Source organism: Micromonospora sp. NPDC006766 (assembly GCF_040636055.1).
GTDB lineage: Bacteria > Actinomycetota > Actinomycetes > Mycobacteriales > Micromonosporaceae > Micromonospora.
Window position 1 is genome coordinate 1 of sequence record NZ_JBEYIX010000032.1, and the last position, 55,025, is coordinate 55,025.

The 55,025-nt window shown below is 71.7% G+C and carries 59 protein-coding genes (1 of these 59 running past the window's edge); 30 read left to right on the forward strand and 29 right to left on the reverse strand.

Going from position 1 to position 55,025, the window contains the following annotated elements; all coding sequences use genetic code 11:
* Window positions 1-41: 41 nt before the first annotated feature.
* Together ABZ671_RS22550 and ABZ671_RS22555 are read right to left on the reverse strand one after the other, a co-directional pair.
* On the reverse strand, window positions 42-821 hold the full coding sequence (locus ABZ671_RS22550) for a class F sortase (RefSeq protein ID WP_357861403.1): 780 nt from the start codon (window positions 819-821) through the stop codon (window positions 42-44).
* Window positions 808-1,749, reverse strand: coding sequence for a hypothetical protein (locus tag ABZ671_RS22555; RefSeq protein WP_357861406.1), 942 nt, complete (start codon window positions 1,747-1,749; stop codon window positions 808-810). The genes ABZ671_RS22550 and ABZ671_RS22555 overlap by 14 nt, the downstream gene beginning before the upstream one ends.
* Window positions 1,750-2,287: 538 nt before the next feature.
* Between ABZ671_RS22555 and ABZ671_RS22560 the strand changes: the two genes are divergently transcribed.
* Window positions 2,288-4,090: a glycoside hydrolase family 6 protein gene (locus ABZ671_RS22560; protein WP_357861408.1), complete on the forward strand. Its 1,803-nt coding sequence runs from the start codon at window positions 2,288-2,290 to the stop codon at window positions 4,088-4,090.
* Between the two features lie 118 nt (window positions 4,091-4,208).
* Here the strand turns inward: ABZ671_RS22560 and ABZ671_RS22565 are convergent, their stop codons facing one another.
* Together ABZ671_RS22565 and ABZ671_RS22570 are read right to left on the reverse strand one after the other, a co-directional pair.
* Complete coding sequence (locus ABZ671_RS22565; RefSeq protein WP_357861410.1) at window positions 4,209-4,616, reverse strand: hypothetical protein; 408 nt, start codon at window positions 4,614-4,616, stop codon at window positions 4,209-4,211.
* 76 nt (window positions 4,617-4,692) lie between these two features.
* Window positions 4,693-5,097 (reverse strand): hypothetical protein, encoded by a 405-nt coding sequence (locus ABZ671_RS22570; protein WP_357861412.1) that lies wholly within the window; start codon window positions 5,095-5,097, stop codon window positions 4,693-4,695.
* Between the two features lie 248 nt (window positions 5,098-5,345).
* On the opposite strand from ABZ671_RS22570, the gene ABZ671_RS22575 reads away from it, so the two are divergent.
* From ABZ671_RS22575 to ABZ671_RS22605, 7 genes are all read left to right on the forward strand, one after another.
* Window positions 5,346-7,655 (forward strand): nitrate- and nitrite sensing domain-containing protein, encoded by a 2,310-nt coding sequence (locus ABZ671_RS22575; protein ID WP_357861414.1) that lies wholly within the window; start codon window positions 5,346-5,348, stop codon window positions 7,653-7,655.
* On the forward strand, window positions 7,655-8,077 hold the full coding sequence (locus ABZ671_RS22580; RefSeq protein WP_357861416.1) for a roadblock/LC7 domain-containing protein: 423 nt from the start codon (window positions 7,655-7,657) through the stop codon (window positions 8,075-8,077). The genes ABZ671_RS22575 and ABZ671_RS22580 overlap by 1 nt, the downstream gene beginning before the upstream one ends.
* Complete coding sequence (locus ABZ671_RS22585) at window positions 8,067-8,456, forward strand: DUF742 domain-containing protein (RefSeq protein WP_357861418.1); 390 nt, start codon at window positions 8,067-8,069, stop codon at window positions 8,454-8,456. Before ABZ671_RS22580 ends, ABZ671_RS22585 begins: the two co-directional genes overlap by 11 nt.
* A complete protein-coding gene (locus ABZ671_RS22590) occupies window positions 8,437-9,039 on the forward strand; it encodes an ATP/GTP-binding protein (RefSeq protein WP_357861420.1) in 603 nt (200 codons plus the stop codon). Before ABZ671_RS22585 ends, ABZ671_RS22590 begins: the two co-directional genes overlap by 20 nt.
* A 34-nt stretch (window positions 9,040-9,073) precedes the next feature.
* Window positions 9,074-10,117 carry a lactonase family protein gene (locus ABZ671_RS22595; RefSeq protein ID WP_357861422.1) on the forward strand — a complete coding sequence of 348 codons (1,044 nt, stop codon included), beginning with the start codon at window positions 9,074-9,076 and terminating at the stop codon, window positions 10,115-10,117.
* Between the two features lie 176 nt (window positions 10,118-10,293).
* Entirely contained in the window at window positions 10,294-12,042 is a 1,749-nt protein-coding gene (locus ABZ671_RS22600) for a substrate-binding domain-containing protein (RefSeq protein WP_357861424.1), read from the forward strand.
* Window positions 12,043-12,268: 226 nt separating this feature from the next.
* Window positions 12,269-13,735, forward strand: coding sequence for a sugar transferase (locus ABZ671_RS22605; protein WP_357861537.1), 1,467 nt, complete (start codon window positions 12,269-12,271; stop codon window positions 13,733-13,735).
* A 6-nt stretch (window positions 13,736-13,741) separates the two neighbouring features.
* Here the strand turns inward: ABZ671_RS22605 and ABZ671_RS22610 are convergent, their stop codons facing one another.
* The 3 genes from ABZ671_RS22610 to ABZ671_RS22620 are packed head-to-tail and all read right to left on the reverse strand — an operon-like array spanning window position 13,742 to window position 14,504.
* The gene (locus ABZ671_RS22610) at window positions 13,742-14,002 is read right to left on the reverse strand and encodes a hypothetical protein (protein ID WP_357861426.1); all 261 of its coding nucleotides are present in this window, start codon (window positions 14,000-14,002) and stop codon (window positions 13,742-13,744) included.
* Window positions 14,002-14,253 carry a DivIVA domain-containing protein gene (locus ABZ671_RS22615; RefSeq protein WP_357861428.1) on the reverse strand — a complete coding sequence of 84 codons (252 nt, stop codon included), beginning with the start codon at window positions 14,251-14,253 and terminating at the stop codon, window positions 14,002-14,004. Before ABZ671_RS22615 ends, ABZ671_RS22610 begins: the two co-directional genes overlap by 1 nt.
* Entirely contained in the window at window positions 14,250-14,504 is a 255-nt protein-coding gene (locus ABZ671_RS22620; protein WP_357861431.1) for a hypothetical protein, read from the reverse strand. Before ABZ671_RS22620 ends, ABZ671_RS22615 begins: the two co-directional genes overlap by 4 nt.
* Window positions 14,505-14,708: 204 nt before the next feature.
* On the opposite strand from ABZ671_RS22620, the gene ABZ671_RS22625 reads away from it, so the two are divergent.
* On the forward strand, window positions 14,709-15,590 hold the full coding sequence (locus tag ABZ671_RS22625) for a helix-turn-helix transcriptional regulator (RefSeq protein WP_357861432.1): 882 nt from the start codon (window positions 14,709-14,711) through the stop codon (window positions 15,588-15,590).
* A gap of 4 nt (window positions 15,591-15,594) precedes the next feature.
* Complete coding sequence (locus ABZ671_RS22630; RefSeq protein ID WP_357861539.1) at window positions 15,595-15,777, forward strand: DUF397 domain-containing protein; 183 nt, start codon at window positions 15,595-15,597, stop codon at window positions 15,775-15,777.
* Between the two features lie 58 nt (window positions 15,778-15,835).
* Here ABZ671_RS22630 and ABZ671_RS22635 read toward each other — a convergent pair whose 3' ends face one another.
* From ABZ671_RS22635 to ABZ671_RS22645, 3 genes are all read right to left on the reverse strand, one after another.
* A complete protein-coding gene (locus ABZ671_RS22635) occupies window positions 15,836-18,589 on the reverse strand; it encodes a DNA methyltransferase (protein WP_357861435.1) in 2,754 nt (917 codons plus the stop codon).
* A gap of 2 nt (window positions 18,590-18,591) precedes the next feature.
* The gene (locus ABZ671_RS22640) at window positions 18,592-18,840 is read right to left on the reverse strand and encodes a hypothetical protein (protein ID WP_357861437.1); all 249 of its coding nucleotides are present in this window, start codon (window positions 18,838-18,840) and stop codon (window positions 18,592-18,594) included.
* A gap of 96 nt (window positions 18,841-18,936) precedes the next feature.
* Window positions 18,937-20,199: an ROK family protein gene (locus ABZ671_RS22645; RefSeq protein ID WP_357861439.1), complete on the reverse strand. Its 1,263-nt coding sequence runs from the start codon at window positions 20,197-20,199 to the stop codon at window positions 18,937-18,939.
* Window positions 20,200-20,241: 42 nt separating this feature from the next.
* On the opposite strand from ABZ671_RS22645, the gene xylA reads away from it, so the two are divergent.
* From xylA to ABZ671_RS22665, 4 genes are read left to right on the forward strand one after another with little or no spacing between them, the layout of a single operon-like run.
* Entirely contained in the window at window positions 20,242-21,429 is a 1,188-nt protein-coding gene (xylA, locus tag ABZ671_RS22650) for a xylose isomerase (protein WP_357861441.1), read from the forward strand.
* An 11-nt stretch (window positions 21,430-21,440) separates the two neighbouring features.
* Window positions 21,441-22,913 (forward strand): xylulokinase, encoded by a 1,473-nt coding sequence (xylB, locus tag ABZ671_RS22655; protein ID WP_357861443.1) that lies wholly within the window; start codon window positions 21,441-21,443, stop codon window positions 22,911-22,913.
* A gap of 41 nt (window positions 22,914-22,954) precedes the next feature.
* Window positions 22,955-24,043: a DUF5925 domain-containing protein gene (locus ABZ671_RS22660; protein WP_357861445.1), complete on the forward strand. Its 1,089-nt coding sequence runs from the start codon at window positions 22,955-22,957 to the stop codon at window positions 24,041-24,043.
* Window positions 24,044-24,095: 52 nt separating this feature from the next.
* On the forward strand, window positions 24,096-25,508 hold the full coding sequence (locus ABZ671_RS22665) for an MFS transporter (protein WP_357861447.1): 1,413 nt from the start codon (window positions 24,096-24,098) through the stop codon (window positions 25,506-25,508).
* 153 nt (window positions 25,509-25,661) lie between these two features.
* Here ABZ671_RS22665 and ABZ671_RS22670 read toward each other — a convergent pair whose 3' ends face one another.
* The 11 genes from ABZ671_RS22670 to ABZ671_RS22720 form a co-directional block, all read right to left on the reverse strand.
* Window positions 25,662-27,299, reverse strand: a complete 1,638-nt coding sequence (locus ABZ671_RS22670; protein WP_357861541.1) for a glycoside hydrolase family 13 protein — start codon at window positions 27,297-27,299, stop codon at window positions 25,662-25,664.
* Window positions 27,300-27,335: 36 nt separating this feature from the next.
* Window positions 27,336-28,406, reverse strand: coding sequence for a LacI family DNA-binding transcriptional regulator (locus ABZ671_RS22675; RefSeq protein ID WP_357861449.1), 1,071 nt, complete (start codon window positions 28,404-28,406; stop codon window positions 27,336-27,338).
* A gap of 64 nt (window positions 28,407-28,470) precedes the next feature.
* A complete protein-coding gene (locus tag ABZ671_RS22680) occupies window positions 28,471-29,433 on the reverse strand; it encodes a carbohydrate ABC transporter permease (RefSeq protein WP_357861451.1) in 963 nt (320 codons plus the stop codon).
* A 1-nt stretch (window position 29,434) separates the two neighbouring features.
* Window positions 29,435-30,484 (reverse strand): sugar ABC transporter permease, encoded by a 1,050-nt coding sequence (locus tag ABZ671_RS22685; protein WP_357861453.1) that lies wholly within the window; start codon window positions 30,482-30,484, stop codon window positions 29,435-29,437.
* 69 nt (window positions 30,485-30,553) lie between these two features.
* Entirely contained in the window at window positions 30,554-31,900 is a 1,347-nt protein-coding gene (locus tag ABZ671_RS22690; RefSeq protein ID WP_357861455.1) for an ABC transporter substrate-binding protein, read from the reverse strand.
* Window positions 31,901-32,130: 230 nt separating this feature from the next.
* Window positions 32,131-32,622, reverse strand: coding sequence for a TspO/MBR family protein (locus ABZ671_RS22695; protein WP_357861457.1), 492 nt, complete (start codon window positions 32,620-32,622; stop codon window positions 32,131-32,133).
* A gap of 66 nt (window positions 32,623-32,688) precedes the next feature.
* On the reverse strand, window positions 32,689-32,832 hold the full coding sequence (locus tag ABZ671_RS22700) for a GPGG-motif small membrane protein (RefSeq protein ID WP_357861459.1): 144 nt from the start codon (window positions 32,830-32,832) through the stop codon (window positions 32,689-32,691).
* On the reverse strand, window positions 32,823-33,599 hold the full coding sequence (locus ABZ671_RS22705) for a metallophosphoesterase (RefSeq protein WP_357861461.1): 777 nt from the start codon (window positions 33,597-33,599) through the stop codon (window positions 32,823-32,825). The genes ABZ671_RS22700 and ABZ671_RS22705 overlap by 10 nt, the downstream gene beginning before the upstream one ends.
* Window positions 33,600-33,609: 10 nt before the next feature.
* Complete coding sequence (locus ABZ671_RS22710) at window positions 33,610-33,879, reverse strand: BON domain-containing protein (protein WP_357861463.1); 270 nt, start codon at window positions 33,877-33,879, stop codon at window positions 33,610-33,612.
* A complete protein-coding gene (locus tag ABZ671_RS22715) occupies window positions 33,876-34,526 on the reverse strand; it encodes a nucleotidyltransferase (protein ID WP_357861465.1) in 651 nt (216 codons plus the stop codon). Before ABZ671_RS22715 ends, ABZ671_RS22710 begins: the two co-directional genes overlap by 4 nt.
* Window positions 34,527-34,577: 51 nt before the next feature.
* Entirely contained in the window at window positions 34,578-35,315 is a 738-nt protein-coding gene (locus tag ABZ671_RS22720; protein ID WP_357861467.1) for an SDR family NAD(P)-dependent oxidoreductase, read from the reverse strand.
* A gap of 299 nt (window positions 35,316-35,614) precedes the next feature.
* On the opposite strand from ABZ671_RS22720, the gene ABZ671_RS22725 reads away from it, so the two are divergent.
* From ABZ671_RS22725 to ABZ671_RS22735, 3 genes are all read left to right on the forward strand, one after another.
* On the forward strand, window positions 35,615-36,529 hold the full coding sequence (locus ABZ671_RS22725; protein WP_357861469.1) for a MurR/RpiR family transcriptional regulator: 915 nt from the start codon (window positions 35,615-35,617) through the stop codon (window positions 36,527-36,529).
* On the forward strand, window positions 36,526-37,470 hold the full coding sequence (locus ABZ671_RS22730; RefSeq protein WP_357861471.1) for an N-acetylmuramic acid 6-phosphate etherase: 945 nt from the start codon (window positions 36,526-36,528) through the stop codon (window positions 37,468-37,470). The genes ABZ671_RS22725 and ABZ671_RS22730 overlap by 4 nt, the downstream gene beginning before the upstream one ends.
* Window positions 37,471-37,964: 494 nt before the next feature.
* Window positions 37,965-38,954, forward strand: coding sequence for a sigma-70 family RNA polymerase sigma factor (locus ABZ671_RS22735; RefSeq protein WP_357861473.1), 990 nt, complete (start codon window positions 37,965-37,967; stop codon window positions 38,952-38,954).
* Between the two features lie 83 nt (window positions 38,955-39,037).
* Here ABZ671_RS22735 and ABZ671_RS22740 read toward each other — a convergent pair whose 3' ends face one another.
* On the reverse strand, window positions 39,038-40,006 hold the full coding sequence (locus ABZ671_RS22740; protein WP_357861475.1) for an NlpC/P60 family protein: 969 nt from the start codon (window positions 40,004-40,006) through the stop codon (window positions 39,038-39,040).
* A gap of 501 nt (window positions 40,007-40,507) precedes the next feature.
* Here ABZ671_RS22740 and ABZ671_RS22745 point away from each other — a divergent pair.
* The gene (locus ABZ671_RS22745) at window positions 40,508-41,029 is read left to right on the forward strand and encodes a DUF6232 family protein (protein WP_357861477.1); all 522 of its coding nucleotides are present in this window, start codon (window positions 40,508-40,510) and stop codon (window positions 41,027-41,029) included.
* Between the two features lie 23 nt (window positions 41,030-41,052).
* On the opposite strand, the gene ABZ671_RS22750 is transcribed toward ABZ671_RS22745, so the two are convergent.
* Together ABZ671_RS22750 and ABZ671_RS22755 are read right to left on the reverse strand one after the other, a co-directional pair.
* A complete protein-coding gene (locus ABZ671_RS22750; RefSeq protein WP_357861479.1) occupies window positions 41,053-41,382 on the reverse strand; it encodes a DUF3817 domain-containing protein in 330 nt (109 codons plus the stop codon).
* Between the two features lie 25 nt (window positions 41,383-41,407).
* Complete coding sequence (locus tag ABZ671_RS22755) at window positions 41,408-41,827, reverse strand: hypothetical protein (protein WP_357861481.1); 420 nt, start codon at window positions 41,825-41,827, stop codon at window positions 41,408-41,410.
* Between the two features lie 121 nt (window positions 41,828-41,948).
* Between ABZ671_RS22755 and ABZ671_RS22760 the strand changes: the two genes are divergently transcribed.
* From ABZ671_RS22760 to ABZ671_RS22770, 3 genes are read left to right on the forward strand one after another with little or no spacing between them, the layout of a single operon-like run.
* Window positions 41,949-42,266, forward strand: coding sequence for a DUF6158 family protein (locus ABZ671_RS22760; protein ID WP_357861483.1), 318 nt, complete (start codon window positions 41,949-41,951; stop codon window positions 42,264-42,266).
* A gap of 2 nt (window positions 42,267-42,268) precedes the next feature.
* The gene (locus tag ABZ671_RS22765) at window positions 42,269-42,595 is read left to right on the forward strand and encodes a hypothetical protein (protein ID WP_357861543.1); all 327 of its coding nucleotides are present in this window, start codon (window positions 42,269-42,271) and stop codon (window positions 42,593-42,595) included.
* A gap of 32 nt (window positions 42,596-42,627) precedes the next feature.
* A complete protein-coding gene (locus tag ABZ671_RS22770) occupies window positions 42,628-43,167 on the forward strand; it encodes a DUF1360 domain-containing protein (RefSeq protein WP_357861485.1) in 540 nt (179 codons plus the stop codon).
* 6 nt (window positions 43,168-43,173) lie between these two features.
* Here ABZ671_RS22770 and ABZ671_RS22775 read toward each other — a convergent pair whose 3' ends face one another.
* From ABZ671_RS22775 to ABZ671_RS22785, 3 genes are all read right to left on the reverse strand, one after another.
* Window positions 43,174-43,386, reverse strand: a complete 213-nt coding sequence (locus ABZ671_RS22775) for a hypothetical protein (protein WP_357861487.1) — start codon at window positions 43,384-43,386, stop codon at window positions 43,174-43,176.
* Between the two features lie 66 nt (window positions 43,387-43,452).
* On the reverse strand, window positions 43,453-43,677 hold the full coding sequence (locus tag ABZ671_RS22780; RefSeq protein WP_357861489.1) for a hypothetical protein: 225 nt from the start codon (window positions 43,675-43,677) through the stop codon (window positions 43,453-43,455).
* Between the two features lie 118 nt (window positions 43,678-43,795).
* Window positions 43,796-44,881, reverse strand: a complete 1,086-nt coding sequence (locus tag ABZ671_RS22785; protein ID WP_357861491.1) for a 3-deoxy-7-phosphoheptulonate synthase — start codon at window positions 44,879-44,881, stop codon at window positions 43,796-43,798.
* A gap of 259 nt (window positions 44,882-45,140) precedes the next feature.
* Here ABZ671_RS22785 and ABZ671_RS22790 point away from each other — a divergent pair, with 259 nt between their 5' ends.
* From ABZ671_RS22790 to ABZ671_RS22830, 9 genes are all read left to right on the forward strand, one after another.
* On the forward strand, window positions 45,141-45,353 hold the full coding sequence (locus tag ABZ671_RS22790) for a hypothetical protein (protein WP_357861493.1): 213 nt from the start codon (window positions 45,141-45,143) through the stop codon (window positions 45,351-45,353).
* Between the two features lie 80 nt (window positions 45,354-45,433).
* Window positions 45,434-46,726: a pitrilysin family protein gene (locus ABZ671_RS22795; RefSeq protein ID WP_357861495.1), complete on the forward strand. Its 1,293-nt coding sequence runs from the start codon at window positions 45,434-45,436 to the stop codon at window positions 46,724-46,726.
* Complete coding sequence (locus ABZ671_RS22800) at window positions 46,723-48,069, forward strand: pitrilysin family protein (RefSeq protein ID WP_357861497.1); 1,347 nt, start codon at window positions 46,723-46,725, stop codon at window positions 48,067-48,069. Before ABZ671_RS22795 ends, ABZ671_RS22800 begins: the two co-directional genes overlap by 4 nt.
* Window positions 48,070-48,227: 158 nt before the next feature.
* Entirely contained in the window at window positions 48,228-49,250 is a 1,023-nt protein-coding gene (locus tag ABZ671_RS22805; RefSeq protein WP_357861499.1) for an aspartate-semialdehyde dehydrogenase, read from the forward strand.
* A gap of 208 nt (window positions 49,251-49,458) precedes the next feature.
* On the forward strand, window positions 49,459-49,899 hold the full coding sequence (locus tag ABZ671_RS22810) for a PPOX class F420-dependent oxidoreductase (RefSeq protein WP_357861501.1): 441 nt from the start codon (window positions 49,459-49,461) through the stop codon (window positions 49,897-49,899).
* 65 nt (window positions 49,900-49,964) lie between these two features.
* Window positions 49,965-50,381: a CBS domain-containing protein gene (locus ABZ671_RS22815; protein ID WP_357861503.1), complete on the forward strand. Its 417-nt coding sequence runs from the start codon at window positions 49,965-49,967 to the stop codon at window positions 50,379-50,381.
* Between the two features lie 182 nt (window positions 50,382-50,563).
* Window positions 50,564-50,935 (forward strand): SCP2 sterol-binding domain-containing protein, encoded by a 372-nt coding sequence (locus tag ABZ671_RS22820; RefSeq protein WP_357861505.1) that lies wholly within the window; start codon window positions 50,564-50,566, stop codon window positions 50,933-50,935.
* Window positions 50,935-52,995, forward strand: a complete 2,061-nt coding sequence (locus ABZ671_RS22825; RefSeq protein WP_357861507.1) for a glycogen debranching N-terminal domain-containing protein — start codon at window positions 50,935-50,937, stop codon at window positions 52,993-52,995. Before ABZ671_RS22820 ends, ABZ671_RS22825 begins: the two co-directional genes overlap by 1 nt.
* A gap of 114 nt (window positions 52,996-53,109) precedes the next feature.
* A complete protein-coding gene (locus ABZ671_RS22830; RefSeq protein WP_357861509.1) occupies window positions 53,110-53,859 on the forward strand; it encodes a lysophospholipid acyltransferase family protein in 750 nt (249 codons plus the stop codon).
* Between the two features lie 56 nt (window positions 53,860-53,915).
* Here the strand turns inward: ABZ671_RS22830 and ABZ671_RS22835 are convergent, their stop codons facing one another.
* Together ABZ671_RS22835 and ABZ671_RS22840 are read right to left on the reverse strand one after the other, a co-directional pair.
* Window positions 53,916-54,656, reverse strand: coding sequence for a hypothetical protein (locus ABZ671_RS22835; protein ID WP_357861545.1), 741 nt, complete (start codon window positions 54,654-54,656; stop codon window positions 53,916-53,918).
* Window positions 54,657-54,730: 74 nt separating this feature from the next.
* A protein-coding gene (locus tag ABZ671_RS22840; RefSeq protein WP_357861511.1) for a response regulator transcription factor crosses the window boundary here: on the reverse strand, window positions 54,731-55,025 show its end. The gene runs 422 nt beyond the window's last position; 295 of the gene's 717 nt are visible here — the last part of the coding sequence; the start codon falls outside the window, past its right edge; its stop codon occupies window positions 54,731-54,733.

Genomic DNA, 55,025 nt, shown 5'->3' on the forward strand with positions numbered 1-55,025 from the left:
GTCGGGTGACCGACCACCGGGCCGCGCCCGTTCGCACCGCCTCACGGGGTCATGGTGGCGAATGCGATGACGTTGTCGACGTAGCTGCCGGCACTCTGGTCGAAGGCCCCGCCGCAGGTGACCACCCGAAGGCTGGGGGTGTCGCTGGGGCCGTAGACCAGTTCGGTGGGGAAGTCCGTCTTCGGATACGACTTCACCTCGTTGACGGTGAAGGTGGCGGTCGAGCCGTCCTCCCGGGCGACGCTGATGGTGTCGCCCGGTTTGAGCGCACCGAGGTTGAAGAAGACCGCCGGACCGAGCTTGGACGAGTCGACGTGGCCGACGATGACCGCGTTGCCAGCTTCCCCCGGGCTGGCCCCGAGGGAGTACCAGCCCGCCTTCATGGCCTGCGCCAGCGGGGGCACCTCGATGCTGCCGTCCGGGTTCAGGCCCAGGCTCATGATCTCGGCGTGTACGCCGATCGTGGGGATCGTGACGCTGGTCGGGGTCGACCGGGACAGCGCGGCGGGGGCCAGGTCCGGGTTCGGCGCCGGGTCGTCGGCGGAGGGTTGGTCGGCGGTCAGCGGGCCGGCGGTCGCCGGATTGGCGCCGTTAGCGGGGCCCGGGATGGCGGGTGAGGTGGTGGGGGTCGTGGTCGGGCCGGCCGTGGCGGCCTGGGCGAGCGGCTGGGGCGGGCGGGGCGGCGGCACGGTCCGGAAGGACGCGCCGATCATGACGGCGCCCACCACGGCGAGGAGAACGACGACGGCCGCGCCGGCGGCGCGCCACGGCTTCCCGTGACGGCCGCCGGCCCGTGTCGCCGTCCGGTCAGACGAGCTCATTGGCCCGCCGCCGACGCAGCAGGACCATTCCGCCCAGGGCGGCGGCGCCGATCACGCCCACCCCGCTGGCGGCCATGCTGCCGTTCATGCTGGTGGTGCTCATGCCGCCGTCGCCGCCGTCAACGTGGCCGCGCGGGAAGCAGTGGTCGCGGTCACGGTCGCGGTCCTTGCCGTCGCGGCCACGCTGGTCCTCGTCCCGGAAGCCGTCGTGGCGGCCGTCCCGGCACTCGTCCCGGCGGCCGTCCCGGTGGTCGTCCCGGCACTCGTCCCGGCGGCCGTTCCGGCGGTCGTCCCGGCGGTCGTCGCGGAAGTCGTCCCGGCACTCGTCCCGGCGGCCGTCCCGGCGGTCGCCCCGGAAGCCGCGGTCCTCGCTGTCCCAGCGGTCCTCGCACCGCTTCTCGCAGCCCCGCCGCTCCTCGTGCTTGAACTCGTGGTCCCGGCACCGCTCACGCTCGCGGTCCTTGCCGTCGCGGTCGCGGTTGTCCCGGTCGTTGCGCTTCTCCTCGCGGCCGCGCTCCTTGCCGTCGCGGTCGCGGTTGTCCCGGTCGTTGCGCTCCTCCTCGCGGCCGCGCTCCTTGCCGTCGCGGTCCCGGTTGTCCCGGTCGTTGCGCTCCTCCTCCTTCTTGCCGTCGTGCTCCTTGCCGTCCTTGCCGTCCTTGCCGTCGTGGTCCTTGCCGTCCATGTCCGACCCATCGTCGGTCATGCCGCCGCCCTGTCCCCAGTCGCCCGGCTGCCAGTAGTCATCGGACTGGCCCCAGTCCTCGTGGTCCCGGCAGTTGTCCAGAAGGCCTGCCTGCGGCGCAGCGGTGACGCTGTCCACGTACGCACTGTGTGCGGCCGCGTTCGCCGCCCCGGGCGAGAACAGCAGCAGGGACGCGCCGCCGAGAGCGGCGCCCGCAACGACCTTTCCGAGCATCTTCTTTCCCATGACCTGCGTCACTCCATCCCTGTTTGTCCTGAGCCCGACGACGGTCGAGCTACGGCCAACGTTAGACCGTTTCGCGACTTATCCGAGCAAAGATTCGTGTTCAGCAGTTTGTTGACTCCTAGTGGCATAGGGGGTGCTACATGGCTTATGCCGCATCGGGCGCGCTGCTTCACTGCCTCGACCCGTCTGCCGGCAACTGGCCGCACTCGTCTCGCCTGAGCTGTTCGCCCCGGGGTCGGCCTGGTCTTTCATTGAGGCATTGCCATGGAAGCGCTCCCATGCAAGAATCGCTGCACGCGGTTCGGGGAGCCACACCGCGAGCTCAGACGTCGAGGGCACCCGGGGCACCGGGCGACGTCCGACCCCTCGACCGGCCGAAGTCGGCCGGTCGCGTTCACCACCACCACCAAGCCCGTCCGGGTCGGGCACCCCCCGAAGACACCCGTGGCGCCGAAGGCCGTCCGTGGCGGACGTCCCAAGGGCCCATTTCGCCGGGCCGTTACGCGCGGATCCGGTCTCGCTCAAGGAGATCAGTGGCATGAATCTGTGGAGAAGGCTGTCCGGCCGGAGCCGGGCGCTCGCACTGACCGGTGCGGGCGTCCTGGTCGCCGGCGGACTGGTGACCATTCCGGTCACCGCGGCGCAGGCCGCGACCCAGTGCAGCGTGGACTACAGCACCAGCGACTGGCCGGGTGGGTTCACCGCCACCGTGACGATCAAGAACCTCGGTGACCCGCTCACGTCCTGGACGCTCGGCTTCACCTTCCCGAACACCACCCAGCAGGTGCAGCAGGGCTGGTCGGCGATCTGGTCGCAGAGCGGCCGGAACGTCACCGCGAAGAACGAGTCCTACAACGGCTCGCTGTCCTCGGGTGCCAGCACCACCATCGGGTTCAACGGCGCCTGGAGCGGCAGCAACCCGAAGCCGACCCAGTTCACCTTGAACGGCACGGTCTGCAACGGTGGCACCCCGCCCACCAGCACCCCGCCGACCTCGGCGTCGCCGACGACGCGGCCGACGACTTCGCCGAGCACCTCCCCGACCACGTCTCCGACCGTCTCCCCGACCACTTCCCCGGGGCAGCGGGTGGAGAACCCGTACGCCGGGGTCAAGGGGTACGTGAACCCGGAGTGGAAGGCCAAGGCCGACGGCGAGCCGGGCGGCAACCGGGTCTCCAACAACCCGACCGCGGTCTGGCTGGACCGGATCGCCGCCATCAACGGCACCCCCAACAGCAGCTCCAACGGCGCGATGGGCGTCCGGGACCATCTGGACGAGGCGCTGCGGCAGGGTGCCGGCTACATCCAGTTCGTCATCTACGACCTGCCCGGCCGGGACTGCTCCGCGCTGGCCTCCAACGGTGAGCTGGGCCCGAACGACCTGCCCCGCTACAAGGCCGAGTACATCGACCCGATCGCCGCGATCCAGGGCGACGCGAAGTACCGGAACCTGCGGATCATCAACATCATCGAGATCGACTCGCTGCCCAACCTGGTGACCAACACCTCGGGCAACGCGGGCGGCACGGCGATGTGCGACACGGTCAAGGCCAACGGCGCGTACGTGAACGGCGTCGGCTACGCCCTGGCCAAGCTGGGCGCGATCGGTAGCGTCTACAACTACGTCGACGCCGCGCACCACGGCTGGATCGGCTGGGACACCAACCTCGGCCCGACCATCCAGACCATCAAGCAGGCCGCCACCGCCTCCGGTAGCACGGTGAAGAACGTGCGCGGCTTCATCGTCAACACGGCGAACTACTCGGCCCTGCAGGAGCCGTACGTCAAGATCACTGACAACGTGAACGGCCAGACCGTGCGGCAGTCCAAGTGGATCGACTGGAACCAGTACGTCGATGAGCTGACGTTCGCCCAGGCCTTCCGGCAGCAGGCGGTCTCGGCCGGCTTCGACAGCAACGTCGGCATGCTGATCGACACCTCCCGCAACGGCTGGGGTGGCACCGCCCGGCCCAAGAACGCCGGCCCGACCACCAGCGTCGACGCCTACGTCGACGGCGGCCGGATCGACCGGCGGGTCCACGCCGGCAACTGGTGCAACCAGGCCGGTGCGGGCCTCGGCGAGCGTCCCCGGGCCAACCCGACGACGGGCATCCACGCCTACGTCTGGGTGAAGCCCCCGGGCGAGTCGGACGGCTCCAGCAAGGAGATCCCGAACAACGAGGGCAAGGGCTTCGACCGGATGTGCGACCCGACCTACACCGGTAACGCCCGCAACGGCAACAGCATGAGCGGTGCCCTGCCGAACGCGCCGATCTCGGGCGCCTGGTTCTCCGCGCAGTTCCAGGAGCTCATGCGCAACGCCTACCCGCCGCTCTCCTGAGCTAGCGGCCGGCCCACCCGCTGCGCGGGAGTGAGGCACCGCCGCGCGGGTTCCCACGGGCCCCCGGTCGACCCGACGAGGTCGGCCGGGGGCCCCCGGCCGTGCGGCTGTGCGGCCGTCAGGGGACCGTCTTCTCGATCGCCGCCCGGCCCAGCTCGGCCAGGTCGCGGCGGGCCCGCTCGATGTTCTGCGGGGTGAGGTCCTGACCCCGGGCCAGCACCAGGTCCTCGGGATCCCACGGCTGTTCGCCGCCGGTGCGCCGGTTGTCAGCGGCCCCCTCGGTGCCGGTGCCGGTCGCCCCGGTCCCGGTGCCGGTCGGCCCGAACCCGGCCGCGTACGGGTCGCCGAGGATGTCCGGTGACCCGGTGTCGGGCACCGCGCCGTCGGGCTCCGTGAAGGCGGGGTTGTCCCGGTCTGTCCCGCCGCCCGTGCGCAGCTGCGGCACCGTGCTGTCGTCGTCCACCGCCGCGGCCGCCTCGGGGGTCTCCTCCAGCGGCCGATCGCCACCGCGATCACGATCCGTCATGCTGCTGCCTCCTGTCCCGTTCCGTGATCCCCCTGGCGTACCCGGCAGCGGCCGGGCCATGCCGCCGGGACGCAGGTCAGCGCTCGGCACCACGCGTCCCGGCGTCCGGGTCGACCATGGCCGGTTCGGCGCCGCCGTAGCCGGCCGTCTCGACGGCCGACCCCTCGCCCGGGCCGGAGCGCTCGGCGCCTTCCGGGCTGTGCAGCCAATCGCCGGCCGTCGGATCGGCCCGCGCGTCGTCGAACGGGTCGGTCCGTCCCGGGGCCCCGTCGCCCGGCTGGGCGGTGTCCTCGCCGCGCTGATCCCGCTCGTCCTCGGGCCGCCCACTGGCGAGCGCCGAGGCGGCCACCGCGTCGGCCACCGTGGTCGCCCCGACGAACGCCGTCTGCACCGGCGCCGGGTCGTGGTACTCCGGCCGGCCGTCGGCGTCGGCGGCCTCCGCCTCCCGCGGCTCGCGCGGGTCCTGCTCTTCCTGGCGCATGGTCGGCGACCTCCTCAGCGGCTTGTGACGTCGTACGCTGGTATTCCTCCACCTCGTGATCGCCAATCCCGATCCGCGGCGATTTCCTGAGGATTCTCGGACGGTAGCGACGGGCGAGACGGCCGGTAGTGCAACCGCCGGTGATTACGTATCCTGCCCAGGGCGCCCGAGCCGGGCCGGGCGTCGTGGCCGGGGAAGCTCGGCCGGTGCCAGCGCCACCCCTGCGACACCCTTCCGGGCGAGGTCTGATGAACACCCGTGACTGGCCGATCCGCGCCAAGCTGACCGCGCTGGTCATCGGTCCGGTGACCGCGCTGCTGGCGCTCTGGATCTTCGCGACCTCACTGACCTTCGGGCCCGCCCTCGACCTGCTCGCCGCGCGTACCCTCCTCTACGACCTGGGCCGGCCCGGCGAAGCGGTCGTCGCCGAGCTGCAACGGGAACGCCGGCTCTCGGTGGTCCAACTCGCCGGAGACGGCACCCTGCCCGCCCTGGCCGAGCAGCGCACGCGCACCGACCAGGCCGTCGCCGAACTGCGCCGCCGGGTCGACGGGCCGGATCTGCGCGATGCGGCCGACGACCTGCTCAACACCCGGCTCGACCAGTTGCTCTCCGCGCTCGACGCGCTGCCAGCCGGCCGGGGCTACATCGACGCCCGGAAGGTCGACCGGGCCGGGGCGATGGGGCTCTACAACGGCATGGTCAATTCCGCCTTCCAGGCGTTCTCCGCGTTGGCCACCCTGCCCGACAACCAGATCAACCGCGAGGCGCTGGCCCTGACCGCGCTCGGCCGGTCCCGGGAGCTGCTCAACCAGACCGACGCGCTGCTCGCCGGCGCGCTCACCGCCGGCCGGTACGCCGAGGGCGAGCACCAGCAACTGGTACGCACCATCGACAACCAGCGCTTCCTGATGGAAACCGCGGTGGCCGACCTGCCCGACGCGGCCCGCGCCGAACACCGGCGATTCGTCGAGGGGGAGGCGTACGTTCGGCTGCACGCCCTCCAGGACACCCTGATCCGTAGCCGGGACCTGCCCGCCGATCTCGACGTACGGGCCTGGGAGTCCAGCCAGGCGGCGGTCTGGCAGGGGCTGCGGGACTTCGAGCTGCGCGGCGCCGACGACCTGACCGAGCGGTCCGTGCCGATGGCGGTGGGCATCCTGGTCCGGCTCGGCGCCGCCGGGGTGCTCGGTCTGCTCGCCATCGTCCTCTGTCTGCTGGTGGCCCTGCGGGTCGGCCGGTCGCTGGTCCGCCGGCTGACCGGGGTCCGCACCGCCGCGCTGGACATGGCCGAGCAGCGGCTGCCCGACGTGGTCGCCCGACTGCGCCGCGGTGAGGACGTGGACGTCGCCCGGGAGGCGCCGGAGCTGGACCACGGCAGCGACGAGATCGGCCAGGTGGCGCGGGCGTTCAACGAGGTACGCCGCACCGCCGTGCAGGCCGCCGTCGACGAGGTCACCCTGCGCCGCGGCCTCAACGAGGTGTTTCTCAACATCGCTCGGCGCAGCCAGGGGCTGGTGCACCGGCAGTTGGCTCTGCTGGACCGGCTGGAGCGGCGGACCGAGGACCCGGATGAGCTGGCCGGGCTGTTCCAGGTTGACCACCTCGCCACCCGGCTCCGGAGGCACGCCGAGGACCTGGTCATTCTTGCCGGTGCGGCCCCCGGCCGGGGCTGGCGCAGCCCGGTCGCCGCGGTCGATGTGGTGCGCGGCGCGATCTCCGAGGTGGAGTCGTACGACCGGGTCGACGTGGGGCAGATGCAGCCGGCTGGGGTGCTCGGCCGGGCCGTCGGCGACGTGATCCACCTGCTCGCCGAGCTGATCGAGAACGCCACCGCCTTCTCCCCGCCCGGCACCCGGGTGGACGTGACCGGGCGCAGCGTGCCCAGCGGGTACGCCATCGACATCACCGACCACGGGCTGGGCATGTCGCCCCAGACCCTGGCGGACGCCAATCGGCGACTGTCCCGCGCCCCGGACTTCGATCCGGCCGAGAGTGCCCGGCTGGGCCTGTTCGTGGTCGCCCGGCTGGCTGCCCGGCACGGCGTCCGGGTCGAGTTGCGGTTGGCCACCCCGGCCGGCACGACGGCCAGCGTGCTCCTGCCGACCGACCTGGTGACGGAGGAGCCGACGATCGGCCCGGACGTCAATCCGAGCGGCCCCGACGAGCGGCGGTTGGCCAAGGTGACCCGGCTGACCACGGTGCCTCGGCCGGGTGCCGCCCGGCCCGCGCGGGAAGGGCCCGGGGCGTCGGTGGTGTCGCTGCCCGCCGGCCGCGCCTCCTCGGTCGAGCCGCCCGCCGACGGTGACGGCCTGCCCCGCCGGGTCCGCCGACGCGGACCGGCGAATCGCGCTCGCCCGGTCGTCGCGGACGCCCCGGCGCACCGGCCGCCCGAGGAGGCCCGGCGGGCCATGTCCGCCCTTCAGGCCGGCACCGCCCGGGGCCGCCGGGACGGCGCCCGCGCCGCCGCCGACCGGCTCCCGGAGGCCACGACCACCGAGCCCGGCCCGCCGGCGCCGGCTTCGGAACCCCCGACCGCAACTGAGAGGGACGCCTAGTGGTGCACACGACGCGGCAGAACGCCGATCTCGACTGGCTGCTCGACGACCTGGTGGCGCGGGTACCGGCCGCCCGCGAGGCGGTGGTGCTCTCGGCCGACGGGCTCCTCCTCGGTGCCTCCGCCGAACTGGACCGCAGCGACGCGGAGCACCTCTGCGCCCTGGCGTCCGGCTTCTCCGGCCTGGCCAAGGGCGCCACCCGGCACCTGGACGGCGGGTCGGTCCGCCAGACCGTGGTGGAGATGGAGTCCGCGTACCTGTTCGTCACGGCGGCCGGGCAGGGCGCCTGCCTGGCGGTGGTGAGCGACGCCGACGCCGACATCGGCCTGGTGGCGTACGAGATGGCGATGCTGGTGATCCGGGTCGGGGAGTATCTGACCGGCCCGCCCCGCACCGCGTTGGGTGTGACCCATGCGGACTGAGTCGCCGGGCCCGCAGCACGAGTGGCTGGACGCCGCCGCCGGTCCGGTCGTCCGTCCGTACGCCGTCACCGGCGGGCGGGTGCGGCCGCCGGTCGGCGGCTTCGACCTGGTGGCGTACGTGCTGGCTGCCCCGGCGGCCGACGCGGCCGGCCTGCCGGGTCTGCAGCCGGAACACCGGCGCCTGGTGGAGTTGGCCCGTACGCCCGCCGCCCTGGCCGACCTCGCCGCCGACCTGGACCTCGCCGTCGGCGTGGTCCGCGTGCTCCTCGGCGACCTGATCGCTCGTGGGCTCGTCGCGGTGCACCAGCCGCCGGCCGCCGTGCACCTGCCCGACGACAACATCCTCAAGGCGGTGGTCAGTGGACTTCGTGCGCTCTGACCGGGAGGCGGCCCCGGCGCCGGTCCCGTTGGCTCTGAAGATTCTCATCGCCGGCGGCTTCGGGGCCGGCAAGACGACGCTCGTGAGCACGCTGAGCGAGGTTCGGCCGTTGCAGACCGAGGAGGTGCTGACCGGGGCCGGGGTCGGCACCGACGACCTCTCCGGGGTGGAGGAGAAGTCCACCACCACGGTCGCGATGGACTTCGGCCGGATCACCATCAACGACGACCTGCAGGTCTACCTGTTCGGCGCCCCCGGCCAGGACAGGTTCTGGTTCCTCTGGGACGAGCTGGCCTTCGGTGCCCTCGGCGCGGTGGTGCTCGCCGACACCCGTCGGCTGGCCGACTGCTTCCCCTCGATCGACTACTTCGAGCAGCGCGGCATCCCGTTCGTGGTGGGGGTGAACTGTTTCGACGGGGCCCGGCGATTCGGCCTGGCCGCCGTACGCGACGCGCTGGACCTGGACTCACACGTGCCGTTGGTGCTCTGCGACGCCCGGGACCGGCACTCCGGCAAGCTGGTCCTGATCGAGCTGGTCGAGCACGTCGCCCGGCAACGCGGTGAGCCGGTGCCGGTGGGCTGACCTCTGATTGGATCGACGGAGGACCCGGCGAAAGGTGGGATCGGTGCGCGCACAGGACACTATCGTCCATATCGGTGGCTACACGGCGGAGGCGGGCGGTCGGGCCGAGGGCATCGTCGCCGCCCGCCGCGATCCGGTGTCGGGGGAGCTGACCCCGCTCGGCACGGTGGCGGTCACGCCGGCGCCGTCGTTCCTGGTCCGGCACCCGGCGGCACCCGTGCTCTACGCGGTCAACGAGCTGCCCGAGGGGCAGGTCAGCGCGTTCCGGGTGGCCCCGGACGGTGATCTCGACCCGATCGGCGTCCGCCCGACCGGCGGGGCCGAGCCCTGCCACCTGGCGGTCACCCCGGACGGGCGGCACCTCGTCGTGGCGAACTACGGCGGCGGCAGCGTGGCCGTGTTCCCGCTCGGCGGCGACGGCGTGCCCGGAGAACGCAGCGACCTGGTCCGACACGAGGGGCACGGCGCCGACCCGCAGCGGCAGGACCGGCCGCACTGCCACCTGGTCTCGCCCGACCCGGACGGCGGCCCGCTGCTCGCCGTCGACCTGGGCACCGACTCGGTCTACCGGTACGACCTGGACGCCGCCTCCGGCCGGCTGGTGCCGCGCGCCCCACGGCTGCGTACGCCGGCCGGCGCCGGACCCCGACACCTGGCCCGGCATCCGGACGGCCGGCGCTGCTGGCTGGTCGGCGAGCTGGACGGAACGGTCACCGGGTATGACCTGACCGCCAACGGGCTTCGCCAGCGGATCCGGGTGGACGCGAGCGGGCGGGTCGGGCACGTCCAGCCCTCCGAGGTCGCGGTCGGGCCGGACGGCCGCTTTCTCTACGTGGCCAACCGGGGGGTGGGCACGGTGGCCGTCTTCGTGCTGGCCGGCGCGGTGCCCGAACTGGTGGCCGAGGTCGACACCGGCGGGGAGTGGCCGCGACACTTCGCCCTGGTGGGCGGGCACCTCTACGTGGCCGACGAGCGGGCCGACATGATCAGGGTCTTCCGGGTGGATCCCGACACCGGGGTGCCGGAGCCGGTGGGTGAGCCGGTGGCGGTGGCGAGCCCGACCTGCGTACGGCCGTGAGGCCGGGCGGCGGAGCCCCCTCCTCGGTGGTTAGTGATCACTCTGCCATCACCTGCCGTTCACTCAGCGTGAGAGTTCGCTGGTCACGGGTTGCTGCTGCGTAACTTTCGTCCGAACGGTTGTGGCAGTAACCCTGCCGGATCCGCAGGATGGTCAGCGTGTCTGGCCGCCATCGCATGCGTTCACGCCTTCGAGGAGCAGGTGCCGCCGCAGCGGCCACCGCGCTCGTGCTCGTCGTAGCCGGTTCCTGGGTCGGTTACCGGCAGCTGGCGGGTCCGTCCTGCTCCGGGCGGATCGAGCTGTCCGTCGCTGCCACCCCGGAGATCCAGCCGGTCATCAAGGCGGCGGCCGACAAGTGGGTCGCCGACGGAGCGGCGGTCGACAAGACGTGCGTCGCGGTGACGGTCACCGCCGCCGAGCCGGTCGACGTGGCGGCTGCGGTGGCGAGCAGGCACGGTGCCACCCTCTCCGGCGTCGGGCAGGCCAGCGGCACCATGGTGACGCCGGACATCTGGGTGCCGGACTCGTCCACCTGGCTGCTGCGGCTCAAGAGCGGCGGCGCCACCGCCTTCGCCCCGGGCAACGGCGCCTCGATCGCCCACAGCCCGGTGGTGCTCGCCATGCCCGAGCCGGTGGCCACCCGGTTCGGCTGGCCGGAGAAGAAACTGACCTGGACGGATCTGCTGCGGCAGGTCACCAGCAGCAAGCCGCTGCGCGCCGGCATCGTCGAGCCGACCCAGGACGCGGCCGGCCTGTCCGGGCTGCTTGCGTTGAGCGCCGCGGCCGGCGGCACCGGCAGTGCCGGGTCGCCGCAGGCGCAGGAGGCGATGATCGGGGCGCTGCGGCAGCTGGCGACCAACCGTTCCTCGCTGCGCCAGGACCTCCTGGCGCGCTTCCCTCGCTCGTCCGACCCGACGGCCATCGCCGCCGGGTTGAGCGCCGCGGCGTTGTCCGAAGAGGACGTCCTGGCGTACAACAAGACCAAACCGCCGGTCCCGCTGGCCGCGCTCTACCTGGACCCTCCGCCGGCGCCGCTGGACTACCCGTTCGCGGTCCTGCCCGGGATCGAGCCGGTCAAGGCGTCGGCCGCGAAGGTGCTCTTCGAGGCGCTGAACACCGCGCAGTTCCGCAACGGGCTTGCCGCGCAGTCGCTGCGCGGGCCCGACGGCACCTGGGCTGAGGGGTTCCAGGGCCCGCGCGGGGCGTCGAGCCCGGCGGGCGGCGAAACCGTGGCGCCGGTCGGCCAGGGCGGCGCGGCCGGCCTGGACCCGGCCACCATCGAGAAGGCCACCAGCACCTGGTCGGTCGCCACCCAGTCCGGCCGGATGCTCGCCGTCATCGACGTCTCTGGCTCGATGAGGAGCAAGGTGGCGACCGCCAACGGCGCCACCCGGTTGCAGGTCACCGTCGCGGCGGCGAATCAGGGCCTCCAACTCTTCGACGACTCCTGGTCGATCGGGCTGTGGACCTTTTCCACCAATCTCAACGGGCCGCTGGACTATCGGGAGATCGTGCCGATCAAGCCGCTGGCGAGCAACCGCAACGCGTTGCGGCACGGCCTGGGCTCGATCAAGCCGTCGAACGGCAACACCGGCCTCTACGACACCATGCTGGCGGCCTACAAGAAGGTCCAGGAGGACTGGGAGCCGGGCAAGGTCAACTCGATCGTGCTCTTCACCGACGGCAAGAACGAGGACGCCAACGGCATCTCCCACAAGGAACTGCTCGCCCAGCTGAAGAAGCTGCGCGACCCGGAGCAGCCGATTCAGATGATCATCATTGGTATCGGGAACGACGTCAGCAAGGGGGAGCTCGAGCCGATCACGGCGATCACCGGCGGCCAGACGTTCGTCACCGTCGACCCGACCAAGATCGGTGAGATCTTCCTACAGGCGATCGCGCTGCGGCCGTCGGCGTCCCGCTGACTCACCGCCCGACGAACGCGTCCGCCGTACTCGGGTCCGTTGCGGCGAGACGCTTTCCGGTTCCACCGGGTCTCGGGAAGGTGACGGCAATGCGTCCGGAAGCTGTCGGTGTCCATGACTGTCAAGGCATGATGTCCGGGAGCTCCGGGCCGGCGACCCCCGAACGGGGTAGTTCGGTGCGGGGGCGGCCTGAGCAAAGTGGGGAGAGCCGGTGACCTCGGCGACGCTGTTGACTCCCAGCCCGGCGGCGACGCCGCAGGGCGGCGACCGTTCCGGGCCGACGCGCGCCGCCGAACGGGCGTACATCCGGGCCCTGGTGGTGCTGGACACCGCCGTGCTGGCGGTCGCGATCCTGGTCGGTTACAGCGCCCGCTTCGGCGACGGACAGCCGCGCGGCTCGGCGATCCCGTACGTGGTGGTCGCGCCCGCGCTGCTGCTCGCCTGGCTGATCTCGCTGCGGGTGATGCGCTGCTACGACGACCGGGTGCTCGGCTACGGCGCCGACGAGTACCGGCGGGTCAGCACGGCGAGCCTGCGGCTGGCCGGCGGCATCGCCATCGCCGGGTACATCGCCGAGGTGGGGGTTTCCCGGGGTTTCCTGGCCATCACCTTCGCGGTCGGCACCGTGGGCCTGGAGGTGGCCCGGTTCGCCGCCCGCAAGTGGCTGCACCGCGCCCGCAATCGAGGTGCCGGCTGGTCCCGCAAGGTGCTGGCGGTCGGCGACACCGCGCACGTCCTGGAGCTGGTGCACACGCTCCGCCGCGAGCCGTACGCCGGCTACCAGGTGGTCGGCGCCTGCATTCCGGACGCGCTGCTCGCGCCGGTGCCGCAGCGGCTGGGCGACGTGCCGGTGGTCGGCTCGTTCCGGGGCATCCCGGAGGCGGCCACCGCGATCGGCGCGGACACCGTGGCGGTGACCGCCTCCGGTGAGCTGACCGCCACCCGGCTGCGGCGGCTCGGCTGGCAGTTGGAGGGCACCGGGATCGACCTGGTGGTGGCCCCCACGTTGACCGACGTCGCAGGCCCGCGCATCCACACCCGCCCGGTCGCCGGCCTGCCGCTGATCCATGTGGAGGCGCCCGAGTTCCGGGGCGCGCGGAAGCTGGTCAAGGCCCTGGTCGATCGCTCGCTGTCGCTGGTGGCGCTGCTCGTGCTGCTGCCCCTGCTCGTGGTGATCGCGCTCGCGATCAAGCTGGACAGCCGGGGGCCCGTGCTGTTCCGCCAGGTCCGGGTCGGTCAGGGCGGTGAGGAGTTCGGGGTCTTCAAGTTCCGCACCATGGTGGTCAACGCGGACGACCTGCTGGCCGAGCTGGCCGCGCGCAACGAGACCGACGGCCTGATGTTCAAAATGCGCGACGACCCCCGGGTGACCCGGGTCGGCAGGCTGCTGCGCAAGTGGTCCCTGGACGAGCTGCCCCAGCTCGCCAACGTGCTGCTCGGCCAGATGAGCCTCGTCGGGCCCCGTCCGCCGCTCCCCTCCGAGGTGGCCCGGTACGACGGGGACGTGGCCCGGCGCCTGCTGGTGAAGCCCGGCATGACGGGCCTCTGGCAGATCAGCGGCCGATCCGACCTGAGCTGGGAGGACGGCATCCGGCTCGACCTCTACTACGTGGAAAACTGGTCGCTCGCCGTCGACCTGACCATCCTCTGGAAGACCTTCGGCGCGGTGATCCGCAGCCGCGGCGCGTACTGAGCCGGGTCAGCCGGTCGGGTCGTCGGCGGTCGCGCAGGGGCCGTCGTGGTCGTCGCGGCGTCGGCAGCGGTCGGCGTCGTCGAGCGGGGCGTCACACCAGATCCGGGTACGCACGAACTGGCGGTCTTCTTCGCTGAGGGTGGTTTCGCCGAAGTCGATGGCGGTGACGTGGCCGAGCGAGTCGCGCAGGGCCACGGCGAGGGTGGTGGCCTCGTGCTGGCTGGTGAGCGTGGTGGGCAGGTGGATGATCCAGCGGGGTGCGGTCATCACGCCTCCCGGCCGTCGGGGGCGTGGTGGTGGCAGCGCTTGTGTCGCGACTGCCACTGCCGGAGGGCCTGGCGGATGCGTTCGGCCTCGGTGTTGGCCGTGGTGAGTTCGCGGTGCAGGCGTTCGAGTTCGTCGGCGACCTGGTCGAGGTGGTCGCGTACCTGGGTGGGATCGAGGCCGCGCCAGCGGCGGTCGAAGACGGCGGCGCGGACGTGGTGCGGGAGTAGGCGTTTTCTGGTTCCGTAGATCATCGGCGGGCCGCTTCCTGTTCGGCGATCAACGCGTGGATCTGCGGGTCTGTGAGGCCCCGCTGGTCGAGGACGCGGCGGCCCCAGCGGTGCAGGCGGCACGGGTGGGGTGCGCGATCGTTGCGGCAGCGCGGGCCGTCGGGCCACTGCTCGGCGGCGTGCACGGTGATCGCCTTGATCGCGAAGGTGACGTCTTCGGCGGTGATGTAGGGCGGCAGGGGAATGTCGCCGAGAATGGCGTCGATCGAATCCATGACCCTCCTTTATGGATCGCCGATGGTGCCCGGGGCGGATGCCGGGATGAGGTTCGGGGGAGGCATCCGCCCCGGGCGTGACCCTGTCACGATTCGGTGGGTCGTCCACAATGCTTGTTTCGCCGCTGGCCTCGGGCAATGTTCTGCCGCAGAATGCGAACCAAGGGATGAGGTGCCTTACGCGACAACCGCAAAGGAGATAACGTGGACGACTCGGGAAGCACCGTCCCGCGTAGGCAACTCGGCAGATATCTGAGAGAACTTCGGGAAAACGCGCACGTGACGGTGTCGGCAGCGGCCAAGGAACTGGAATGGTCCACGCCGCGGATCTGGCGTTACGAAACCGGCCAGGTTCCCATGCACCCGAACGACGTGGCGGCTATGTGCCGGGTCTACGCCGCCTCTGCGGAGACCATCGAGACCCTGCGGGCGCTGGCCCGGGAGACCAAGGCGCACGGCTGGTGGCACAGCTACGGGGAGGCGATCGAAGACTGGTTCAAGTTGTACGTCGGCCTGGAGGCCGCCGCCACCAAGATCCGCAAGTACGAGGCGGACCTGATTCCGGGCCTCTTGCAGACGGTCGAGTACATGCGTGAGTTGATCACACTTGACCAACCGGATCTGCCCGAGGTTGAGTGCCAGGCGAAGGTGGATGTGCGCCTTCGCCGGCAGCGGCTGCTGGCTCGGGCGGTGCCTCGGGCACCCTATTACGACGTGATCCTCAGCGAGGCGGTGCTGCGTAGGCCGCTGCGCGATCGGTCGGCGATGGTCCGGCAACTCGAATCGCTGGTGGTGAACAGCCAGCGGCACAACATCATTATTCGGGTGCTCCCGCTGAACGCGGGCCTGTTCCGCTGGGCGGACACGGGCACCTTCACCGTGCTCGACTTTCCCACCGACGTGCGGGAGCCGGAGCCGACCACGATCTACATGGACGGTCCGTGCGGGGCGGTCTACCTTGACAAGGCGTACGAGATCGAGGTCTACGAGCAAGCGTGGCGCTCACTCGGCGAGCGGGCGCTCGATGTCGATGAGTCCCGTGAGTTGATCACGGCAATCGCGAAGGAGATGACCGATGAGGCGTGACGGAGTGTGGCGGAAGTCGTCCCGGTCCGGCAGTAACGGTGAGTGCGTCGAGGTGGCGGGGTTCGCCGACTCGATCGGGGTGCGCGACAGCAAGGATCGGCAGGGGCCGGCGCTGAGCTTCGACCCGGCGAGTTGGGTTCGGTTCGTCGCGGCCACCCGCGCCGACCAGCTCGGCAACCGGGCCTGATTCGCTCACGGTGGGTCTGGTGCCGGCGCATCCGCCTGCACCAGGCCCACCTTTCGCGTTAGGCGACCGGCAGGCCGAGCTGTTGGGCGACCGCCTTGCCATCGCGCCCGGCGAACGGCTCGTAGGGGCGCTGGCCGGCGGCGATCTCCGCGTTGAGCGCCATGAGTCGGCGGGTGATCTCGTCCTTGTCCTGGGCGATCGACTTCGGCCAGCCGTAGCAGGCGGCCACCGCTTCGTCCAACTCCTTGTGCAGCTTCTTGAGATCGGCGTATGCGCCGTCGTCCACCAGGTTGTAGAGCGGGGTCAGGCCGAACTGCTCTTGGACGCAGATTTCCTGGCGGCGGGCGATCATCCGCCGACTCGCCTCGGCCACCCGCTCCCGCTGCTCGTCGGTCACTGGATACGGCCACGGGAACGGCAGGAACGCCGAGGTCGGAGTGTACCGGAGGTCGCCCTTCAGGGTTGAGGACTGCGACCAAGCCCATGCGCTGTGAATGGAGGACGACAGCACACCCATCGAGTAGTCATCGTCGAAGGCGAACACGTATACCAGGTCGCTCGGGCACGTCCACGGCTCGCACCAGGTCAGCAACAGCCGTTTCCCGATCCGCCCGGCAACGATGTAGCGAGGAAGGCCGGTCATAGCATCCCGAAGAGCTGTGTAGGGCCTTCCGAAGCGCCACCAGTTCTCGCGGCGGAATCGGTCCTTGTTAGTCTCGCGGATCGGCTTCACCCGCTCCCGGACGATCTTCAGCGCGGCGGGGTACTTCATAGCCAACTCAAGTGGGCGCTGCCCGAAGTCGATGATCCAGCGGCCTGGGCGCTGCCCCGGGTCGTCGGCGATGTCCTCACCGATGAGGTATGGACGGACGACCTCTCGGTAGTTGGCTTCGCGGGAGGCGAGGAGAGCGGTCGCCTCGGCCTCGGTCAGGATGAAGCCCTCTCCGACCGGGGTCATGCCCTGGAAGCACCGCTCCTTGTTCGCCGGCAGGGCGGGCGCATCAGCTGTGGACTGCTCCGGCGGCCGGAGTTCGGCCGTGATGCCGCTGACCTGCTTGTTGTCGAGGTTGAACTCGGTGGGTGGCTCGGCGGGTGACTTGACCCAGTTGACCAGGCTGACGTGGACCTTGGCCTCGCCGGGCCAGGTCTGGCTCGAGACCGCGTCGGTGATCACGCCGCTGTTGCTGGTGACGTACTCCAGGCTGGCGGAGCGGGCGCGGTTCTGGGCGATCGAGTTGGTGCCGACCAGGCCGGCCCGCTGGCCCGGCTTGAGGTGCTGGTGGGCACGGCGGAACCAGTAGACGCAGAAGTCTTTGACGCCGACCTTGAAGGTGCTGTTGAGCCACCTGAGGTAGTCGTCGCCGTGGGCGTCTCGCATGAACTGCGAGCCCAGGAAGGGCGGGTTGCCGACGATGCAGTCAGTTTCCGGCCAGGTTGCCCGAAGGGCGTCGGTCGTCCGGATCGAGCCGAGGCTGACCAGGGGCAGTGGCGGCTCGGCCGCGCCGTACTTTTCGATCATCTGCCGGTGGCCCATCCAGAGGGTGACCCGGGCGACGGCGGTCGCCATCGGCACCACGTCGATGCCCTGCATGTTGCTGAGCGGGAAGTACGGCAGCCCGGTGGGGACCGGCAGGCCGGACGCCTTGGCCAGCGCGGCGATCCGCTCCTTGAGGGTGTGTTCGAGGTGACGCAGCTCGCGATAGGCGACGTAGAGGAAGTTGCCGCAGCCACAGGCCGGGTCAAGCACCCGGAACCGGCATAGCTCGTCCAGCAGGGCCACGCCCTCGTCGGGAGTCGTCACCGCGTCGATCCGGGCCCGCCACGGCTTGACGATCGTCGGCCGGACGATCTTTAGGATGTCGATCTCGTGCGTGTAGTGCGCGCCGAGGGCGCTGCGGTCGCCGCTGAGGAAGCCCTCGATGAGCGAGCCGAAGATGGTCGGGTCGACCTGCCGCCAGTCGTACTTGGAGATCTCCAGCAGCTCGGCGGCCTCCTCCTTCTTCAGGTGGACCAGGGCAGGCTTGTTGAACAGGTCGCCGTTGACATAGCGGGTGCCCTTCAGGACGCCCTGCCGGCCGTGGTCGTCTGGGTCGTTGAGCGAGGTGAAGAGACCCCCGAGCATCAGGTATGACGACCAGACCTCGCCGACCTGGGTGAGGAACGTCAGCGTCTGCTCGGTCGGCCGCCCCTCGATCATGTTGTAGTCCTCGGCGAAGAACAGCCAGACCATCTGGAGGATAAATCGCTGGATCGACTCGGGCGGGGCCGCCTCCCGGTCGAGGAGGCCCTGGTAGACCTTGGCTACGGCGACGGCGGCGACCGTCGTCAATCCCTTGCTGCTGTAGTGGAACAGCGGCTCGTCCCCGGCCAAGACCATCAGGGACTCGTACCGGTCCGGCAGTTCGGCGAGGGCGAACGCCATCAGCGGAGCGTTCGGATACTTCCCGGGCTCCCAGATCTCGAAGCGCTGGAACGAGCAGAGCACCACGAAGCGGGGCGCGGGCCGCCCGGCCGTCACGTCGGCCGAGTTGTGCCAGTAGTCGAGCGCCTGCTTGCGGTGCTGGGCGAGTCGAGCGGTCTCCTTGGGGGCCTTCATCTCGACGATGAGCTGGCCCGGCAGGTGCAGGTCCATGATGCCGGTGGACGAGTGCGCGTCCTCGAAGGCCGCGCCGGCGTCCTTGCGGTCGCGCCCGTAGCACTCGAACAGCTCGTTGAGGAAGGTCTGCGCCTCGGCGCGCTCGGTGCCGGCGTAGCCCTGCCACCGGCCGACGAACTTGACCAGTGCCGACCGGATCTGCTCACCACTGCGCATGGTTAGAAGAGCTTAGGTGAATCCGCCGAGAAGTAGGCACCTTGAAACAGGTCCTTGCGGGCGATTTCCAGGTTGCGCGCCGCCGTTTCCAGCATCCGCGCCAGGTCGTCGCAGCCGACCGTCATGGACACGGTGCGCTTCGCCCGTTCTGTCCGTTTGATGGCCTGCTCGATGTTGAGCAGCGCCTCGGATACCTCGCGGAGCCCGGCCTCGCGGGCGGCCTGTTCGGGGGTGTGGCCAAGATCTGACATGTGCGGTCCTTTCGGGGCCGAGCGGACCCAGCGTACGGCCTGGCCTAGCCGTTTCGCGAGCGCGACCGGTCGGGGCGTGACGCACATCCTGCCCGGTCAACCCGATGCTCGTGCCAGCCAGCCGACGGGCTGGTCGATGATGCGGCGGACCACTGAGGCGGCCCCGCCGACCGCCGCCGACTGTGCGCCGAGCACCGCTGGGCGTACCGTCACCGGCGCCCACGCGGCGGTGAGCACCCGCCGGGAGACCTCGGCGAGCACCGGCGGGGAGAGCCACGGGGCGAGCGGTGCGTATCCGCCGCCGAGCACCACGGTGTCCAGGTCCAGCAGGTTCACCACGCCCGCCACGGCCACCCCGAGGGCGGTGCCGGCGTCGGCCAGGGCGGTCAGGGTGGCCGGGTCGCTGGCTGCGGCGAGGTCCGCCAAACGGGCCGCGGCGGTGTCGGCGGGCAGGTCCGCGTCGGCCAGCCCGGCGGCGGCCAGGATGGCCTCCTGGCCCGCGTACTGCTCCAGGCAGCCCTGGCCGCCGCAGCGGCAGGGCCGACCCTTCGGCTGCACCGGGAGGTGGCCGATCTCGCCGCTCCAACCACGGGTGCCCCGATACAGAACCCCGTCGAGCACGATCCCGGCGCCGATGCCGATCTCGCCGGAGATGTGCAGGAAGCTGGCGGATCCCCGGGGGCCGGCGTGCAGCTCACCGAGGGCGGCCAGGTTGGCCTCGTTGTCGACCACCAGCGGGGGGATTCCGTCGACCGGCTCGGCGAGCGGGTGCCCGGCGAGCAGCCCGGGGACGTCCACGTCCCGCCAGCCCAGGTTGGGGGCGAGCCGGACCAGGCCGCCGTCGCCGACCAGGCCGGGCACGGCGAGCGCCGCGCCGGCCAGGGTCAGCCCGTCGCGTACGGCTGCGGCGCGGGCCTCGGTGGCGAGCCCGGCGAGCCGGTCCAGGGCGGCGGCGGGGGAGAGCGGGCGCAGGTCGGCGCGGCGCACCAGGTGGTGGCGGACCGCACCGCTCAGGTCGACCACGCAGGCGGCCAGGTAGTCGACGTTGACCTCAAGGCCGAGCCCGGCCGGGCCGTCGGTGGCCAGCACCAGGCCCCGGGCCGGTCGTCCCGCCCCGGTACGCGGCGCGGGTGCCGCCTCGGTGACCAGCCGGCCGGCGATCAGGTCGTCAACGACGGCGGAGACGGTGGCCCGGGTCAGCCCGGTGTCGGCGGCGAGCTCGGCCCGGGAGGGCGGTCGGTCGGCGGCAGCGATCCGCCGGAGCACCACCGCGAGGTTGAGTTCGCGGAGGCTGCCCTGCCGGACCGCACCGGTGGGGCTGGCGCTGGTCACCCCTTGACAGTGCCACAATGCCGCCATTTAATTCAACCACTGAACAAATTGCGCCCTCGGAGGTTCGCCATGGCACCCCGTCCCACCCCCGCCGACAAGTTCTCCTTCGGTCTCTGGACGGTGGGCTGGCCGGCCCGCGACGCGTTCGGCGACGCCACCCGCCCCGAGCTGGACGCGGTCGAGGCGGTGCACCGGCTCGCCGAGCTCGGCGCGTACGGGATCACCTTCCACGACGACGACCTGATCCCCTTCGGTGCGGACGCCGCCACCCGGGACGCCCACCTGGCCCGGTTCCGCAAGGCGCTCGACGAGACCGGCCTGGTCGTGCCGATGGTCACCACCAACCTCTTCACCCACCCCGTCTTCAAGGACGGTGGGTTCACCAGCAACGACCGGTCCGTGCGCCGATACGCGCTGCGCAAGGTGCTGCGCAACGTCGACCTCGCCGCCGAGCTGGGCGCCCGCACCTTCGTCATGTGGGGCGGCCGGGAGGGCGCCGAGTACGACGTGGCCAAGGACATCCGCGCCGCGCTGGACCGCTACCGGGAGGCCGTCGACCTGCTCTGCCAGTACGTCGTCGACCAGGGCTACGACCTGCGCTTCGCGCTCGAGCCCAAGCCGAACGAGCCGCGCGGCGACATCCTGCTGCCCACCGTCGGGCACGCGCTGGCGTTCATCTCCACCCTGGCCCGCCCCGAGCTGGTCGGCCTCAACCCCGAGGTCGGCCACGAGCAGATGGCCGGGCTCAACTACGCCCACGGCATCGCCCAGGCGCTCTGGCAGGGCAAGCTGTTCCACCTCGACCTCAACGGCCAGCGCGGCGTCAAGTACGACCAGGACCTGGTCTTCGGCCACGGCGACGTGCTCAACGCGTTCGCCCTGGTCGACCTCTTGGAGCACGGCGGCCCGAACGGCGGTCCCGCGTACGACGGGCCGCGGCACTTCGACTACAAGCCCTCCCGCACCGAGGACATCACCGGGGTGTGGGCGTCGGCGGAGGCCAACATGCGCACCTACCTCCTGCTCAAGGAGCGGGCCGCGGCGTTCCGGGCCGACCCGGAGGTGGCCGAGGCCCTCGCGGCCAGCCAGGTCGCCGAGTTGAGCACGCCCACGCTGAACCCCGGCGAGAGCTACGCCGACCTGCTCGCCGACCGCGCCGCGTTCGAGGAGTTCGACCCGGAGGCGGCCGGGGCGAAGGGCTACGGCTTCGTCCGGCTCAACCAGCTCGCCGTCGAGCACCTGCTCGGCGCGCGCTGAGGCGGGCCGCCATGCCGCTCGTCGCCGGGGTGGACTCGTCCACCCAGTCCTGCAAGGTGGTCATCCGGGACGCGGAGACCGGCGCGCTGGTCCGGCAGGGCCGCGCGCCGCATCCCGAGGGCACCGAGGTCGACCCGTACGCCTGGTGGAACGCCCTGTTGGCAGCGCTCGACGCGGCCGGCGGGCTGGCCGACGTCGCCGCCGTCGCGGTGGGCGGCCAGCAGCACGGCATGGTCTGCCTGGACGAGGCGGGGCAGGTGGTTCGCCCGGCGCTGCTGTGGAACGACACCCGCTCCGCCGACGCCGCGCGGGAGCTGATCGCCGAGGCGGGCGGTGGCGAGGCCGGCCGGCGGTTCTGGGCCGAGGCGACGGGCAGCGTGCCGGTGGCCAGCTTCACCGCCACCAAACTGCGCTGGCTGGCCCGGCACGAGCCGGCGAACGCCGACCGGGTGGCGGCGGTCTGCCTGCCGCACGACTGGCTCACCTGGCGGCTGGCCGGCGCCCCCGGCCTGGACGCGCTGCGTACCGACCGGGGCGATGCCAGCGGCACCGGCTACTGGTCGCCGCAAACCGGTGAATACCGGCTCGACCTGCTGGAACGCGCCTTCGGTCGGCGGGTCCGGGTGCCCGTGGTGCTCGGCCCGGCGCAGCCGGCGGGGCAGCTGGATCCGGCGGCGCTCGCAGGCGTGCTGTCCGCCGCCGGTGCCGGCCCCGACGGCGGCGCGCTGCTCGGGCCCGGCACCGGGGACAACGCCGCCGCCGCGCTCGGGGTGGGGGCCGGCCCCGGCGACGTGGTCGTCTCGATCGGCACCTCCGGCACAGTATTCGCGGTGGCCGACACTCCCGCCGCCGACTCCAGCGGCGCGGTGGCCGGCTTCGCGGACGCCACCGGCCGCTTCCTGCCGCTGGTCTGCACGCTCAACGCGGCCCGGGTGCTGGACGCCGCCGCCGCGCTGCTCCGGGTCGGCCTCGACGAGTTGAGCGAGCTGGCCCTGACCGCCCCGCCCGGCGCGGACGGGCTGGTCATGGTCCCCTACCTGGAGGGGGAGCGGACCCCGGACCGGCCCACCGCCACCGGGTCGCTGCACGGCCTCACCCTGGGCAGCTCGACCCCGGCCCACCTGGCCCGGGCCGCCGTCGAGGGCATGCTCTGCGCGCTCGCCGACGGGCTCGACGCGCTGACCGCGCAGGGTGCCGCCGTACGCCGGATCATTCTGGTCGGCGGCGGCGCCCGCTCGGCGGCGGTGCGGCAGATCGCCCCGCAGGTCTTCGGCCGGCCGGTGGTCGTACCGCCGCCCGGGGAGTACGTCGCCGACGGAGCCGCCCGCCAGGCCGCCTGGGTCGCCCTCGGCGGCGCGGCACCACCGACGTGGGCGGTCGCCGACACCGAGGAGTACGCGTCGGACGGCGTGCCGGCCATCCGGGAGCGCTACGCGCAGGCCCGCGGCCTGATCGTGGATCGCCTCGACACTGCCTCGGCGTAAAGGGCTGTACGGGTGGGGCGGGCGCTGGCGATGATCTGGTGATGCGTACCGCCCCCGGTGACAGTCAACTGCCCTCGGTCCTTCAGTACGACGACTCCGACACCCCCGCCGACGTGGTCGACGCGCTGGTGCTGGCGGACTTCGTCACCGGCCGGCATCCCTGGGCGCGGACAGTCCGGCTGTCCCGGCTCCGCCCCGACGCCACGCTGACCCCCGCTGACGCGCGGGTCCTGCGTACCGCCGTCGAGCATCGGCGGCGGTACCGGTTGCTCGACGGCGAGGGCTGGACGGCCCGGGTGGTCACCTGGAACGGGCGGGACGCCGAGGTGACCGTGACCGCGGTGAGCGACAAGGTCGGGCAGGCGGCCCTGGACCGGATCATCGAGGGGGCCGCCGAGCCCGAGGACCCTGACACCGGCCGGATCGGCTTCTGGCACCACGACCCGCGCCGGGGTGCCCGGCGGGACCTTCGGTCGATCGTCGCGCCGGAGTGGAGCACGATCCGTCGCAACTATGCCGCGGCGGCGCGTACCGCCCTGGACGAGTTGATGGCCGCCACCCCGGAGGCCGTCTCGGGGCGGCTGGTGCTGCTGCACGGCGCACCGGGCACGGGCAAGACCACCGCGCTGCGTGCGCTGGCCCGGCAGTGGCGCGACTGGTGCCAGGTGGACGCGGTCCTCGATCCGGACGTCCTCTTCAACGACGCGGCCTATCTCTCCGACATCGCGGTGGGCGACGAGGACGAGGAAGACGGTACGGGGCGCCGCTGGCGGCTGCTGGTCCTGGAGGACTGCGACGAGTTGATCCGCGGCGAGGCCAAGCAGGCGGCCGGGCAGGCGCTGTCTCGGCTGCTCAACCTGACGGACGGGCTGCTCGGGCAGGGCCGGGACGTGCTGGTGGCGATCACCACGAACGAGGACCTGTCCCGGTTACATCCGGCGGTCGTCCGGCCGGGCCGCTGCCTGGCCCGGATCGAGGTCGGCCCGCTGTCGTACGCGGAGGCAACCGAGTGGCTCGGCATCCCGGCGGGTGTCCCGCCGCAGGGTGCCACCCTGGCGGAGCTGTACGCGCTGCGCGCCGGCACGGCGTCGGCCGGCACCGTGCCGGTCGAAATCGGCGGTTACCTCTGACGATGGGCGGTTCGTCATCCGGTCGTGATCTGTGCCTGGTTGGCTGCGGGGAATGAGCGGCACGACGATCTCCCGGCGCGGCAACGCGGCCCACCGGCTCTACAGCGTAGTGGTGTTCGTGGTGCTCGCCTCGCTGGACAACGTGGCGATCGGGTTGGTGCCTCCGCTGTACGGGCCGATCTCCGGCGCGCTGGGCGTGCCGCAGCGCCTGCTCGGCCTGGTCACCGCGGTGAGCTTCCTGGTCAGCGCGGTCGCCGCGGTGGGCTGGGCGTACGTGGGCGACCGGACCAACCGCAAGCCGTTGCTCATGATCGGCACGCTGATCTGGGCGGCCGGCACCGGCGGCAGCGCTTTCGCCCAGCACTATTCGATGTTCCTGGCCGCCCAGTTGGTCGCCGCGATCGGGCTGGGCGCGGTCGGCTCGGTCGGCTTCTCGGTGGTCACCGACCTGATCTCGCCCCGCCGGCGGGGCCTGGTGATGAGCTTCTGGGGGCTGTCGCAGGGCGTGGGCACGCTCGCCGGCACGCTCACCGGCGGCATCCTCGGCGCCACCGACTGGCGGCGGCCGTTTCTGCTGCTCACCGTGGCCGGCCTGGTCGCCACCGTGGCCTACCTGTTCACGTACGACATCCGGCGCGGGCAGAGCGAGCCGGAACTGGCCGCGGCGTTCGACACCGGCGACGAGTACGACTACCGGATCAGCCGCGCCGACCTGCCCCGGATCCTGGCCCGCCGGACCAACCGCTGGCTGATCCTGCAGGGGCTGACCGCGCAGGCGGCGTTCGGCTCGCTGGTCTGGCTGCCGGTGCTCTTCTCCCAACGGGCCGAGGCGCAGGGCTACTCGCCGGCCACCGCCGTGGTGGTGGGCAGCGTGTTCGCCACGCTGTTCCAGCTCGGCGGGGTGTTCTCCATCTTCGGTGGGCTGGCCGGCGACGCGCTCCAGCGGCGTACGCCGAGCGGCCGGGCCCTGGTCGCGGCGGTGGGCATCCTCGCGGCCGTGCCGTTCTACCTGGTCCTGTTCCTGGTACCGATCCGGATCGATGTTCCGGAGGGGGGCAGCTCCGGTGCGGTGATCGCCGCGGTGCTGGCCAGCGTGGTCCGCGAGCCGACGGTCGGGCTGAGCCTGTTGACCGCCGTGCTGGCGCTCGCCCTCACCTCGGCCAACTCGCCGAACTGGTTCGCGCTGATCGCCGACGTCAACCCGCCCGAGCACCGGGGCACCGTCTACAGCCTGGGCAACCTGGTCAACGGGGTCGGCCGGGCGGCCGGCAACGGCCTGGTCGGGGTGGTCTTCCACGGGCTCCGGGCGGCCTTCCCGCCGCCGCTGAACTACGCGGTCGGGCTGGCCGTGTTCCAGCTCTTCTTCATCCCGACCGGCCTGATGTACTGGCTCGCCGCGCGTACCTCCCCCCGCGACATCGCGCAGGTCCACGACCTCCTGCACGCCCGCGCCAACCGCCGCTGACCAGCGTCGGCCGTGGGCGGGGCCATGAGGTTCGCCGCCTTTGGAGCTGATAGCGCAGGTGAGTCGTCTGCGATATCAGCTCCAAAGGCGGCGAGAGGCGGCACGACGCCGGGCCGTGCCGGAGCGGAAAGCGACTCGGTGGCGCGCCCGGCGTCAGGCGCCGTACCAGACCGTCACATCGGTGGGGACGGTGGCACCGTCCAGCGGCGCGCTGGAGGCGAGCACCTCGGCCCCGGGCGGTAGCGGCACCGGCTCCATGCCGAAGTTGGTCAGCACGGTCAGCTCGCCGTTGGTGAAGGTGAGCACCTCGTCGCCGGAGGCGAGCCAGCGCAAGGTCCCCCGGCCCAGCCCGTGCGCGCGGCGCAGCCGCAGCGCGGTCCGGTACAGCTCGTACGTCGAGCCGGGCACCCCGCGCTGCCGGTCGAGGGCGTACTCGGCCCAGATCGGGGGCTGGGGGAGCCAGCTCGCGTCGGTGGGCCCGAACCCGTACGACGGGGCGTCGGCCTCCCACGGGATCGGCACCCGGCAGCCGTCCCGGCCCCGCTGGGTGTGCCCGCTGCGCTCCCAGGTCGGGTCCTGCCGCACCTCGTCGGGCAGCGTGGTGTGCTCCGGCAGCCCCAGCTCCTCGCCCTGATAGAGGTAGGCGGAACCGGGCAGGGCCAGCATCAGCAGGGTGGCGGCCCGGGCCCGGCGCAGGCCGAGCGCCGCGTCGGGCTGCGGGTCGCCGATGCCGATGCCGTTGGGTCGGGGAGCGTCGATCGGCAGCCCCAGCCGGGAGGCGTGCCGGACCACGTCGTGGTTGGAGAGCACCCAGGTGGTGGGGGCGCCGACGGTGTCGGTGGCCTCCAGCGAGCGGGTGATCACCGCGTACTGGGCCGGTGCGGTCCACGAGGCGAGCAGGTATTCGAAGTTGAACGCCTGGTGCATCTCGTCGGGCCGGACGTAGCGGGCCAGCCGCTCGGCCGGCTCCACCCACGCCTCGGCGACCAGGATCCGCCCGCCCTGGTACGAGTCGAGCACCCGCCGCCAGTCCCGGTAGATCTCGTGCACGCCGTCCTGATCCCACATCGGCGGGCGCGGCTTGTCGACCTCGTTGCCGGAGAGGATCTCCTGCGGCTCCTGCCAGTCGGCCAGGTCGGCCTGCTTGATCAGGCCGTGTGCCACGTCCACCCGGAAGCCGTCGACACCCCGGTCGAGCCAGAACCGGAGGATGCTCAGGAACTCGGCGCGTACCTCGGGATTGTCCCAGTTCAGGTCCGGCTGACCGGGGTCGAACAGGTGCAGGTACCACTGGCCGTCCGGCAACCGGGTCCAGGCGGGGCCGCCGAAGACGCTCTGCCAGTCGTTCGGCGGCTCGGCGCCCTGCGGGCCGCGACCGTCCCGGAAGATGTAGCGCTGCCGCTCGGCACTGCCCGGCTCGGCGGCGAGGGCCGCCGGGAACCAGCGGTGTGCCGACGAGGTGTGGTTGGGCACCAGGTCGACGATCACCCGCAGCCCGCGCGCCTTCGCCTCGGCGATCATCGTGTCGGCGTCGGCGAGGGTGCCGAAGAGCGGGTCGACGTCCCGGTAGTCGGCCACGTCGTACCCGGCGTCGGCCTGCGGGGACGGGTAGAACGGTGACAGCCAGACCGCGTCGATCCCCAGCTCGGCGAGGTGGTCGAGGCGGGCGGTGATGCCCGGGAGGTCGCCGATGCCGTCGCCGTTCGAGTCGGCGAACGAGCGCGGGTAGACCTGGTAGATGACGGCCTCGGTCCACCAGCCGGTGGCGGGCTGCGTCGCGTCCGTGTTCAGCGCCTTCTCCCTGTCGTGCGTGCGGGACGAGTTCGTTCAGTGTGCCCGCGGCGGTGCGGTCGATTCCCGCACCACCAATCGAGTGGGCAGGATCACCGGCGTCGGGGGAACGCCGCCGGTGTCGGCGCCGCCGGGTGGGGGCACCGCGACGGGGTACGGGTCGGCGCTGCGTACGCCGAGCGGGTCGAGCAGGATCCGGGCGGCGAGCAGCCCCTGCTCCGCGGCTGGCTGGGCGATGGTGGTCAAACCGATCACGCCGGCCAGGTCATGGTCGTCGATGCCGATCACACTGACGTCCTGCGGCACGCGGAGCCCCGCGTCGCGCAGCGCGGTGATCGCGCCCATCGCCATCTCGTCACACGCGGCGAAGATCGCGGTCGGCGGCTCACCCCGGGCCAACAGCTCGGCGGTGGCCTGGGTGCCGCCGTCCACGGTGAACGCGGACTCGACGTCCAGCCTCGGATCGGGTCGGAGCCCGGCCGCGCGCAGCGCCTCCTGGTAGCCGCGACGGCGGTCCAGGTGAGTCGTGAACGCCAGCTCGTCGTCCGGGTCACCGGAGATGTGCGCGATCCGGGTGTGCCCGAGGTCGAGCAGGTGCCCGGTGGCGGTCCGGGACGCGGCCACGTCGTCGATACGGACGCAGGGCCAGCCGGGCACCCCGGAGCCGGAGCTGATGATCACGCCCGGCAGGTCCAGCTTGGTCAGCGCGGTCACGTCCGGCGGGCGCAGCGGGGTGGCGACCAGGATGATGGCATCCACCCGCTTGTGCAGGCTGGCGGTGCGCAGCACCCGTTGCCGGTTTTGCTCCCGCCCGCCGAGGTTGTAGAGCAGCAGGTCGTAGCCGTTCTCGTGGAGGTATTCCTCGACGGCTTCCACGACGGTGCCGAAGAACCAGCGGGTGATCCGGGGAACCACGATCGCCACCGTGCCGGTCTTGCCACCGGCCAGCCGGGAGGCGCTCGGCGAGACCGCGTACTGGAGTTGCTCGGCGGCGGCGAGGACCCGGCGGCGGGTCGCGGCCGAGACCGTGGGCAGCCCGCGCAGCGCACGGGAGACGGTGGCCGTGGAGACCCCGGCCAGGCGGGCGACATCGTCAATCTTCGTCATAGCTGTTCCCCGCTCCGGCCCGTGCCCGCCGCCGCCGACCGAGCCGGCGGCGGCGGACGACGGGTCAACCCTTGACGCTGCCGGCGAGCAGGCCCCGCACGAAGAAGCGCTGGAGGGACAGGAACACGATCAACGGTACGACGATCGACACGAAGGCCCCGGACGTCAGCCGTTGCCACTCGTTGCCCCGGGTGCCGGCCAGTTCGGCGAGCCGAACGGTCAGCGGGGCGGTCTCGCTGCTGCCGCCCGCGAAGATCAGCGCGACCAGCAGGTCGTTCCAGACCCAGAGGAATTGGAAGATGCCGAACGCGGCCAGGGCGGGCGTGATCAGCGGTAGCACGATGGTGCGGAAGATCTTCGGGTGGGTGGCCCCGTCGACCCGGGCCGCCTCCATCAGGTCACCGGGCAGTTGCGAGATGAAATTGTGCAGCAGGAACACGGCGAACGGGAGCGCGAAGCAGGTGTGCGCGAACCACACCTGGGCGAACTTCTGCGCGCCGTCGAGTTCCCAGGCCGGGAGCACCTGGACGCCGCCGACGCTGACGCCGGTGGAGAAGAACTTCAGCAGCGGCACCAGGGCCATCTGCAGCGGCACGATCTGCAACGCGAAGATCGCGATGTAGAGCCAGTCCCGCCCCTTGAAGTTGATCCAGGCCAACGCGTACGCGGCCAGCGCCGCGAACGCCGTCGGAAAGAGCACCGACGGGATGGTGATCGCCAGCGAGTTGATGAAGTAGCTGGCGAGCTGGCCGGACGAGGCGGAGTTGCCGAAGAGCACGTCCTGGTAGTTGTCCAGGGTGAACTGCGGGTCGCTGAAGAACGTCCACCAGCCGGTGGTCTTGATCTGATCCGCCGGCCGGAACGAGGAGATGAACAGGCCGAAGGTCGGGACCGTCCAGAGCAGTGCGATGACGATCGAGATCAGGGTGGCCCAGCGGGTGTTCAGCCGCTTGCGGACCCGGCCGGCGCGGGTGGTCGCGCCGGTGGCCTGGGCGCCGGCTCCGACGGTGGGCGTGGCGGTGGTCATCTCAGCCCTCCCGCTGCTTGCGCAGGTTGCGGATCTGGTAGATCACGATCGGGATGACCAGGACGAAGAGGAACACCGCCAGGGCGGAACCCTGCCCGTTCTGGCCGTACCGGAACGCTTGGTTGTACATCTCGTTCGCGATCACACTGGTGTCGTAGTTGCCGTTGGTGGAGGTCCGCACGATGTCGAAGACCTTGAGCGTGGCGATGGAGAGCGTCACCACCACCACGATCAGCGCCGGCCGGATGCTCGGCATGGTGATCTGCCAGAACATCTGCCACGGGGAGACCCCGTCCAGCCGGGCCGCCTCGACGATGTCCGCCGGAATGGCCTTGATGGCGGCGGAGAGCACCACCATGGCGAAGCCGGCCTGGATCCACACCATGATCACGATGAGCAGCAGGGTGTTCAGCGGCGGATCGAGCAGCCATTGTCTCGGCTCGCCGCCGAGGCTGACCACGATCTGGTTGAGCAGACCGATCTGGTCCTGATCCTCGCTCCGGTAGGCGTAGACGAACTTCCAGATGATGCTGGCACCGACGAACGAGATCGCCATCGGCAGGAAGATCAGGGACTTGGCCACGGCCTCGAACCGGCCCTTGTCCACCAGCACGGCGTAGATCAGGCCGAACGCGGTGGCGACCAGCGGCACCAGGAGCACCCAGATCAGGGTGTTGGTCAGCACCCGGAGGATCGAGTCCTCGGAGAACATCCAGCCGTAGTTGCGCAGCCCCACCCAGTGCTCGCTGCCGGAGTCCATGAAGGAGAGCAGCGTGGTGCGGACCGCCGGCACCACGAGCCCGACGCTGAGCAGCAGCAGCGTCGGCAGCAGGAAGAAGAACGCGAAGAGCCCCTCGCGCGGCTTGCGCCGCTTGACGAGCAGAGCACCGCCGGCCGAGGCGGCGATCAGTCGCGCCTCCCGACGACGGCCGAACCAGGCCGGCACCGCGTCGAGGAGCAGGAGCAGGCCGCCCACCACCGCGACGAAGGCGATCAGCCCCCACATCAGCATGAGGAACTTGGGCTGTTCCTCCGCAAGGTCGAACCCCATCGACCCTCCCTCAGGGTTGGATTGATCGGTGGTCCGGCCCGCTCGCGCGGACCGGACCACCGGCTCAGATCACTTCGGCCAGCTGCTCTCGATGCCGTTCACCACGGTCGTGGTGTCCTTGCCGTTGATCCAGTCGACCATGCCCTTCCAGAAGGTGCCCGCGCCGACCGCGGCCGGCATCAGGTCCGAGCCGTCGAAGCGGAAGACGGACTTCTCGTCCTGGAGGATCTGCACGGAAAGCTTGTCCACCGGGTTGGGGACGTTGTTCAGGTCGAGCTTCTTGTTCGCCGACACCCAGTCGCCGATCTTGGCGCGGCTGTTGGCGTACTCGCCGGAGGCCAGGTAGGTCTGCACCGCCTGGACCTCGGCACGGTCGGCGAAGGCCGCGACGAACTCACCGCCACCCAGCACCGGCTTGCCCTTGGCCGGGTCGATCGCCGGGAAGTAGAACGCGAAGACGTCACCGTCCTCGGCCACCTTGCTGCCCTGCGGCCACTGGTTGGCGTAGAACGACGCCTGCCGGTGCATCGCGCACTTGCCGGCGGTGATCGGCGTGCCGGCCTCCTGGAAGGAGGTGGTGGTGATGCTCTTCACGCCGCCGAAGCCGCCGTTGACGTACTTGTCGTTTTTGAGGATGGTGCCGGCCTTGTCGAACGCCGCGGCGACCTGCGGGTCGTTGAACGGGATGCCGTGGTTCGTCCACTGGTCGTAGACCTCGGGCGTGACCGTCCGCAGCATCAGGTCTTCGATCCAGTCGGTGCCCGGCCAGCCGGTGGCGTCACCGGACTCGAAGCCGACGCACCACGGCTTCATGCCGCTCGCCGCGATCGTGTCGCTCAGCTTGATCAGCTCGTCCCAGGTGGTCGGGATCGTCCACCCCTTCTCCTGGAACATCTTCGGCGAATACCACACGAACGACTTCACGTTGGAGCCGAGCGGGGCGCCGTAGAACTTGCCGTCCACGGTGCTGTACTTGAGCCAGTCGGGGGAGTAGTTCTGCTCCGCCATGGCCTTGGTGTCGGCGCCGGCCGGCTTGAGCTTGCCGCCGTCGGCGAAGCGCTTGAGTAGACCCGGCTGCGGGATGAAGGCCAGGTCGGGGGCGTTGCCGCCGTCCACCCGGACGCCCAGCTGGGCCTCGAACTCGCCGGAGCCCTCGTGGGCGATCTTGATGCCGGTGCAGTTCTCGAACTGCTTCCAGGACTGCTCCAGGCGGTCGGCCTCGATGTCCCGGATGGACGAGTAGATGGTGACCTTCTTGCCGCTGTTGCCCTGGTACTTGTCGTATGCGGCGCACTCCGGGGAGCTCGCCTTGCTGTTGTTCTTCTTCTCGCTGCCGGTGCCGCAGGCGGTGACGCCGAGCGCCAGGCCCAGAACGCCGGCGATCGCGAGAGCCTGGCGCGATCTGGCAAACGCCATGCCGATCTCCTTCCTTGCCGGCGCGTGGGGGAAGTCGTGGCTGCGCCGGTCCGATGGTCGTCCACCACATGTAAGCGCTTGCATCCCGCCCGGTCCATCCCCTGCCGGACACGGGCCGGTAACAATCCGGAAACCCGGTTACCGGTAGTGGGCGCGCTCCCACGCTCCGATTGCGAATTGACTCCGTACCGAAACCGGTGGATGCGATGCGCTTTTCGAGGGTGTCGCGGTCAGCCGTTGCGTCGCCAGATGTCGAGGTTGAGCGCGGCGGCGAAGCTGACCCAGGCCCAGTAGGGCAGCATCAACAGCGCCGCCGGCCGGGAAAGCCGGCGAAACCGCGCCTCGGTGAACCCGATGGCCAGCCACAGCAGCACGATGTCGACGAAGGCCAAGCCGCGCCGCCCGGCACCGAAGAAGAGCGGGGTCCAGACGGCGTTCAGCGCCAACTGGGCGACCCAGGACCAGAGCGCCGGCCCCCAACCGGACTGCCGCCAGGCAAGCCAGCCGGCCACCGCGATCTGCGCGTAGAGAACCGTCCACACCGGGCCGAAGAGCCAGGGCGGGGGCGCCCAGGACGGCTGTTCGAGGCGGGCGTACTCCGGCCGCACGCGCCGGACGACGAGCCCGCCGACGGCCGCCGCGGCCGTGACCGCCGCGCCGAACCCGAGCAGGGCCAGCCGCCGTGCGCCGCTCCCGCGCCGGAGACACCCGGAAGACGTCATACCGCCGCATGCCCCGGCGCACGGGTGCCAAACCAACGGTACGCGTGACACCGGGGCCGGCACGCACTAGTGGAAGATGCTGACGCCGCCCGGGCCGACCAGCAGGCCGACCACGATGAGGACGATGCCCCACAGGATCTGCCGGCGGAACAGCGCGAGGACGCCGGAAACGACCAGAATGACGGCGAGAATCCAGAGAATCAGGTCCATGAATGCGCAGTACCCGACTGCCCGATCCGGGAAACCTGATGCTGGTCGAGATGATCACCCAGGTGGAAGACGCTGTACGCCTGCTTGATCACCGGGTGGGCGACGTTGCGGACGCGTACCCCGCCAGGCGTGGTGCCCCGCTCGGCGCCGTGGTGCGCGTGCCCGTGCAGCGCCAGCGCGGTGGGCGCCGAGTCGATCGCCTGGCCGAGCTGGTAGCAGCCGAGGAACGGGTAGATCTCCAGCGGCTCGCCCGCGAGGGTGTCCGGCACGGGAGAGTAGTGGGTGAGCGCGACCAGCAGGTCGCAGTCCAGCCCGCGCAGGGCCCGGCCGAGCGCGTCGGCGCTGTCAGTGGTGGTCTTGACGAAGTCCTTCATCTCCGGCTCGCCGAAGTCGGTGGCGCACCGGCCGGCGAACCCGCCACCGAAGCCCTTCACCCCGGCCACCCCGAGCCGTCCGCCAGCGCACTCCAGCGCGATCCCGTTGCCCTCCAGGACGGTGATGCCGACGTTTTCCAGCACCTTCACCACCTGCGGCACCTGGTCGCACTGGTGCTCGTGGTTGCCGAGCACGCTGATCACCGGCACGCCGAGGTTTCCGAACTCCCGCGCGACGCACCGTGCCTCGGCCTCGGTGCCGTGCCGGGTCAGGTCGCCGGCGAGCAGCAGGACGTCGGCGCAGTCGGGCAGCTCCTCCAGCGCCGGCCGGAAGCGGCCGACCACGTCCTCGTCCATGTGCACGTCGCCGACGGCGGCGACCCGGATCACCATCGTGCCTCCCTCACGGCAGCTCCTCGACCTGGCTGGGCGCCTGCGTACGGATCACCCCGATGTCGCTGGTGATCGGCACGTCGGGGAACTGCTCGGCGACCCGGCGCAGGATCTCCTCGCGGCGGTGCGGGCTCTCCACCTCGCCGGAGAGCACCACGCCCCGCTCCCGGTGGACCGCGGTGATGCCCTGCTCGGCGACGGACGGGTCCTCGGACAACAGGCGGTGGATCTCCGCCTCGATGTACGCGTCCGGGGGCGCGCCGCCCTGCTGCTCGGTCATGGTGTCTCCCTTCCTCCGGACGGGCCGCCGGGCAGCACGTCCAGCCGGTCGAGCAGCACCAGGAAGGCCTCGGCGTACGGCGAGTGCTGCGTCTCCTTCCGTACCCGTTCCCAGTCAATCTGTTCCCGCAGCGAGCGGGCGAGCGGCAGGGCGCGGGCGAAGTCGCAGTAGTGCTGGGAGAAGCTGAGCAGCTTGTGCACCATCAGCTGGCTGGCCGAGAGCACCGGCATGTGGATCGCGTCGACCGGGCGCACGATGGTGTCGGCGAAGGTCTCCTCGGTCACCGGGGTCTCGATCGGCCGGTGGATCAGGTCCACCATCCGCCCCTCGTCATAGACCTTGACCAGCCAGTCCTCGGGCGGGCGCTCGGCGGCGAAGCCGGCCTCGACCAGGGCCTCCAGGGCCCGATCGACGTCCTGTGCCCGGATCAGGAAGTCCACGTCGTGGTCGCTGGAGTGACCGCCGTGGGCGTACACGGCGAAGCTCCCGCCGAGCGCGAAGGGAATCTCGGACTGCTTGAGCACGGCGGCGACCTTCTTGAGCGTGTGCAGCAGGGTCTCATCCCCGTGCTCGGCCATCTGGGTCTCCCGTCGTCGTGGCTGGCGGTGGGAATGAAGTTGCGTACCCGGCGAACCGGTTGGCCACACCGCATCGTTGACGCGCTCCGGGTGGAGATGGGATGAAGCGGCGGAAAGCCCTCAGGCTCGGCCGTACACCGGGATGCTCGCCCCGGTGGTCGGTGCGGATTCGTCGGAGGCCAGGAAGCGGATCACCGCGGCGATCTCGGCCGGCGGGACCCAGCGCCGGTGGTCGGCGTCCGGCTGGGCGGCCCGGTTGGCGGGAGTGTCGATGACGCTCGGCAGCACGGTGTTGCACCGGACCCCGCGCTGGCGGTACTCCACCGCGACCGCGTTGGCGAACGCGAGCACCGCCGCCTTGGCCGTGGCGTAGCCGGCCGCGCCGGGGAAGGGTGCCACCGCGGCCCGCGCCGAGACGCAGACCACCGCGCCGCCGCCGGCCGCCACCAGGTGCGGCAGCGCCGCCTGGGTGACCAGGTACGTCGGGCGCAGGTTGATCCGCAGCATCCGGTCGAACTCCTCGACCGGGGTCTCGTGCACCAGGCCGCCGCTGGCGTATCCGCCCACCAGGTTGACCACCGCGCGCAGCGGCGCCGCCGGTTCGGCGACGGCCACCTCCACCGCGCGGGCGGCCCCGGCGGGTTCCAGCAGGTCCGCGGCGACGGCTTCAGGTCGCGGCGCGGCGTCAGACGTGCCGAGCTGAAGTCGCCGTACGACGTGGATCGGCCCGGACGGCGCCGTCCCACCGCTTTCCCGGGCCGGTACGACCACCCGCCAACCGGCCTTCAGGAAGGCCGCGGTGACCGCGCCACCCAACCCGCCCGTGCCCCCGGTTACCAGTACCGTGCGCTCCGCCATGGGGACACGCTAGTCGCCCGCCCCGTTCCCCGGCTGCCGGTTCGATCCGGAAACGTCGATGCCGGCCCCTTCGCCGGGCCATCCGTCCGGCGGGCTCCGCCCGGTCCGTCCGGCCGGTCTGACCTGTACAACCGCGGCTGCGGCGGTCGGCCGGCGTGGGCGAGTCGACCGGTGCGGGGGAGGTGGCCGGGCAGCGGGAATGGGACCCTTGCCGCGGCCGTCGTGCGCGGATGGCGGTACTTTTCCCGATACGCGCGGTGATGGTTGACGGTCACGCCTGGTGAAAGTAAGTTTCATCCGTGGCGAAGAGTCCGAAGATTTCTGCGAGTCACGAGCCGGGTGGGCTGATCGTCCACATCAGTGGCCTGCTCCCGTCGCTGTCCCCGGCCGAACAACGGGTCGCCCGGTTGGTGGTCGCCGACCCGGCGGACGCCGCCCGGCGCACCATCACCGACCTCGCCACCGCCGCCGAGACCTCGGAGGCCACCGTCATCCGGTTCTGCCGGTCGGTCGGCATGGACGGCTACCCGCAGCTGCGCATCCGGCTCGCCGCCGAGGCCGCCCGCCGGGTCGAGCCGCCCGACGCGCGGGTGGTCGGCGGGGACATCCCGCCCGGCGCCGACCTGGCGCAGATCATCGCGACCATCGCGTTCAACGACGCGCGGGCCGTCGAGGAGACGGCCGAGCAGCTCGACCCGACCGCCTGCGAGCAGGTGGTCGAGGCGATCGGCGCGGCCGGCCGAATCGACGTCTACGGCGCCGGCGCCAGTGGTTTCGTTGCCTCCGACTTCCAGCAGAAGCTGCACCGCATCGGCCGGACCGCCTTCTACTTTCCCGACGTGCACACCGCGCTCACCTCGGCGGCCCTGCTCGGCCGGGGCGACGTCGCGGTCGGCATCTCGCACACCGGGACCACCTCCGACGTCATCGAAGTGCTGGAGCAGGCCCGGGTGCGGGGGGCCACCACCGTCGCGCTGACCAACTTCCCCCGCTCGCCGATCACGGAGGTCGCCGACTTCGTGCTGACCACGGCCGCCCGGGAGACCACCTACCGCTCCGGCGCGACAGCCAGCCGGCTCGCTCAGCTCACCGTGGTCGACTGCCTCTTCGTCGGGGTGGCCGCACGGAGCCGGGCCAGGACCAGGAAGGCCCTCGAGGCGACCGCCGAGGCCGTCCGGTCGCACCGGGTGGGCGCCGGGCGGAGGCGCGGATGACGGCCGGCCGGGTCGAGCGCGACGGGGCGGCCGCGCGGCCCGTGGTGCGGGTGGGCGCGCCGACCGAGCGACGCAACCCGGACAGCGTCGACCTCGACCTGATGTCGACCCGGGACGTGCTCACCGTCATCAACGAGGCGGATCGGCGGGTGCCCGACGCGGTGGCCGCCGTCCTCGACGAGATCACGGAGACCGTCGACCTGGCGGTCGCCGCGTTGCGGGGCGGGCGCCGGGTGCACTACTTCGGGGCCGGCACCTCCGGCCGGCTCGGCGTGCTGGACGCCGCCGAGCTCGCGCCCACCTTCAACTCGCCGCGAGACTGGTTCTGCGCCCACCTCGCCGGCGGCCCGGACGCCATGTGGCGGGCCGTGGAGGACGCCGAGGACGACGACCGGGCCGGCGCCGCCGAGGCCACCGAGTGCGTACGCCCCGGCGACCTGGTGGTCGGGCTGGCCGCCAGCGGACGCACCCCGTACGTTCTGGGGGCGCTCGGCGCGTCCCGGACGCGGGGTGCCTCGACCGTGCTGCTGTGCGCCAATCCGGAGGCCGACGCCGCCTCGTCGGTGGACGTCTTCATCGGGGTGGACACCGGACCCGAGGTGGTCACCGGTTCGACCCGGATGAAGGCGGGCACCGCGCAGAAGTTGGTGCTCAACACGTTTTCGACAGCCGTGATGGTGCGTCTCGGCCGGGTCTACTCGAACCTCATGATCGACATGGTCGCCAGCAACGCCAAGCTGCGGGGCCGGATGATCTCGATCCTGATGGAGGCCACCGGCCGCGCCGAGGAGATCTGCCAGGCCGCGCTGCAGGAGGCCGACGGCGACCTCAAGACTGCGCTGGTCTCCCTGGTCTCCGGCGCGGAGGTCGCCGCCGCCCGGGCCGCCCTGGCCCGCTCCGCCGACCAGGTGCGCGGCGCGCTGGCCCTGCTCACCTCCTGATCCGCTCCCGGCGCGGGGCGACCGCCCTGTGTCCGCCTCCGCGCCCGCCGTGCGCGCTCCGCCCGCCGTGCGCGCTCCGCCCGGGTGCGACGCGCGTCACGCCGTCGGGGGGACGTCGTTCGCGCTGCGGATTGTTCAACCAGGCGTGGGGTAATCCTCACCCGTGGCTGAGCTGGCCGGTCCGCCGTATCTCCCAGTGACCAGGATCGCAATGTCACGGTGACGCGGGTCGCTGCGTTCATGGATTTCGCAATGGTGCGATTTCCGAGGCGGCCCGATGATTTCGCTGCTCCGACGGCCGCCGACCAGGCCGTACGCGAGCCAACTGCGCAGGGACCCTGACAGGGAACATGGATCAGGTTCTCAGCTGACACTCAGGCATTCGTGACACTTTCGACTCACGGCATGGAATCCCCGACGCGTCTCATCTGTTGTGTAGGTGTCAGCACCTACGGGCACAGCGGAGGTTACGGGGAGGGCTGATGGACGTGGGGATGGCAAGGAACCGGGCAACCGGCGCGAGCGAGGGGACCGTGGCAATCGTGGACAAGAACATCGGCATGCGTACCGACGAGGTCGCCGAGGAGCGGGACCTGGTCGGCGTCTACCTGCACGAGATCTCCCGGACGCCGTTGCTGGACGCCGCCAAGGAGGTCGACCTCTCCAAGGCCATCGAGGCCGGGCTCTATGCCGAGCACCTGCTCGGTGAGGGCCGTGTCCCCGCCGGCGTCAAGCGGGAGGACCTGGAGCGGCTGGTCGTCGAGGGTGAGCAGGCGAAGGATCTCTTCATCCGCGCCAACCTGCGACTGGTCGTCTCGATCGCCCGCCGCTACGTGCGCTCCGGGATGCCCATGCTGGACCTCATCCAGGAGGGCAACACCGGCCTGGTCCGGGCGGTCGAGAAGTTCGACTACGAGCGCGGCTACAAGTTCTCCACCTACGCGACCTGGTGGATTCGTCAGGCCATCAGCCGGGCGATCGCCCAGCAGGAGCGGACCGTACGGCTGCCCGTGCACCTGGTGGAGGACGTCAACCGGATGCGGAACGTGATCCGGCAGCTCACCCGCGAGCTGGGCAGCGACCCGGAGCCGGAGCAGGTCGCGGCGGCGCTCGGCGTGACTGTCGAGCGGGTCAACGAGCTGAAGCGCTGGTCGCAGGACACCGTCTCGCTGGACACCCCGGTGGGCGACGACGGCGACACCAACCTCGGTGACCTGGTCGCCGACAGCGACGCCCCGTCGCCGGAAGAGATCGTGCTCACCGGCCTGGAACGGCAGCGGATCGAGGGACTGCTCAACCACCTCGACGACCGCTCGGCCGGCATCATGCGGGCCCGCTACGGCCTGGAGGACGGCCGGGAGCACTCGTTGACCGAGGTCGCCTCGCGGTTCTCGCTCTCCCGCGAGCGGATCCGCCAGCTGGAGATCCAGGCCCTCGGCCGGCTCCGTGAGCTGGCCCGGGCCGAGGGGCTCCAGGCGGCCTGAGCTGGTAGTAACGCACACGAACGGCCGGCGTCCGACAGGGGGACGCCGGCCGTTCGCCGCTTCGGGTGGCCGCAGCCGCCGGGTCAGCGCACCCGGCCGTAGCCGGCGATGGACATGATGTCCATGTCCCGCTTGGTGACGTTGCGCCCCGGGCTTGGCGCGTCGATGATCTGGCCGCCGCCCACGTAGAGGGCGACGTGGCCGAGCCCGGAGTAGAAGACGAGGTCACCGGGCTGCAGCGAACCGCGGCTGATCCGCGCGGTGGCGTTCCACTGCATCGCCGCGTTGTGCGGCAACGACTTCCCGGCCGCCCGCCAGGCGGCCAGCGTGAGCCCCGAACAGTCGTAGCCGCCGGGGCCCTCGGCGCCGTAGACGTACGGCTTGCCGACCGCCCCGTACGCGTACCGCACCGCCACCCCGGCCGAGCCGGAGATGGCCGGGGCGCTGCCAACGGAGCCGGGCTTCGCCGGTGCCTCCGTGGCCCGCCCGTACGCCTGCCGGCGCAGCTCGTAGAGGCGGGCCAGGTCCGCCTCGATCTTCTTCTTGCCGGCCTTGAGCTGCTTGGCCTGCGCGGCCTGCCTGGCCAGCGTGACGTCGAGCTGGGTCTTCTCGTCGATCAGCTTGCGCTGGCTCGACGTGAAGCCGGCGATGGTCTGCTGGCGCTGGCGGGTCAGCTGGTCCAGAGTGCCGAGCCGTTCCGGCAGCGAGCTCTGCCCGCCCGGCTCCAACAGGGCACGGGCGGTGTGCAGCCCACCGGTCTTGTACGCGGTGGCGGCGAGCACACCGACGTCGGCGCGGCTCTGCTCGACCTGCGCCTGCAACGGGCCGATCCTGGCCGCCAACTTGGCCGCAGTGGCCTTGTTGGTCTTGATGTCCTCGTTGAGCTTGTTGTACGACTCGACGATTCGCTCCAGCTCAGTCGAGGACTTTTCGATCTGCTTCGTCAGCTCGGCGGGGGTGGGCTCGGCCCGGGCCACCGACGCCGGGGCGATCAGCACGGCCGAGAGGCCGGCGACCGCGAGCGAGCGCAGCAGGATCCGTAAGGACGACAAGAGCGGAAAGCTCCTCTCCGACACTCGCCGGGAAGCGCGGGGCACCCGGCGACACCGGGCTGGGGCCATCCGGCTGGATGGCGGTCGACCGGTCCGGCCTGCCCAACCTAACCTGTGGCGGGAGTGGTGGGGAGTAGAAGCAGGGTCGGACGTTGGCACTGTGTCAGGAAGTGCCGCTGGTGCCGCTGACACCCGGTGACCGAATTGCCGGCCGAGGGTCGGGGCTGGTGTGTCGAATGAGCGGATGGCGTGGCTGGTCCGATTCGTCGTTCTCGGCGGATGTCGCCAGGTAACGCGCTGCAAAGTCACGACAAAGCCTGAAATCAGACAGGCATTTCGGACGTAATCCCCGCCCCGAATGCCGCCGCAGCCCGACAAAAACCCCAGCCGTGCTGGCGTGGCCACAACACAATGAAGCGCGAGGCGGGAATCCCGCCCAATGGCATCGTCGCAGCTCGCCGCTGGCGCGGAGAAGCCGGCGGGCGATCCCCTGGAGGCGCCGTGCAGACCGATGGCTCCACCACCCGCCCACCCCGGTCGCCGCGGGCGACCGCCCCCACCCTGCTGTACGCCCGTCCGGGCATCGTCGTGACCAGCGAACGCTTCAACGTCGGCGGCAACAGCTGGCGGGTCGCCGAACTCACCCAGCTCTGGACCGCCCGCGGGCCGCACGACCGGCTAGCCCTCCGGGCGGTCGCGGTCACCGCCGCCCTGATCGGCACGGTCGGCGTGCTGCTCGGCTTCACCGGCGGGCTGCAACGACTCACCGCGACCGCGTATCTGGCGCTGGGCGCGGTCGGTCTGCTGCCGCTGCTGCTGGTGGCGATCGGCGACCGGTGGCGACCCCCGGCGTACGAGTTGTGGGGGCGGCACCGGGGCGCCGAGGTGCTGCTGTTCAGCAGCGACGACCAGCGGCAGTTCGGCCAGGTCACCCGGGCCCTCCGGCGGGCCTGGGAGGGCGCTCGCCAGGGCGGCTGGACGGAGCCGCCGACCTCCGCCGACCCCTGGCGGCCGAAGCGCTGACCCCGGCCGGCCCGGGGGCTGAGTCAGCCGGCGATCGGCTCCGGGGTCCGGGACCGCTCGGCGTCGGCCAGCCAGTGGCCCACCCGACGCTCGGCGTAGAACGAGACGAACGGCACAGTGCCGGCCAGCATCACCAGCAGCATCCGCTTCAGCGGCCAGTCGACCCGGCGCGACAGGTCGAAGGTGAGGGCCAGATAGAGCATGTAGAGCCAGCCGTGTGCGGTGCCGACCACGGCCACCACGCTTCCGTCGTCGAACACGTACTTCAGCGGCATGCCGATGAGGACCAGCACCACCAGCGCCACGCCCACGATCCAGGCGATCACGCGGTACCGGGTAAAGGCTCCGCCCACCGTCGTCCGTCCTTCCGAGCCGGCCTCAGCCGGGATAGTCGCCGGGCTTCGTGCCCGGGTTGGCGTTCAACCATGACAGGTAGCGGTTGTACTCGGCGAGCTCGCCGTCCTCAGCGCCGGCCGCCGGGGCCGCCGGCACGCGGCTGACCCGCACGGGACGGCGTACCGCCGGAATCGCGGTGGCCGGCTCGGACCCGGCGGCCGCCGGCGGCGCCGGGGTGGGGCGTTCCGCGGGCGTGCCGCGCAGCGTGTGCCGGACCTCACGCCACCACACGAAAACCACGAAGCCGGCGAAGACCGGCCACTCGATCGCGTATCCGAAGCTCAGCGCGTTGCCCTCGGCGGCCCGGGTGACCTGCCACCAGCCGAGCCCGAGGAAGCCCACGACCAGCACGACCATGGCCACGTGGCGGGCGATCCACGCCGGTGTCCAGAGCCGTCTCATGCCACCGAGCCTACCGGCGTCGGCCGCCCTCTCCGACGCGGTGTCGTAGCTGGCGGGGTTTGGTGGCACCTCGGGTGGGCATCCGTCCAGACGCCAACCCGAACGAGACGAGGGGGCGACGATGACCGAATCAGCACGCCGCACCGGTGAGGCCAGCCCGGAGCAGCGGTTGCCCGAGTGGGACGACGACCGCGCCGGGATCGACCCCGTGCTCGGCGACGTCGACGGCGAGCTGCTCGGGGTGGACCCCACCGAGCTGGGTGACGAGGACCTCATCCGGGAGATGCAGAGCCTGCACCGGACCCGACTCGACACCCTGCGACACGCCACCGACTCGGCGCTCGCCAACCACCTGCGCCGCACCGCCGAGCTGGAGACCGAGTACCTTGCCCGGCATCCGGGGCGGGAGGTCGACCCGAGTCGGCTGCGGGGCGTCTGATGGTGGCGCACGCCGAGCGGGGGATGTCCGCGCCACCCGAGGTGGTGTTCAACACGGTCATCGACCCGGACCGGGCGGCCGCGTGGCTGCCCGAGCCGCTCCGGCAGGACGGCGATCGCCGCCCGGAGCTGGTCAGCGGAGCGGAGATGTGCGCCCGGTGGTGCAGCGACTCGGCGCCCGGTTGGTCGGCCGAGATCCGGGTGAAGGCGGCCGACGCCGGTGGCGCCCAGGTCCGGCTGGACCTGGCCGGCGCGGACGCCGACGGACTGGCCGAGAAGACCCTGGCCAACCTCGCCCGCGAGGTGGCCGACAACCTGACCGCCGGCTGAGCCGGCCGGGCCGTGAGTATCGAGGAGGCCGGGTGACCGGGAGTGGCCTGAAGCAGAAGGTGGCGCGCCTGCGCCAGGCGTACGCGCCGCACGAGCATCGGCCGTTGGAGGGCTACCTGAAGGCGATGGGCACCTACGCGACGGTGACCGCGTCGCTGGTGGGCCTGGTCAGAGCGACCGGGCGGCCGGTGCCGGAGCGGCCCGCGCCCGGTGACGTGGTGCTGCTCTGCGTCGCGACCCACAAGCTCAGCCGGTTGCTGGCCAAGGACGCCATCACCAGTCCGTTGCGGGCGCCGTTCACCCGCTACGACCGCCCGATCGGCAGCGGCGAGGTGATGGAGCAGGTACGCGACGAGGGCAGCCCCACCCGCCACGCTCTCGGCGAGCTACTGAGCTGCCCGTTCTGCCTGGCGGTCTGGGTGGCGACCGGGCTCACCGGGGGCCTGGTGCTGGCGCCACGGCTGACCCGGCTGGTTGCCACCGCGCTGACCGCGGTGGCCGCCTCCGACTTCCTGCAGATGGGGTACGCCGTCGCCCAGCGGGCGGCCGAGGGCGGACCACACGGCGGGTGAGGTTCCTCAGGTGGCCCGGGTGCCGTGGTCCTCGCCGGCCCAGCCACGCGACGCCTCGGGCTCCCGCTCGCCCTCGTCCTCGCCGGTGATGACCTCGTCCGCGACCGCCGTCTCCTCGTGCTCCCGGGCGAAGTCCGGGTCGGCGTTCGGGTCCGGCGCCGTCGGCGGCTGGCCGAGCGCCTCGATGTGGTGCTGCTGCCCCTGCCCGCGTTTGGTCATCCGGGTGTCCTCTCCGTCGTACGCACCGGCCGGGTCCGCCCGTCGCGGGCGTGCCTGCGGCACGGATCAGCCCGCGGTCCCGCCCAGCAGGTCGGCCGCCTCGTCGACCGCGTACTCGCCCTGAGGAAGCGCGGCGATCCTGGCCAACAGCTGCGCGGGGAGTTCGGCGGCGATCGCCCGGCGGTAGATGTCCACCTGACTGATCCGCTCCTGGCCGTGATAGATGTCGTCGAGCAGCTCGTCGAGCAGCCGGGTGTCCGGCTGCGCGGTCACGGACGCATCCTCACTCACCCCGCCCGCCTACCCGGTCCCGAATCGCCCAAACGCGGACCTTTCGTTGATCATGAGGTTGGCGGCGGTGTCGATCTTCTTGGGCGCCGTCAACCTCATGACCAACAAGGCGGGGTGGTCAGGCGGGGGTGGGGAGCGTGGCGCGGCGGGTGCGGGCGGACTGGGCCAAAGCGGTGAGGACCTCGATGGTGGTGTCCCAGCCTAGGCAGGCGTCGGTGACGGACTTCCCGTACTCGAGTTTCCGGGTGGGGTCCAGGTCCTGCCGGCCGGGCTTGAGGAAGCTTTCCAACATGACGCCGACGATGCCGCGCTGGCCGGCGGCGAGCTGAGCGGCCACGTCGGCGGCGACCACCGGCTGGTTGCGGTGGTCCTTGCCGCTGTTGGCGTGGCTGGCGTCGATCACCACACGCTCGGGCAGCCCGGCCGCGCGCAGCAGGTCGAGCGCGGCGGCCACCGACTCCGCGTCGTAGTTCGGCCGGCCGCCCCCGCCACGCAGCACCAGGTGCCCGTCGGCGTTGCCGCGGGTGTGCATGATCGCCGGGGTGCCGGAGACGTCGATGCCGGGGAAGACGTGGGGCACGCCGGCCGCGCGGATCGCGTCCACAGCGGTGGAGATGCTGCCGTCGGGACGGTTCTTCATGCCGATCGGCATGGACAGGCCGGAGGCGAGCTGCCGATGCACCTGGCTCTCCACCGTCCGGGCGCCGATCGCCCCCCAGGCCACGGTGTCGGCGATGTACTGCGGCGTGATCGGGTCGAGGAACTCGCAGCCCACCGGCAGGCCGAGGCGCAGCACGTCGAGCAGGAGCGCCCGGGCGGTACGCAGGCCGGTGTTGACGTCGCCCGACCCGTCCAGCCCCGGGTCGTTGATCAGGCCCTTCCAGCCCACCGTCGAGCGGGGCTTCTCGAAGTAGACCCGCATCACCACCAGCAGGTCGTCGGCGAGCCGGTCGGCGGCCTCGCGCAGCCGGCCCGCGTACTCGAGGGCGGCGGCGGGGTCGTGCACCGAACAGGGGCCGACCACGACCAGGAGCCGGTCGTCGGCCCGGTCCAGCACCCGGCCGACGGCGCGCCGGCCGGCCACCACGGCCTCGGCGAGCGGCGTGTCCAGCGGCAGGTGGTGGTGCAGCAGGGCCGGGGTGGTCAGCGGCACGACACGGTCGATCCGCTGGTCGATGACGTGGTGGGCGTCCGGGGTCGTCACGGTGGGGCTCCTTCCGCCGACCGTGCCCCGGGGCCGGCGCCCGGGGGTCGAGCCGGCTGCTCAATTGCGAAAGGGCAGGGATTCATCCCTGCCCGGCCGGCTCGAAGAAAAGTGACGTCAGATCATGGTGAGGTCACCGGCTCCTCCAGCCGGCTGCCTAAACCATCGATACGACCGCGTCACGCCGGCCAGCCTACCCCGACGCGACGGGGAAGTCCCGCTCCGTTCCGCAGAGCGGTACGCGGGGTATGAGGACGGCATGAGTCAGGAGCAGAGCGACCAGGAACGAATCGGGGCCCGAGCCCACCTGCTGCCCGAGGAGGCCGCGGCGGGCAGCGAGGACCCGGAGGCCCAGGCCGACGCGATCCTCGCCGAGTCGGACATCCGGGAGGACGTGAACGTCGCCCAGGACACCACGCTGGAGCACCGCACGTCGGATCAGACCGTGACCCCGAGCGAGCCACCGGACTGAGGCGGACCGCACGCGCCGGCACGGCCGAAGATGCCTCCGCTCGTCACCTTTCCGCCCGCGAGATCGGATAGCGTCGTGCCATGCCCGACAGCGGTTACCCCTGGCCCATCGAGACGACCCGACTTGACAACGGCCTGCGTGTGGTGGTGAGCGAGGACCGCACCGCCCCCGCCGTCGCCGTGAACCTCTGGTACGACGTGGGCTCCCGGCACGAACCGGAGGGACAGACCGGCTTCGCCCACCTCTTCGAGCACCTCATGTTCGAGGGCTCGGTGAACGTGGCGAAGACCGAGCACATGCGGTTCATCCAGGGATCCGGCGGTTCGCTGAACGCCACCACCAACCCGGACCGGACCAACTACTTCGAGACCGTCCCCGCCGAACACCTCGAGCTGGCGCTCTGGCTGGAGGCCGACCGGATGGGCGGCCTCGTGCCGGCGCTGACCCAGGAGACGCTGGACAACCAGCGGGACGTGGTCAAGAACGAGCGCCGCCAGCGGTACGAGAACGTCCCGTACGGCGACGCCTGGCTGCGGCTGCTGCCGCTGCTCTACCCACCCGGCCACCCCTACCACCACGCGACGATCGGGTCGATGGCCGACCTGAACGCCGCCGGCCTGCCCACCTTCCAGACCTTCCACACCACGTACTACGCGCCGAACAACGCGGTGCTCACCGTGGTCGGTGACACCACGGCCGGCGAGGTGTTCGCGCTGGCCGACAAATACTTCGGCGGGATCCCGTCCCGCGCCGACATCCCCGCCGCGCCAGACGGGCGGACCGTGCCGGCGACCGGCCGACCGGCGGTGGAGACCGTCACCGCCGACGTGCCCGCCCCCCGGGTGTACGTCGCGCACCGCACCCACCCGTTCGGCACCGCGGGGTACGACGTCACCACCGTGCTCGCCACCGTCCTGGGCAGTGGCCGGGGCAGCCGGCTCTACCAGCGGCTCGCCGACGGGGAACGGATCGCCCAGCCGGACCTGGTCGGGGCGTACGGCGTGGACCTGGCGCACGGCCCGGCCCCGCTGATCGCCACCGTCACGGCCCGTCCCGGCGTGACCGCCGAGCGGTTGCGGAACGGGCTGGTCGAGGTGGTCGACGAGCTGGCCACCGTGCCGGTGACCGCGACCGAGCTGGACCGCGCCAAGGCGCTGCTGAGCACCCAGTGGTGGCGGCACATGTCCACCGTGGACGGCCGGGCGGACACGCTGGGCCGGTACGCCACCCAGTTCGGTGACCCGGCGAAGGCCGGCGAGCGGCTGCCCGCCTGGCTCGCCGTCACCGCCGAGCAGATCGCCGAGCAGGCCGCCGAACTGCTCGGCGCCGCCGACCGGGTGACCCTGACCTACCAGCCCGAGGAGGCGTCATGACGTTGATCACCACCCGTCCCGGGCCGGGTGCCGCCCGTCCGTACCGGTTCCCGCAGGTGATCCGCCGGTCCGTCGCCGGCGGGCAGGTCGTCGCCGCGCACCTGCCGGGGCAGAACCTCGCGGTCGCGCTGCTGCTCCTCGACGGGGGCGCCGGCCGCGAGCCGGTCGGCAAGGAGGGGCTGGGCGGGGTGCTCGCCAAGGCGCTGGAGGAGGGCACCGCGCAGCGCGACGCCACCGCGTACGCGCTGGCCATCGAGGCGCTCGGCACCGAGCTGGTGACCGGGCTGGACTGGGACTCCTTCCAGGTCAGCGTGCAGGTGCCGGTCGACCGACTGAGCGCGGCCGTGGAGCTGCTCGCCGAGGCCGTCCGCACCCCGAAGCTCGCCCCGGCCGACGTGCTGCGGGTTCGCGACGACGAGGCGACCGCGCTGCGGATGGACTGGGCCAACCCCGGCCCCCGGGCGGACGCGGTGCTGCGCGGCGACATCTTCGGCACCGACAACCGTTGGGGCCGTCCGATGTACGGCGACCCGGACAGCGTGGCCGCCCTCGACGTGGACGACGTGACCGTCTTCCACTCGGAGTGGTTCATCCGCCCGGGGACGCTGATCGTCGTCGGCGATCTGGACCGACTCGACCTCGACGCGCTCGGCGCCGCGGCGTTCGCCGGCACCGCTGGCGGGCCGGTGGAGAAGGGCGGCCCGATCGAGGTGCCGCTGCACGACCGGCGGCGGATCATCCTGGTCGACCGGCCCGGCTCGGTGCAGTCCACGCTCCGCCTCGGGCACCCGTCCCCGCACCGCGCCCACCCGGACCACGTCCCGATGACGCTCGCCGGCACGGTGCTCGGCGGGGCGTTCACCTCCCGGCTCAACCACCTGATCCGCGAGGTGCACGGCTACACGTACGGCATCCGGGGCGACTTCGCCTCGTCCCGCCGGTTCGGCCGGTTCGGGATCAGCTCCGGCGTGCAGACCGCGGTGACCGCGCCGGCCCTGGTGGAGTCGGTCGGCGAGGTCTCGCGTACCCAGCTGACCGGGGTGACCGAGGACGAGCTGGCGGTGGCCCGCTCGTGGCGGGCCGGTCAGCTCTCGGTCGAGCTGCAGAGCCCGCGCGCGATCGCGTCGGCGTTGACCACCCTGGTGGTGCACGACCTGCCGGACGACTACCACGCCCGGCTGCGCGAGTCGCTGCTCGCCGCCGACGTGGCCGAGGTCTCGGCGGCGGCCGCGGCGTACCTTCACCCGGAGGCGCTCACCCTGGTCGTCGAGGGCGACTCGGCGGTCATCCGGGACGAGTTGGTCGCCACCGGCCTCGGCGAGGTCGTCGACCACACCCCCTGACCGTCCCGGGCGCGGCTCCGGTCGTGGCCCTGGCGCGGGCGTCGGCACCGTGCCAGGGCCTGCCGGGAGGTGTGATTTCGGTCGCGGACGCCCGCGCCGGGCCCGTGCGGTGGGAAACGTTTCCCGGTCGGGCCGCCCGGCTGGGTAGCCTCGCGGGCATGAGGATCGGCATTGTGGGAGCCACCGGCCAGGTCGGTGGCGTGATGCGGCAGGTGTTGGCGGAGCGGGAGTTCCCGGCGGAGCAGGTGCGGCTGTTCGCCTCGGCGCGGTCGGCCGGGCGCACCCTGCCCTGGCGGGACGGCGAGGTTACCGTCGAGGACGCGGCCACCGCGGACTACCGCGGGCTGGACATCGTGCTCTTCTCGGCGGGCGGAAGCACCGCCCGGGAGCTGGCACCCCGGGTCGCCGAGGCCGGCGCGGTGGTCATCGACAACTCGTCGGCGTTCCGGATGGATCCCGCGGTTCCGTTGGTGGTCGCCGAGGTCAACCCGCACGCCATCGCTGACCGGCCGAAGGGCATCGTGGCCAACCCGAACTGCACCACCATGGCCGCGATGCCGGTGCTGCGTCCGCTGCACCGGGAGGCCGAGCTGGTCAGCCTGGTCATCGCCACCTACCAGGCGGTGTCCGGCGCCGGTCTGGCCGGCGTGGCCGAGCTCGACGAGCAGGTCCGCAAGGTCGCCGAGCACGCCACTGGGCTCGCCTTCGACGGCGCGTCCGTCGAGTTCCCCGCGCCGCGCTCGTTCGCCCGCCCGATCGCCTTCAACGTTCTCCCGCTGGCCGGCTCGATCGTCGACGACGGCTCCTTCGAGACCGACGAGGAGCAGAAGCTGCGCAACGAGAGCCGGAAGATCCTGGAGATCCCCGGGCTGAAGGTCTCCGGCACCTGCGTCCGGGTGCCGGTCTTCACCGGCCACTCGCTTCAGATCAACGCCCGCTTCGCCCGCCCGATCACCCCGGCCCGCGCCCGCGAGCTGCTCGACGGCGCGCCGGGCGTGGCGCTCTCCGACGTGCCGACCCCGCTGGAGGCAGCCGGCCAGGACCCGACCTACGTCGGGCGGATCCGGGCCGACGAGACCGTCGAGCACGGCTTGGCCCTTTTCTGCGCCAACGACAACCTGCGCAAGGGCGCCGCGCTCAACGCCGTACAGCTAGCCGAACTGGTCGCCGCCGACCTCTGACCCCGCCCCCGCCCCCCCGCCCCCCGCCCCTCCCCGCGCGCCGATCATGGAGATGTGGTTTCCGGCTTGACCGGTTTCGAGTCCTTCGTCCACCGCCGCAACTCCATGATCGACGGGAACAGGGAGGCGCGGGAGCGGGGAGGGGGTGCGGCGGGGTGGGGGTTTGCGGTGGAATGGGGGATTGCGATCACGTTGAACCGGAGGCCCCATGACGGACGAACAGACCCGGCACGACCTGACCGACCTCATCGCGAGCCGGTGGCTCGGCGTGCTGGCCACCATCAAGCGGGACGGGCGGCCTCAGCTGTCCAACGTGGTCTACTCCTTCGACCGTGGGCCGGGCCTGATCCGCGTGTCGGTCACCGACGGCCGGGCCAAGACCGCCAACCTGCGCCGCGACCCCCGGGCCAGCTTCCACGTCAGCAGCGAGGACGGCTGGGCGTACGCGGTGGCGGAGGCGCGGGCCGAGCTGACCCCGGTCGCCGAGCGGCCGGACGCCCCGACCGTCGAGGAACTGGTCGGCCTCTACCGCGCGGTGCAGGGCGAACACCCGGACTGGGACGACTTCCGGCGGGCCATGGTCGCCGAGCGCCGGCTCGTGCTGCGGCTGCACGTCGAGCGCGTCTACGGCATGCCCCCGCGCCGCTGACCCGGGCGGGTTACCCCGGCGCGGCGGGCGGGTAGACGGCGGTGCCGAACCGAGAGGGGAGCACCATGACAACGGTCGGAGAGTTTATGACGACCCGGTTGGTGACGATGGACGGCAGCGACACCCTCACCGCCGCGGCGCAGGAGATGCGGGACAGCGCCATCGGCGACGTGGTGGTGACCGACGGTGACAACGTGGTCGGCATCGTCACGGACCGGGACATCACGGTCCGCGGCGTGGCCGAGAACCTGGACCCCAACACGACCAGGCTCAACCAGATCACCAGCAAGGACGTGGTGACAGTGAGCCAGTACGACGACGCGGTGGCCGCCGCCGACCTGATGCGGACGTACGCGGTCCGTCGGCTGCCGGTGATCGACGACGGCCGCCTGGTCGGGCTGATCTCGATGGGTGACCTCGCCGTCGAGCGGGAGCCCCAGTCGGTGCTCGCCGACATCAGCGCCGACGACCCCAACAACTGACCCGTCCGCCGCGACCGAACGCCGGCCTCCCGTTGCGGGGGCCGGCGTTCGCACGTCCGGGACCCGTGCGCCGAACATGCCACCACCGGCGAGTCACCCGAACCGGGCGAGGTTGACGGCGTGCCCGGCGGGGACCCCTCCTCGGACGTGGAACGCCGCGGCTCGCGGGAGGAGTGAACCGGATGGTGGACGCGACCACGAGGTTCTTCGAGGAGCTGGACCGGCGGGGGTTCGAACCCCTGCTGGCGAAGAGCTCCGGAACCCTGCGCTTCGACCTGCACGAGGGGGCGCAGACGACACACTGGTTGCTGCAGATCGACCGGGGCAACCTTCAGGTCCGGCAGGAGGACCGGGAGGCCGACACGGTGGTGGGCAGCGCGCCGCGGCTCTTCGACGAGCTGGTCACGGGCCAGGAGAACGCCATCGCGGCCCTGCTCCGCGGCGACATGACCGTCGCGGGCGACCTGCGGCTGCTGCTCCAGGTCGAGCGGCTGCTGCCCGGCCCGGCGGACTCGCAGTGTCCGCGGCACCCGTTCCGGAGGGAGATGCACTGATGGCGGGCACCAACACGGTCCGAATCCTCGACGGAAACACCTTCGTGGTCTCGGAGGACACCGGCGACATCGAGGCCACGCCGAGCGAGCCGACCGGCCTCTTCGCCATCGACACCCGGTACCTGTCGAAGTGGGTGTTGACGGTCAACGGGGAACGGCTCAACTCGCTGTCGTACGACGACCTGCAGTACTTCGAGGCCCGGTTCTTCCTGGTGCCGGGGCTGGCCACGCACTACGTCGACGCCAAGTTGTCGATCATCCGGGAGCGAGCGGTGGGCGGCAGCTTCCGGGAGACGCTGACCATCCTCAACCACGACGAGAAGGCCGTCGACCTGGAAGTCCGGATCGACGCCGGCTCGGACTTCGCCGACCTGTTCCAGGTGAAGGACGAGATCTTGAACAAGAAGGGCGAGATCTACTCCGAGGCCGAAGAAGATCGGCTCCGGCTGGGCTACCGGCGGGGCAACTTCAAGCGGGAGACCATCATCTCGGCCTCCGTCCCGGCCAGGTACGACCGGAACGGACTCTCCTGGACCCTCCACCTGGAGCCCAACGAGCAGTGGGACACCGGCATCGACGTGCAGACCACCGCGATCGGCCCGGGCGGCCGGGACCTGCGGATGGGGCTGCGGGCGCACGGCGTCGAGCGGCTGGCCCTCCAGCGCGACCTGGAGGAGTGGATCGACCGGGCCCCGAAGGTCAACAGCGAGCACGGCGAACTGGCGTCGACGTACCGGCGCAGCCTGATCGACCTGGCGGCGCTGCGCTTCTCGCCGATCTCCCTCGGCGGGCAGACGCTGCCGGCCGCCGGTCTGCCCTGGTTCATGACCATGTTCGGCCGGGACAGCATCCTCACCTGCCTCCAGGTGCTGCCCTTCGCACCCGACATGTCGAAGACCACGCTGCGGATCCTCGGTTCGCTGCAGGGCACCCGGTTCGACGACTTCCGGGAAGAGGACCCGGGCCGGATTCTGCACGAGATGCGGTACGGCGAGACGGCGGCCTTCGAGGAACAGCCGCACTCGCCGTACTACGGCTCGGTGGATGCGACGCCGCTGTTCGTGGTGCTCCTCGACGAGTACGAGAAGTGGAGCGGCGACGTCGCGCTGGTCAAGGAGTTGGAACAGGAGTGCCGGGCGGCGTTGAAGTGGGTCGACGGCTACGCCGACCTGGTCGGCAACGGCTACATCTGGTACGAACGCCGCAACACCGACACCGGCCTGGAGAACCAGTGCTGGAAGGACTCCTGGGACTCCATCTCGTACGCCGACGGCAAGCTGCCGCCGTTCCCGCGGGCCACCTGCGAGGTGCAGGGGTACGCGTACGACGCCAAGATGCGGGCCGCCCGGCTGGCCCGGGAGTTCTGGAACGACCCCGCGTACGCCGACCAACTGGAACGCGAGGCGGCCACGCTCAAAGAACGGTTCAACCGCGACTGGTGGGTGGCGGACGGCGAGTACTACGCCCTCGGGCTGGACCCCGACGGACGGCAGTGCGACGTGCTCAGCTCCAACATCGGTCACCTGCTGTGGAGCGGCATCGTCGACGAGGACCGGGCGGCGAAGGTCGCCGAGCATCTGGTCGGGCCGCGCCTCTTCTCCGGCTGGGGGGTACGCACCCTGGCCGAGGGCGAGGTCCGCTACAACCCGATCGGCTACCACAACGGCACCATCTGGCCGTTCGACAACTCCTTCATCGCCTGGGGTCTGCGCCGGTACGGTTTCGCCGAGGAGGCCGCCTGCATCGCCAACGGCATCCTGGACGCGGCACGCTACTTCGACGGCCGGCTACCGGAGGCGTTCGGCGGCTACCACCGGGAGCTGACCAAGTTCCCCGTGGAATATCCGACGGCGTGCAGCCCGCAGGCCTGGTCGACGGGGACGCCGCTGCTGCTGCTCCGGACCATGCTCGGGCTGGAGCCGCACGAGGGGCACCTGTCGGTCGACCCGCGCCTGCCGGTGGGCATGGGGCGGATCGAGGTGCTCGACATTCCGGGCCGGTGGGGCAAGGTCGACGCCTTCGCCCGGGGCCGGCTGGACCTCAACAAGCTCGCCGCCTGATCGGGGCGAACCCGCTCAGTGGCCGAGCAGGTCCGTCCAGGGGTCGTCGTGGTACCCGAGCCCGCACTGCTCCGCACCTACGGTTGCGTAACCTACTCGCGGTAAAGTTGCTGGATGCCGGAACTCGTGTATCCGCCCGTGATCGCCGCCGCCAAAACGATGTTCCGGGTCCTGGACCTGCGCCTGACGGTGAAGGGCAGCCACCATGTGCCCCGCACCGGGGGCGCGGTGCTGGCCAGCAACCACGTCAGCTACCTGGACTTCATCTTCTGCGGCTTCGGCGCGCTCGAGTCCCGCAGGCTGGTCCGGTTCATGGCCAAGGACTCCGTCTTCAGGCACAAGGTCTCCGGCCCGCTCATGCGAGCCATGAAGCACATTCCGGTGAACCGGGCGGCTGGCGCCGGCTCGTACCAGACCGCGGTGGCCGCGCTGCGGCGCGGCGAGGTGGTCGGCGTCTTTCCAGAGGCGACCATCAGCCGATCCTTCACCGTCAAGGAGCTCAAGAGCGGGGCCGCCCGGATGGCCCAGCAGGCGTCCGTGCCGCTGCTGCCGGTCGCCCTCTGGGGCGGCCAGCGGCTCTGGACCAAGGGCCGGCCGCGCGCGCTGACGCGCCGGCACACGCCGATCACCATCCTGGTCGGGGAGCCGATCGACCCGGCCGGGTACCCGGACGCCACCGCGCTGACGGTCGAGCTGCGCAGCCGCCTCGCCGCACTGGTCGACCGGGCCCAGCGGGAGTACCCGGAGCAACCCGCCGGCCCCGAGGACGCCTGGTGGCAGCCGGCCCACCTGGGCGGCGCCGCGCCCACCCCCGAGCAGGCGGCCGAGCTGGACCGTCGGGGCCGCGGTGCCCGTACCGCCTGATTCCGTTCCGGCTGGCGGGTTCCGGCCGTTGGCGGGCTGCGACTCGGCCGATCGTGTCAGCAGGCGGAGCCGGGCCGGTCCTGCGCCGGAAACGCCAGCCGCGGCCAGGCGGGTGCGGCGTCCCGCACCGGGCGGTAGTAGTCGTCCCGGGACAGGAACTCCACCGGCAGGGACCCCGGCAGGGTCACCGCACCCCGGGCCGGTCCGGGCGCTGCGCCGGCCCGGATCAGCAGCGTGTCCCGCTCCGGCGGGGAGAGTTCCACCAGTTCGGGGTGGACCAGGCGGAACGCGGCCACCGCGCGGCGTACCTGTCGGGCCAGTGTGACGATCAGGGCGTCCGAGCCGGCGAGGGCGAGCGTCGGCTGCCGGATGGTCCGCAATGCGTCGCAGACCACCCGCAGCTCGAGGTCGCCGTCGGGGCCGTCGGCCAGCTCCATCCGGGACGGCCACTGCCATCGGATCTGCCCGCTGACCAGGCGGGACAGCCGGACCGGACGCCGGTGTCGGGCATGCGTCCGGCCGTCCCGCCCGGGCACCAGCGACAACTCGGCGTCGGGGCAGACGTAGGCGAGCCGCCGGTCGGTCACGGTGACCGTCGCCGGGGCGGAGAGCTTCCATGCGCAGACGCTCTCGGTGGGACCGAGCAGTTGACCGGCCACGCCGAGCCGGTGCTGGGCGAGCACCCGCTCGCCCACCTCGGGGACCAGCGCGTACCGCCGGTCGAGCACGGGACGGGCGCGGTCGTCCGCGTCGAAGCGGTGCGGCCCGATGAAGAAGGGTGCGGAGTCCTCCTGCACGGTCACGACCTCCCCGGAGACGGTTGGCGACAATCCGAGCCTGACCGACGCGACACCCGCTGTCATGACACCCGTTAGGGGGTCGGCCGGTCGGTGGATGCCTGCGACCGGTAGATGCCGATCTCTTCCGGTCGGACGAGCCCGTCCTCGATCGCCCGGGCGAGTAGCGCCGCCTTGGTGGCGGCCGGTCGTCCCGCCCGGGTGTACTTGATCCGGGCCCGGTCCACGTACTGCTTGACCGTGTGTTCGCTGATCCGCATGCGGCGGGCCACCGACGCCTTCGACATCGACTGGAACCACAGCAGCAGCGCCTCACGCTCCTTGTCCGACAGCGCCGGCCGGTCCGGCCGGGGATCGCCGACCATCGCC

Excerpts from the sequence above, each read along its gene's own strand:
- ABZ671_RS22550 (WP_357861403.1), bottom strand. The coding sequence starts at position 821 with ATGAGCTCGTCTGACCGGACGGCGACACGGGCCGGCGGCCGTCACGGG.
- ABZ671_RS22555 (WP_357861406.1), bottom strand. The coding sequence starts at position 1,749 with ATGGGAAAGAAGATGCTCGGAAAGGTCGTTGCGGGCGCCGCTCTCGGC.
- ABZ671_RS22560 (WP_357861408.1), top strand. The coding sequence starts at position 2,288 with ATGAATCTGTGGAGAAGGCTGTCCGGCCGGAGCCGGGCGCTCGCACTG.
- ABZ671_RS22565 (WP_357861410.1), bottom strand. The coding sequence starts at position 4,616 with ATGACGGATCGTGATCGCGGTGGCGATCGGCCGCTGGAGGAGACCCCC.
- ABZ671_RS22570 (WP_357861412.1), bottom strand. The coding sequence starts at position 5,097 with ATGCGCCAGGAAGAGCAGGACCCGCGCGAGCCGCGGGAGGCGGAGGCC.
- ABZ671_RS22575 (WP_357861414.1), top strand. The coding sequence starts at position 5,346 with ATGAACACCCGTGACTGGCCGATCCGCGCCAAGCTGACCGCGCTGGTC.
- ABZ671_RS22585 (WP_357861418.1), top strand. The coding sequence starts at position 8,067 with ATGCGGACTGAGTCGCCGGGCCCGCAGCACGAGTGGCTGGACGCCGCC.
- ABZ671_RS22600 (WP_357861424.1), top strand. The coding sequence starts at position 10,294 with ATGCGTTCACGCCTTCGAGGAGCAGGTGCCGCCGCAGCGGCCACCGCG.
- ABZ671_RS22610 (WP_357861426.1), bottom strand. The coding sequence starts at position 14,002 with ATGACCGCACCCCGCTGGATCATCCACCTGCCCACCACGCTCACCAGC.
- ABZ671_RS22615 (WP_357861428.1), bottom strand. The coding sequence starts at position 14,253 with ATGATCTACGGAACCAGAAAACGCCTACTCCCGCACCACGTCCGCGCC.
- ABZ671_RS22620 (WP_357861431.1), bottom strand. The coding sequence starts at position 14,504 with ATGGATTCGATCGACGCCATTCTCGGCGACATTCCCCTGCCGCCCTAC.
- ABZ671_RS22635 (WP_357861435.1), bottom strand. The coding sequence starts at position 18,589 with ATGCGCAGTGGTGAGCAGATCCGGTCGGCACTGGTCAAGTTCGTCGGC.
- ABZ671_RS22640 (WP_357861437.1), bottom strand. The coding sequence starts at position 18,840 with ATGTCAGATCTTGGCCACACCCCCGAACAGGCCGCCCGCGAGGCCGGG.
- ABZ671_RS22645 (WP_357861439.1), bottom strand. The coding sequence starts at position 20,199 with ATGGCGGCATTGTGGCACTGTCAAGGGGTGACCAGCGCCAGCCCCACC.
- xylA (WP_357861441.1), top strand. The coding sequence starts at position 20,242 with ATGGCACCCCGTCCCACCCCCGCCGACAAGTTCTCCTTCGGTCTCTGG.
- xylB (WP_357861443.1), top strand. The coding sequence starts at position 21,441 with ATGCCGCTCGTCGCCGGGGTGGACTCGTCCACCCAGTCCTGCAAGGTG.
- ABZ671_RS22660 (WP_357861445.1), top strand. The coding sequence starts at position 22,955 with ATGCGTACCGCCCCCGGTGACAGTCAACTGCCCTCGGTCCTTCAGTAC.
- ABZ671_RS22665 (WP_357861447.1), top strand. The coding sequence starts at position 24,096 with ATGAGCGGCACGACGATCTCCCGGCGCGGCAACGCGGCCCACCGGCTC.
- ABZ671_RS22675 (WP_357861449.1), bottom strand. The coding sequence starts at position 28,406 with ATGACGAAGATTGACGATGTCGCCCGCCTGGCCGGGGTCTCCACGGCC.
- ABZ671_RS22680 (WP_357861451.1), bottom strand. The coding sequence starts at position 29,433 with ATGACCACCGCCACGCCCACCGTCGGAGCCGGCGCCCAGGCCACCGGC.
- ABZ671_RS22685 (WP_357861453.1), bottom strand. The coding sequence starts at position 30,484 with ATGGGGTTCGACCTTGCGGAGGAACAGCCCAAGTTCCTCATGCTGATG.
- ABZ671_RS22690 (WP_357861455.1), bottom strand. The coding sequence starts at position 31,900 with ATGGCGTTTGCCAGATCGCGCCAGGCTCTCGCGATCGCCGGCGTTCTG.
- ABZ671_RS22695 (WP_357861457.1), bottom strand. The coding sequence starts at position 32,622 with ATGACGTCTTCCGGGTGTCTCCGGCGCGGGAGCGGCGCACGGCGGCTG.
- ABZ671_RS22700 (WP_357861459.1), bottom strand. The coding sequence starts at position 32,832 with ATGGACCTGATTCTCTGGATTCTCGCCGTCATTCTGGTCGTTTCCGGC.
- ABZ671_RS22705 (WP_357861461.1), bottom strand. The coding sequence starts at position 33,599 with ATGGTGATCCGGGTCGCCGCCGTCGGCGACGTGCACATGGACGAGGAC.
- ABZ671_RS22710 (WP_357861463.1), bottom strand. The coding sequence starts at position 33,879 with ATGACCGAGCAGCAGGGCGGCGCGCCCCCGGACGCGTACATCGAGGCG.
- ABZ671_RS22720 (WP_357861467.1), bottom strand. The coding sequence starts at position 35,315 with ATGGCGGAGCGCACGGTACTGGTAACCGGGGGCACGGGCGGGTTGGGT.
- ABZ671_RS22730 (WP_357861471.1), top strand. The coding sequence starts at position 36,526 with ATGACGGCCGGCCGGGTCGAGCGCGACGGGGCGGCCGCGCGGCCCGTG.
- ABZ671_RS22735 (WP_357861473.1), top strand. The coding sequence starts at position 37,965 with ATGGCAAGGAACCGGGCAACCGGCGCGAGCGAGGGGACCGTGGCAATC.
- ABZ671_RS22755 (WP_357861481.1), bottom strand. The coding sequence starts at position 41,827 with ATGAGACGGCTCTGGACACCGGCGTGGATCGCCCGCCACGTGGCCATG.
- ABZ671_RS22760 (WP_357861483.1), top strand. The coding sequence starts at position 41,949 with ATGACCGAATCAGCACGCCGCACCGGTGAGGCCAGCCCGGAGCAGCGG.
- ABZ671_RS22775 (WP_357861487.1), bottom strand. The coding sequence starts at position 43,386 with ATGACCAAACGCGGGCAGGGGCAGCAGCACCACATCGAGGCGCTCGGC.
- ABZ671_RS22790 (WP_357861493.1), top strand. The coding sequence starts at position 45,141 with ATGAGTCAGGAGCAGAGCGACCAGGAACGAATCGGGGCCCGAGCCCAC.
- ABZ671_RS22795 (WP_357861495.1), top strand. The coding sequence starts at position 45,434 with ATGCCCGACAGCGGTTACCCCTGGCCCATCGAGACGACCCGACTTGAC.
- ABZ671_RS22800 (WP_357861497.1), top strand. The coding sequence starts at position 46,723 with ATGACGTTGATCACCACCCGTCCCGGGCCGGGTGCCGCCCGTCCGTAC.
- ABZ671_RS22805 (WP_357861499.1), top strand. The coding sequence starts at position 48,228 with ATGAGGATCGGCATTGTGGGAGCCACCGGCCAGGTCGGTGGCGTGATG.
- ABZ671_RS22810 (WP_357861501.1), top strand. The coding sequence starts at position 49,459 with ATGACGGACGAACAGACCCGGCACGACCTGACCGACCTCATCGCGAGC.
- ABZ671_RS22815 (WP_357861503.1), top strand. The coding sequence starts at position 49,965 with ATGACAACGGTCGGAGAGTTTATGACGACCCGGTTGGTGACGATGGAC.
- ABZ671_RS22820 (WP_357861505.1), top strand. The coding sequence starts at position 50,564 with ATGGTGGACGCGACCACGAGGTTCTTCGAGGAGCTGGACCGGCGGGGG.
- ABZ671_RS22825 (WP_357861507.1), top strand. The coding sequence starts at position 50,935 with ATGGCGGGCACCAACACGGTCCGAATCCTCGACGGAAACACCTTCGTG.
- ABZ671_RS22830 (WP_357861509.1), top strand. The coding sequence starts at position 53,110 with ATGCCGGAACTCGTGTATCCGCCCGTGATCGCCGCCGCCAAAACGATG.